Origin of the sequence: Runella sp. MFBS21 (assembly GCF_029433105.1) — a bacterium.
Classification (GTDB): Bacteria; Bacteroidota; Bacteroidia; order Cytophagales; family Spirosomataceae; genus Runella.
In genome coordinates this window covers 125330-183000 of record NZ_JARNTW010000005.1, presented here as the reverse complement: position 1 = coordinate 183000, position 57671 = coordinate 125330, and the positions used below count along the sequence as shown (strand labels likewise).

The 57671-nt window shown below is 41.2% G+C and carries 54 protein-coding genes (2 of these 54 running past the window's edge); 12 read left to right on the top strand and 42 right to left on the bottom strand.

Going from position 1 to position 57671, the window contains the following annotated elements; genetic code table 11:
* Both P1X15_RS13700 and P1X15_RS13695 read right to left on the bottom strand, forming a co-directional pair.
* A protein-coding gene (locus tag P1X15_RS13700) for a hypothetical protein (RefSeq protein ID WP_277338693.1) crosses the window boundary here: on the bottom strand, positions 1–1429 show its 5' end (the start). Its footprint begins 1727 nt before the window's first position; only the first 1429 of its 3156 coding nucleotides appear in the window; its start codon is at positions 1427–1429; its stop codon lies off the left edge, out of view.
* A gap of 25 nt (positions 1430–1454) precedes the next feature.
* Entirely contained in the window at positions 1455–3119 is a 1665-nt protein-coding gene (locus P1X15_RS13695; RefSeq protein ID WP_277338692.1) for a hypothetical protein, read from the bottom strand.
* 705 nt (positions 3120–3824) lie between these two features.
* On the opposite strand from P1X15_RS13695, the gene P1X15_RS13690 reads away from it, so the two are divergent.
* Positions 3825–4529, top strand: a complete 705-nt coding sequence (locus P1X15_RS13690) for a LytTR family DNA-binding domain-containing protein (RefSeq protein WP_277338691.1) — start codon at positions 3825–3827, stop codon at positions 4527–4529.
* Between the two features lie 11 nt (positions 4530–4540).
* On the opposite strand, the gene P1X15_RS13685 is transcribed toward P1X15_RS13690, so the two are convergent.
* A complete protein-coding gene (locus P1X15_RS13685; RefSeq protein ID WP_409049686.1) occupies positions 4541–5290 on the bottom strand; it encodes a DUF4197 domain-containing protein in 750 nt (249 codons plus the stop codon).
* A 147-nt stretch (positions 5291–5437) separates the two neighbouring features.
* On the opposite strand from P1X15_RS13685, the gene P1X15_RS13680 reads away from it, so the two are divergent.
* The 3 genes from P1X15_RS13680 (at position 5438) to P1X15_RS13670 (ending at position 9014) form a co-directional block, all read left to right on the top strand.
* Positions 5438–6682 (top strand): competence/damage-inducible protein A, encoded by a 1245-nt coding sequence (locus P1X15_RS13680; protein ID WP_277338689.1) that lies wholly within the window; start codon positions 5438–5440, stop codon positions 6680–6682.
* 30 nt (positions 6683–6712) lie between these two features.
* Entirely contained in the window at positions 6713–8023 is a 1311-nt protein-coding gene (locus tag P1X15_RS13675) for a dihydrolipoamide acetyltransferase family protein (protein WP_277338688.1), read from the top strand.
* 142 nt (positions 8024–8165) lie between these two features.
* Positions 8166–9014 carry an alpha/beta fold hydrolase gene (locus P1X15_RS13670; RefSeq protein ID WP_277338687.1) on the top strand — a complete coding sequence of 283 codons (849 nt, stop codon included), beginning with the start codon at positions 8166–8168 and terminating at the stop codon, positions 9012–9014.
* Between the two features lie 64 nt (positions 9015–9078).
* Here the strand turns inward: P1X15_RS13670 and P1X15_RS13665 are convergent, their stop codons facing one another.
* The 4 genes from P1X15_RS13665 to P1X15_RS13650 all read right to left on the bottom strand — a co-directional run bounded on the left by P1X15_RS13665 (position 9079) and on the right by P1X15_RS13650 (position 12096).
* Entirely contained in the window at positions 9079–9576 is a 498-nt protein-coding gene (locus P1X15_RS13665; protein WP_277338686.1) for a lipocalin family protein, read from the bottom strand.
* A gap of 79 nt (positions 9577–9655) precedes the next feature.
* Positions 9656–10186 carry a GNAT family N-acetyltransferase gene (locus P1X15_RS13660; RefSeq protein WP_277338685.1) on the bottom strand — a complete coding sequence of 177 codons (531 nt, stop codon included), beginning with the start codon at positions 10184–10186 and terminating at the stop codon, positions 9656–9658.
* A gap of 39 nt (positions 10187–10225) precedes the next feature.
* Positions 10226–10960: a subclass B1 metallo-beta-lactamase gene (gene bla, locus P1X15_RS13655; RefSeq protein ID WP_277338684.1), complete on the bottom strand. Its 735-nt coding sequence runs from the start codon at positions 10958–10960 to the stop codon at positions 10226–10228.
* A gap of 32 nt (positions 10961–10992) precedes the next feature.
* Positions 10993–12096 (bottom strand): VWA domain-containing protein, encoded by a 1104-nt coding sequence (locus P1X15_RS13650; protein WP_277338683.1) that lies wholly within the window; start codon positions 12094–12096, stop codon positions 10993–10995.
* A 190-nt stretch (positions 12097–12286) separates the two neighbouring features.
* Between P1X15_RS13650 and P1X15_RS13645 the strand changes: the two genes are divergently transcribed.
* The gene (locus P1X15_RS13645) at positions 12287–13021 is read left to right on the top strand and encodes a class I SAM-dependent methyltransferase (protein ID WP_277338682.1); all 735 of its coding nucleotides are present in this window, start codon (positions 12287–12289) and stop codon (positions 13019–13021) included.
* A 54-nt stretch (positions 13022–13075) separates the two neighbouring features.
* Here the strand turns inward: P1X15_RS13645 and P1X15_RS13640 are convergent, their stop codons facing one another.
* From P1X15_RS13640 to P1X15_RS13615, 6 genes are all read right to left on the bottom strand, one after another.
* Positions 13076–13504 carry a BrxA/BrxB family bacilliredoxin gene (locus tag P1X15_RS13640; protein WP_277338681.1) on the bottom strand — a complete coding sequence of 143 codons (429 nt, stop codon included), beginning with the start codon at positions 13502–13504 and terminating at the stop codon, positions 13076–13078.
* Positions 13505–13608: 104 nt separating this feature from the next.
* Positions 13609–13923, bottom strand: a complete 315-nt coding sequence (locus P1X15_RS13635; protein WP_277338680.1) for an SUF system Fe-S cluster assembly protein — start codon at positions 13921–13923, stop codon at positions 13609–13611.
* Between the two features lie 11 nt (positions 13924–13934).
* Positions 13935–14360: a SufE family protein gene (locus tag P1X15_RS13630; RefSeq protein WP_277338679.1), complete on the bottom strand. Its 426-nt coding sequence runs from the start codon at positions 14358–14360 to the stop codon at positions 13935–13937.
* Positions 14357–14650, bottom strand: coding sequence for a type II toxin-antitoxin system RelE/ParE family toxin (locus P1X15_RS13625; protein ID WP_277338678.1), 294 nt, complete (start codon positions 14648–14650; stop codon positions 14357–14359). Before P1X15_RS13625 ends, P1X15_RS13630 begins: the two co-directional genes overlap by 4 nt.
* Positions 14635–14832, bottom strand: coding sequence for a hypothetical protein (locus P1X15_RS13620; protein ID WP_277338677.1), 198 nt, complete (start codon positions 14830–14832; stop codon positions 14635–14637). Before P1X15_RS13620 ends, P1X15_RS13625 begins: the two co-directional genes overlap by 16 nt.
* 11 nt (positions 14833–14843) lie before the next feature.
* Entirely contained in the window at positions 14844–16061 is a 1218-nt protein-coding gene (locus P1X15_RS13615) for a cysteine desulfurase (protein WP_277338676.1), read from the bottom strand.
* 207 nt (positions 16062–16268) lie between these two features.
* Here P1X15_RS13615 and P1X15_RS13610 point away from each other — a divergent pair, with 207 nt between their 5' ends.
* Complete coding sequence (locus tag P1X15_RS13610; RefSeq protein ID WP_028666054.1) at positions 16269–16571, top strand: YtxH domain-containing protein; 303 nt, start codon at positions 16269–16271, stop codon at positions 16569–16571.
* 64 nt (positions 16572–16635) lie between these two features.
* On the opposite strand, the gene rplI is transcribed toward P1X15_RS13610, so the two are convergent.
* The 4 genes from rplI to P1X15_RS13590 all read right to left on the bottom strand — a co-directional run bounded on the left by rplI (position 16636) and on the right by P1X15_RS13590 (position 19274).
* Entirely contained in the window at positions 16636–17079 is a 444-nt protein-coding gene (gene rplI / locus P1X15_RS13605) for a 50S ribosomal protein L9 (protein ID WP_277338675.1), read from the bottom strand.
* A gap of 22 nt (positions 17080–17101) precedes the next feature.
* Positions 17102–17353, bottom strand: a complete 252-nt coding sequence (rpsR, locus tag P1X15_RS13600) for a 30S ribosomal protein S18 (protein ID WP_013930944.1) — start codon at positions 17351–17353, stop codon at positions 17102–17104.
* Positions 17354–17357: 4 nt separating this feature from the next.
* Positions 17358–17726 (bottom strand): 30S ribosomal protein S6, encoded by a 369-nt coding sequence (gene rpsF, locus P1X15_RS13595; protein WP_028666056.1) that lies wholly within the window; start codon positions 17724–17726, stop codon positions 17358–17360.
* 117 nt (positions 17727–17843) lie between these two features.
* Positions 17844–19274, bottom strand: a complete 1431-nt coding sequence (locus P1X15_RS13590; RefSeq protein ID WP_277338674.1) for an arylsulfatase — start codon at positions 19272–19274, stop codon at positions 17844–17846.
* Between the two features lie 456 nt (positions 19275–19730).
* Between P1X15_RS13590 and P1X15_RS13585 the strand changes: the two genes are divergently transcribed.
* Positions 19731–21017 (top strand): O-acetylhomoserine aminocarboxypropyltransferase/cysteine synthase family protein, encoded by a 1287-nt coding sequence (locus P1X15_RS13585; protein ID WP_277338673.1) that lies wholly within the window; start codon positions 19731–19733, stop codon positions 21015–21017.
* A gap of 69 nt (positions 21018–21086) precedes the next feature.
* On the opposite strand, the gene P1X15_RS13580 is transcribed toward P1X15_RS13585, so the two are convergent.
* The 12 genes from P1X15_RS13580 to P1X15_RS13525 all read right to left on the bottom strand — a co-directional run bounded on the left by P1X15_RS13580 (position 21087) and on the right by P1X15_RS13525 (position 38972).
* Complete coding sequence (locus tag P1X15_RS13580; protein ID WP_277338672.1) at positions 21087–22409, bottom strand: hypothetical protein; 1323 nt, start codon at positions 22407–22409, stop codon at positions 21087–21089.
* A 17-nt stretch (positions 22410–22426) separates the two neighbouring features.
* On the bottom strand, positions 22427–24835 hold the full coding sequence (locus P1X15_RS13575; protein ID WP_277338670.1) for a TonB-dependent receptor plug domain-containing protein: 2409 nt from the start codon (positions 24833–24835) through the stop codon (positions 22427–22429).
* A gap of 294 nt (positions 24836–25129) precedes the next feature.
* The gene (locus P1X15_RS13570; RefSeq protein ID WP_277338669.1) at positions 25130–26410 is read right to left on the bottom strand and encodes a hemolysin family protein; all 1281 of its coding nucleotides are present in this window, start codon (positions 26408–26410) and stop codon (positions 25130–25132) included.
* Between the two features lie 18 nt (positions 26411–26428).
* On the bottom strand, positions 26429–27262 hold the full coding sequence (locus tag P1X15_RS13565) for a universal stress protein (RefSeq protein ID WP_277338668.1): 834 nt from the start codon (positions 27260–27262) through the stop codon (positions 26429–26431).
* Between the two features lie 144 nt (positions 27263–27406).
* Complete coding sequence (locus tag P1X15_RS13560) at positions 27407–30583, bottom strand: efflux RND transporter permease subunit (RefSeq protein WP_277338667.1); 3177 nt, start codon at positions 30581–30583, stop codon at positions 27407–27409.
* A 64-nt stretch (positions 30584–30647) separates the two neighbouring features.
* Positions 30648–31772, bottom strand: a complete 1125-nt coding sequence (locus tag P1X15_RS13555; protein WP_277338666.1) for an efflux RND transporter periplasmic adaptor subunit — start codon at positions 31770–31772, stop codon at positions 30648–30650.
* Between the two features lie 80 nt (positions 31773–31852).
* The gene (locus P1X15_RS13550; protein WP_277338665.1) at positions 31853–32248 is read right to left on the bottom strand and encodes a hypothetical protein; all 396 of its coding nucleotides are present in this window, start codon (positions 32246–32248) and stop codon (positions 31853–31855) included.
* A 108-nt stretch (positions 32249–32356) separates the two neighbouring features.
* The gene (locus P1X15_RS13545; RefSeq protein ID WP_277338664.1) at positions 32357–33229 is read right to left on the bottom strand and encodes a DUF1684 domain-containing protein; all 873 of its coding nucleotides are present in this window, start codon (positions 33227–33229) and stop codon (positions 32357–32359) included.
* A gap of 30 nt (positions 33230–33259) precedes the next feature.
* A complete protein-coding gene (locus tag P1X15_RS13540) occupies positions 33260–35365 on the bottom strand; it encodes a ComEC/Rec2 family competence protein (RefSeq protein WP_277338663.1) in 2106 nt (701 codons plus the stop codon).
* Complete coding sequence (locus tag P1X15_RS13535) at positions 35362–36702, bottom strand: M43 family zinc metalloprotease (protein WP_277338662.1); 1341 nt, start codon at positions 36700–36702, stop codon at positions 35362–35364. Before P1X15_RS13535 ends, P1X15_RS13540 begins: the two co-directional genes overlap by 4 nt.
* Before the next feature lies 1 nt (position 36703).
* Positions 36704–37660 (bottom strand): PhoH family protein, encoded by a 957-nt coding sequence (locus P1X15_RS13530; RefSeq protein WP_277338661.1) that lies wholly within the window; start codon positions 37658–37660, stop codon positions 36704–36706.
* A gap of 253 nt (positions 37661–37913) precedes the next feature.
* Entirely contained in the window at positions 37914–38972 is a 1059-nt protein-coding gene (locus tag P1X15_RS13525; RefSeq protein ID WP_277338660.1) for a glycoside hydrolase family 5 protein, read from the bottom strand.
* A gap of 145 nt (positions 38973–39117) precedes the next feature.
* Here P1X15_RS13525 and P1X15_RS13520 point away from each other — a divergent pair, with 145 nt between their 5' ends.
* The 4 genes from P1X15_RS13520 to P1X15_RS13505 are packed head-to-tail and all read left to right on the top strand — an operon-like array spanning position 39118 to position 42491.
* A complete protein-coding gene (locus tag P1X15_RS13520) occupies positions 39118–40476 on the top strand; it encodes a vanadium-dependent haloperoxidase (protein WP_409049684.1) in 1359 nt (452 codons plus the stop codon).
* On the top strand, positions 40473–41111 hold the full coding sequence (locus P1X15_RS13515) for an ABC transporter ATP-binding protein (protein WP_277338659.1): 639 nt from the start codon (positions 40473–40475) through the stop codon (positions 41109–41111). Before P1X15_RS13520 ends, P1X15_RS13515 begins: the two co-directional genes overlap by 4 nt.
* On the top strand, positions 41108–42241 hold the full coding sequence (locus P1X15_RS13510) for a hypothetical protein (protein WP_277338658.1): 1134 nt from the start codon (positions 41108–41110) through the stop codon (positions 42239–42241). The genes P1X15_RS13515 and P1X15_RS13510 overlap by 4 nt, the downstream gene beginning before the upstream one ends.
* A gap of 58 nt (positions 42242–42299) precedes the next feature.
* Positions 42300–42491 carry a hypothetical protein gene (locus tag P1X15_RS13505; protein WP_277338657.1) on the top strand — a complete coding sequence of 64 codons (192 nt, stop codon included), beginning with the start codon at positions 42300–42302 and terminating at the stop codon, positions 42489–42491.
* Here the strand turns inward: P1X15_RS13505 and P1X15_RS13500 are convergent.
* The 7 genes from P1X15_RS13500 to P1X15_RS13470 form a co-directional block, all read right to left on the bottom strand.
* A complete protein-coding gene (locus P1X15_RS13500; RefSeq protein WP_277338656.1) occupies positions 42488–43573 on the bottom strand; it encodes a Gfo/Idh/MocA family protein in 1086 nt (361 codons plus the stop codon). The two genes, P1X15_RS13505 and P1X15_RS13500, sit on opposite strands and share 4 nt — an antisense overlap.
* A gap of 206 nt (positions 43574–43779) precedes the next feature.
* Positions 43780–45708 (bottom strand): DUF3857 and transglutaminase domain-containing protein, encoded by a 1929-nt coding sequence (locus P1X15_RS13495; protein ID WP_277338655.1) that lies wholly within the window; start codon positions 45706–45708, stop codon positions 43780–43782.
* A gap of 7 nt (positions 45709–45715) precedes the next feature.
* Positions 45716–47680: a DUF3857 domain-containing protein gene (locus tag P1X15_RS13490; protein WP_277338654.1), complete on the bottom strand. Its 1965-nt coding sequence runs from the start codon at positions 47678–47680 to the stop codon at positions 45716–45718.
* A 436-nt stretch (positions 47681–48116) separates the two neighbouring features.
* A complete protein-coding gene (locus tag P1X15_RS13485; protein ID WP_277338653.1) occupies positions 48117–49886 on the bottom strand; it encodes a DNA polymerase III subunit gamma/tau in 1770 nt (589 codons plus the stop codon).
* Positions 49887–49965: 79 nt separating this feature from the next.
* Positions 49966–50481: an MOSC domain-containing protein gene (locus tag P1X15_RS13480; RefSeq protein ID WP_277338652.1), complete on the bottom strand. Its 516-nt coding sequence runs from the start codon at positions 50479–50481 to the stop codon at positions 49966–49968.
* A gap of 149 nt (positions 50482–50630) precedes the next feature.
* On the bottom strand, positions 50631–51227 hold the full coding sequence (locus P1X15_RS13475; protein WP_277338651.1) for an ACP phosphodiesterase: 597 nt from the start codon (positions 51225–51227) through the stop codon (positions 50631–50633).
* 6 nt (positions 51228–51233) lie between these two features.
* A complete protein-coding gene (locus P1X15_RS13470; RefSeq protein ID WP_277338826.1) occupies positions 51234–51701 on the bottom strand; it encodes a dCMP deaminase family protein in 468 nt (155 codons plus the stop codon).
* Positions 51702–51903: 202 nt separating this feature from the next.
* Between P1X15_RS13470 and P1X15_RS13465 the strand changes: the two genes are divergently transcribed.
* Complete coding sequence (locus P1X15_RS13465) at positions 51904–53001, top strand: hypothetical protein (RefSeq protein ID WP_277338650.1); 1098 nt, start codon at positions 51904–51906, stop codon at positions 52999–53001.
* A 1-nt stretch (position 53002) separates the two neighbouring features.
* Here P1X15_RS13465 and P1X15_RS13460 read toward each other — a convergent pair whose 3' ends face one another.
* From P1X15_RS13460 to mgrA, 6 genes are all read right to left on the bottom strand, one after another.
* A complete protein-coding gene (locus P1X15_RS13460) occupies positions 53003–53800 on the bottom strand; it encodes a glycoside hydrolase family 25 protein (protein WP_277338649.1) in 798 nt (265 codons plus the stop codon).
* Between the two features lie 28 nt (positions 53801–53828).
* Positions 53829–54347, bottom strand: coding sequence for a hypothetical protein (locus P1X15_RS13455; protein WP_277338648.1), 519 nt, complete (start codon positions 54345–54347; stop codon positions 53829–53831).
* Positions 54348–54417: 70 nt separating this feature from the next.
* Positions 54418–55020 carry a DNA-3-methyladenine glycosylase gene (locus tag P1X15_RS13450; protein WP_277338647.1) on the bottom strand — a complete coding sequence of 201 codons (603 nt, stop codon included), beginning with the start codon at positions 55018–55020 and terminating at the stop codon, positions 54418–54420.
* Between the two features lie 12 nt (positions 55021–55032).
* Complete coding sequence (locus tag P1X15_RS13445) at positions 55033–55797, bottom strand: cupin domain-containing protein (RefSeq protein WP_277338646.1); 765 nt, start codon at positions 55795–55797, stop codon at positions 55033–55035.
* Between the two features lie 69 nt (positions 55798–55866).
* Complete coding sequence (locus P1X15_RS13440) at positions 55867–56976, bottom strand: glycoside hydrolase family 26 protein (protein ID WP_277338645.1); 1110 nt, start codon at positions 56974–56976, stop codon at positions 55867–55869.
* Positions 56977–56999: 23 nt separating this feature from the next.
* Positions 57000–57671: the 3' portion of an L-glyceraldehyde 3-phosphate reductase gene (mgrA, locus tag P1X15_RS13435; RefSeq protein WP_277338644.1), read on the bottom strand. Its footprint extends 321 nt past the window's final position; the window shows 672 of its 993 coding nt (coding positions 322–993); the start codon falls outside the window, past its right edge — the gene reads right to left on this strand; it ends in the stop codon at positions 57000–57002.

Below are 57671 nucleotides of genomic sequence, written 5' to 3'. Positions count from 1 at the left end.
TGATCCAAGGTGATTGGCGAGAAGTTCCGGAAACACCATACAAACGGTATGATTTATACGATGTAGTATTAGAAGAAAAATTGAATGTTTCTGCATTATCACAGGTCCCATATGCACAAGCGGCTACAGTTGCGGTGCGAGTAGAGGTCAACAAATCAGTCCACGTACTCCCATCGTTACTACCTTGGACTTTCATGACTGTTCCGTTAGCAAATACATAGGCACCTACTGCCAACTCAAACCCCTTCAGCAAGGTGGGTTTGAGAAAATCTATCTTTACATACGTTTTATTAGCCACTGCCTGCGTAGCGCCTGTATAGTAAAAAGAATTGTTTGCTACATTTCCGTCCAATAATACATCAATACTCCCCGTAACAGTGGCTGTCGTAGAAAGCTTGATTTTGGCTTTATTGGTGAGGTTTGTATTGTAATTAATAGCAGCACAATAGGCATCTTCTACGGTATCCAGAATGCCGTCGTTATCGTCGTCAAGATCTACTTTATTTCCTAGTCCATCCCCGTCTGTATCTACAAATGGAGTCACACCTGGGTCAACGATGGTGGCGCTAAGGTCACAATTGCTAGTTGTGTTTGTAAGAGTAAGGGTTACATTTCCAGCACCCGCTGAGCCAGGTTGAAGAGAAAATGATGTAGTGGTGCCATAAGTACCTGTGGTAGGAGTAACCGAGCCGCTCGATACGGCTACTGCATAAGTACCCGTCCCCCCTTGTGGATTCAGCTTAAATGTGATTTGGTCGTCGGTCGTGATACTCGTATTTGATCCATAGTTATTATCAATATCCGACAAACCCAAAGTCAAGGTAGGGCTCCCAAAATAGAGTTCATGCGTCCAGTTGTTGGCTGTAGTACCCGAAATCCCATAAATACGATACTGCAAATAAGGCGTTGTGTTTCCAGCAATTGGAAATTTACGGGAGTTGCCGCTTGCTCCGTATACTGGCGCCGTAGCTGTCGATGAAAAGGTGAGCGTTCCTGTCAAATCCGTCCAGTCTGTACCATTATTACTTCCTTCAATACGATAAGTCGCGTTATTGTTGAGAGGTGTATTAGTGACAATCTCTATACCATTGATAATGGCAGCAGAAGGAAACACAAACTTCAATACTTCTTTGTTGGCAATGGCCTGACTATTTGTAAACCAAAAACCATTGGTACTAGCATCACCATCTTTAAGAGCTGTCAATGCTCCTCCTCCTGTCGTTATTTCAGAAGAAATAGTAATGGTGGTTTTGTTGCTCGACGCATTCCAATCAACATAACAGCTTGGATTAGCTAGTGTAATAGCTGCTTTTTTGATAGGCTTGCGGGCATAAGAGGGAATATAAACTAGTATATTCAACATCACCAGAAAAAACAGCGAGCCAGCTCCTGTTTTTGCATGCCTCTGGAAGGGTATTTTAGTTCTCATAATGTATGTATAAGATAGGATTTTACTAGATAGATTGTATTATTCTACTTTTGGGTCTTTTTGATAATGCTACTTGTTTGGCTACATGATATGGCTCTTGCTCGCCCCGATAAAGGTGCAATCGGGCCCTACTTTCCTCAATAGGGTACATCAATCGCGGTGGTTCATCGTATTTAATAGCATTCTGAAGTCTACTTGCTTCGCTCCAAGCAGTTTCATTGAAAGACTGCGTTTTATCCATATTATCTATCCATCCTGCTAATTCATAGCGCGCTACACTCATAATATCATAGGTTTCATTGATACTTTTAAATTCTGAAGTATGTTGCTGGTTTTGTCCCTCTTGTTCAAATTGAGTCATGAGTTGGCTTAATTCACCTCCATACCCAATAGCTTCCTGCATTTGGTTGTTTGTAATAGCCTCCATACCAAGGCAATAGAGGCGCATTACTTGAAAGTATTTTTGAACAAATGGACTAACTATAGGCTGATCAAGCGAATGCAATAGTTTATCAATATGCGTCACGGCTTGGGGCCATTTTCTAAATCGAATATGAACTAACGCAGGCAATATGCGTCCCTCATAATGAATCATCTGGCCTGCACCTTCGTTTGGAAATGCACCACTAAGCGTAAGATTTGCAATGGTAGTAGCAGTTTGCAGCGCTCCTTTATAGTCTGCCATTTCGGCTTGTGCTACGGCCAAAAAGTGCAGGTTATGGATATAGTTTTGATTGGCGGAAAAGGGGATTTTTTCCGCCAAATGATATTCATTCTCTTGTTTTTTAGTGGATTGGTATGCTCCAATAGCCTTTTCATAGGCTCCCGATAGATAATACAAATGCCCCGGCATGTGCACGAGGTGGGGAGAGTTAGGAGCTAATTTTGCCATTTTTTCTGCAACTGGCTTTGCTTTTTCAAATTCAGTCCGTAGCTCCATTACATGTACATAGTAATGCATAAGCGAAACTTGGTCTGGAAAGCGCCGAAGAGATTTTTCTAACAAACTTTTCACTTCCAATTGAGTCGCTTCATTATCATATTGACGCAATATGATGGCCGCAAACGCAATCGCCTCAGGTTCGTCTGGATAGGTTTTATACAAATTCCTAAATGCTTCGACGGCTTTATTACCAATTCCCTCTTTAATCATTACCTCTGAGGCATGAATCAGGTCTTTTTCAAAACCTGAAATAGGCTGTTGAAGATATTTTGCTTTGTCAATCGCCTCTACCCAAGGTTGATTGTCACCGCCAAAACCGGGTTGGCACATAGCCATTCCCCAATACCCCATGGCACAGTTGGTATCTAGCTTTATTACTTGTTGAAAAGCCCTATAAGCTTCCAAATGCCAAAATCCGTGGAGATGATTCAATCCTTGATCAAACCATTTTTGTGCTTCTTGGCTAGCGGTAGTTATCTCCAAATGACTGTTTCCTATCTCTTTACGAAATTGGGGGGCTGGTAAATCAGCAATAGAAGCCAGCAGAACACCTCCACTTCTGCATAAAGGAATGGATTTTGGGCTTGTAGATATAGCACTATCCTTGTCTGTAGAATCTGTGCTACAACCCACCACAAATACTATAAATATGCTGTTTAAAAATACAACTTCTATCCCTTTCGTACAAAGCACCCTAAAGAACAAAAATCCAAGTCGCTTTAGTATATCAAAAAATAAAGATTTCATTGAATATAATTAGGGCATGTTTTTAAAATGAATTGATTCAACTAATTCGCTTATATAAAATTTTACTGATTCGATAAATTATAAAAATCAAATCACTAACTATCAATCAATTACACACACCCTTTCAACTCTTCTCAATTACATATCAACTTCCAAGCCATATTATCAATATGACAAACAAAACATATGAATAGCTGATATAACTCAACGAATATTCCATTTGAGCATACCAAACCACACTTTCCCCCTTTAAATTACAGGTATATTTATTACACAAAGCCTCATCAAAATATTCCAAAAAGCCAACTACGTCGCTTATTTTCTATATCAAACAACATATAAGCTCCTAACCCTATGCTATAGTAGCGGACAATCAATCATCCATAATTTCAAAGCTTATCTAAAATACGTTGTTAGAAGAATATTCATAGAATACAGTTTAGCAATCTGTATTTTGTGTTGAAGCCAAAGTACAAGTTGAGCCACATCCCCCCAAGTCAACATAAACAACGAATCACCACTCAATTATACTTTTAGATTGTTTACTCTCACAAGCTGATTACATTCGTACTTCATTATACGTTAGTCAAGTTTGTCCATAAAAATGCTTAACCAAAAAAGGGGGGGCATAAATTTCTATTGACTAATTGGCAAATAAATTGACTAATTGGAATAACTTTACAACCGCCCTAACACCCCACAAAGATGAGAAAACAGATTAAATATCTAGTGGTAGGCAGTTACGAGTTGAGTCAACAAATTATCAGCTTTGTAGATGAACTACCTTTTTTTTCGATTGCGATTAATTGTCTCACATTCAAGGAAATGACAAAGCTCCTTAAGGTACACGCTGTTGATGTAGTACTATTGGATGCTTCTCTTCCTCACTTCAACGAATTGGGTATTCTTTCTAATATGGCAACAATTATTGTCATTTCTGATAGCGACAAAGAGGCCTTAAAAGCATTTGAAATAGGTGCTACCGATTACCTAATCAAACCCTTAAACGTGCCCCAATTTTCGAAGGCTTTTTTCAGAGCAATCAAAGCTAATGTTACCCAGCACAGTATTGTATTTCCCTCTGAAATTTTGGTTAAGTCAGGACGACGAATGGAAATAGTGCACTTTGACACTATTCAATACATAGAAGCTTACGGAATGTACTCCAAAATATTTCAGGACAACGGAAAGGTTCTCATCGCCAATTCCATGTTAATATCCCTAGAAAAACAACTCCCTAATAAATTATTTTTACGTATTCATCGCTCTTTTGTAGTCAACATTCAAAAAATCATGGGTTTTGACAAGCGAAAGGTCTATTTAGAAAACAAGGAAATTGAATTGGGGGGAGTATATAAGGCCAAATTCAATTCCTTGTTTAGTTTTTTGGATAATACGCTACCCAACTGAAATACTATACGTTATTTTGATCCAAATACTTTTTGTAGTATGTCATTGACTCGCGCCACAGGATCTTTACGGATTTTGCGTTCTTCTTGAGCTACCAACACAAACAGCCCGTCAATCGCTTTTTGCGTAGCATACTGCTTAAGGTCAGGATTCACCTTTTGTACCAAAGGAATTTTGTTGTACGTGTTGACCAAATCGGCATAGTATTTGGTAGCGTTGTTGAGCTTAAGCGTACTATCTACTACGGGATAAAACTGCTTGTACAACTCCTCATTGGTGGTACGCTGCAAGTAGCCCGTTGCGGCCGTAGAGTCTCCCTTCAAAATCCCCAACGCGTCTTGAATCGTCATAGAGGTGATGGCTTTCACAAAAATAGGTTTTGATTTTTTGGCGGCATCTTCGGCAGCACGGTTGAGCGAAAGCACAAATCTATCCACCTCTTTGCCAAATCCCATTTGACGAAGTCTTGCTTCTACGCGCTGTACATCGGGCGGAAATGCGATTTTAATCAGCGAATTTTTAAAATAGCCATCCACCGCCGAAGCTTTGGCGGAGCCATTGGAAATACCTACCTGCAAGGCTTCTTTTAGTCCTTTTATGATATCATCATTGGTGAGACCATCGGCGGTGTTTTGCCCCGTAAGTACTTGTCCTGCTTTGTTTAGCAGCCCTCCAAGACCGCCAGGCTTATTGTCTTGGGCAAAAATTTGAAGAGAAATAAGAGTAATAAGACCCGTAAAAAACGCAGATTTTTTCATGATACGTAACATTTGATTTAAGTAGGTGTGTAAGTAAGACAACTAATTTGTAAAGAAGTCACAAACATATTACTAAGAAAATAGATTGTAAAAGAACAACGTTCATGCCAAAACAGAATTTTGTCTAACTTTGAAAAAAATTTATTAACCATGGTCAAAGCTGAAGTAATTACGATTGGAGACGAAATATTGTTTGGACAAATCACCGATACAAATACGCAATGGATAAGTACAGAACTCACCAATATTGGCATCCGAACCATTCGCAAATCTTCCGTGGGCGACAATGAAGATAGTATTTTGGAAATTCTCGCCGAAGCCGAAAAGAGAGCGGACGTCATCTTAATCACAGGCGGACTTGGCCCCACCAAAGACGATATCACCAAAACTACTCTTTGCAAATATTTTGATACTGAGCTATATATCAATGAAGAAGCGTTGGCATTGGTGACCTCATTTTTTGTAAAGAGAGGTCGCCCCATGACAGAACTCAATCGTCAACAAGCCGCTCTTCCTAAAAACAGTACATACATTCCCAATAATTGGGGTACTGCTCCTGGGATGTGGTTTGAACGCAACGGCAAAGTTTTTGTTTCGATGCCGGGTGTGCCTTTTGAAATGAAAAGCCTTATGAGTCATGCTATTTTGCCAAAATTACAGTCGTTTTTTAAAACAGCGGTCATTCATCACAAAATGCTACGCACCATTGGCATTGGGGAGTCTTTCTTAGCCGAGCGCATAGAAGCTTGGGAAGATGCCCTACCCTCTCATATCAAACTTGCCTATTTACCTAGTTTTGGACAAGTACGCTTACGCCTCACAGCTACTGGCACTGACCTCTCTCAGCTCCAAAAAGATACGCAAACAGAAGTAGACAAAGTAATGCCTCTCATCGCCCATTTTGTGTATGGATACGATGACGATGAAATCGAAACTGTGGTGGGTAAATTACTCAAAGAACGAGGCCAAACCGTAGCTACTGCCGAAAGCTGTACCGGTGGCTACGTATCTCATCTTATCACCAAAATACCCGGTTCTTCTCAGTATTTTATGGGAGGAATAGTAAGTTATAGCAACGACGTCAAGATACACCAACTAGGCGTGAGTCCCGATACACTAGCTACTGTGGGTGCTGTAAGCGAGCAGACAGTCATACAAATGGCTGAAGGAGTGCGTCAGCGTCTCCAAACTACCTATGGTATTTCGGCAAGTGGTATCGCAGGCCCTGACGGGGGCAGCGACGAAAAACCAGTAGGTACTATTTGGATTGCGGTGGCGGGTCCTGACAATACCGTAACCCAAAAACTTCAGTTAGGAAAATTTCGCGAACAAAACATTCAATTTACCAGCGTTTATTTATTGAATTTATTACGTAAACAAATGTTGGGTATATAGAGTAGTTTAATCATTCTTAATTAAATACCAATGGCAATAGCAGAAATGGTGATGCCTCGCATGGGTGAGAGCATCATGGAGTGTACCATCATCAATATCCTAAAACAAGTAGGTGATTCGGTATCAGCCGATGATTCGGTATTGGAAGTAGCCACCGACAAAGTAGACACCGAAGTGCCTTCCCCTTTTAGTGGCGTAATTACCGAAATCCTTGTCAAAGAGGGAGATGTAGTTCCTATTGGTCAGACCGTAATCAAAATTGAGACTTCATCCCTTCTCCCTATAGCCCCCCCTTCTGATGCCCCCGCGCCTAGTGACGGCGAAGAAGAAGTAATCGAACTAGAGCGCCAGTTTCATGAAGTTTCGAGCGCACTTACCTCAAGTTTTACTGAATCAGGTGCTAAAGCTACAGGGCGATTTTATTCTCCATTGGTATTAAACATCGCCAAAACCGAAGGACTCTCTGCCCAAGAACTCGACCAAATCGAAGGAACAGGTGCCGAAAATAGGGTTACAAAAAAAGATATTCTCAGGTATTTGGAACAGAAAAAACAAACACCTTCTGCTCCAACCCAAAAGCCTACCGCGCCCTCGCCAACGGTCACTCCTATCAAAACTTCTGACTCAGGTGCGGTAGAAATCATACCTATGGACCGAATGCGCCGTCTCATCGCCGAGCGCATGATCGAATCCAAACGTATTTCACCCCATGTGTCGTCGTTTGTAGAAACCGACATGACCAACATTGTTTTGTGGCGCAATCAAATCAAAGACGATTTCAAACGCCAAACTGGAGAAGGAATCACTTTTACACCGCTGCTTATTGAAGCAGTAGTGAAAGCAATCAAAGACTTCCCGCTTATTAATATTTCGGTAGAAGGCGACAACATCCTTAAGAAAAGAGACATCAATATTGGTATGGCGGTGGCATTGCCTAGTGGGAATCTGATTGTACCTGTAATCCACAATGCCGACCAGTATAGTTTGATTGGTTTAGCCAAAAAAGTAAACGACCTTGCCAATCGAGCTCGCCAAAACAAGCTCACTGCCGACGATCTAGCCGGTGGTACCTACACCGTTTCCAACATCGGAACTTTTGGTAACATCATGGGAACTCCTATCATCCTCCAACCGCAAGTAGCCATCATGGCTTTTGGGGCTATCCAAAAGCGTCCCGTGGTCATCGAAACCCCACAAGGTGACGTAATTGGTATCAGAAGTATGATGTATATCTCTCACTCATATGATCATAGAGTGGTAGACGGCGCTCTGGGAGGGATGTTTGTTAAGCGAGTCAGTGAGTACTTAGAAGGTTTTGACCCACAAAGAAAAATATTCTAAAAGCCCATTTTCATCCCCACCTTCGCAGATAAGTTGGGGATTTTTTTTCCTAAAATTGTAAGGTACGATTCTTTTAGCGATTCAAGAAAGAGCTTATTTTATCACTTGCTAAGGCTATTTCTTAGCTTAACTTTCTTTCGCTATGCCCATGATACAAACAGCCCCCAATGTAAATCTCCACGTAGAAGATTGGGGTCACGGCCCAACGGTCGTTTTTTTGCACGGATGGCCACTAAGCCACGAAATGTTTGAATATCAAATCAATCAACTTGGTAACGATTTTCGGTGTATTTTGATTGACCGCCGCGGCTTTGGACAATCCGATAAGCCTTGGTCAGGCTATGATTACGATACTTTGGCTGATGACCTAGAAGCAGTTTTTGAAGCCCTCAGCTTAGAAGAGATTACTTTGATAGGTTTTTCAATGGGAGGTGCCGAAGCCATTCGCTACATAAGTCGACACGGAAGCCGCCGTATCGCCAAGTTAGTTTTGCTGGGAGCCGCTGCCCCTAAAATGTTAAAAACACCTGATTTTGAAGAAGGTATTGATAAAGAAGTATTCGACGAAATGATTGAAAATGCCATCCAAGATCGTGCTACTTTTATGGAATCATTCAGCAAAGATTTTTTTGGAGTCAATCTTCTCAATACCCCTTTGAGCAGCCAATTGCTAGATTGGTTTCATGGTCTAGGAATGAAATCGTCGCCAAGAGCCTTTGTAAACTGTATTCTCACTTTCAGTCAGGCCGACTTGCGAGAAGACCTCGCCACAATTGATGTTCCTACGCTTATTATTCATGGTACAGGCGACAAAACTGTTCCATTTGAACTCACTGCCAAAGCCATGCACCAAGGTATAGCAGGCTCACAATTGATTTCCTATGAAGAGGCCCCTCATGGCTTTTTTTATACCGAATGGCCTCAACTCAACCGCCACCTAACTGAGTTTATCACCAGCTCAGTAGCCATAGAAGAAAAAGTATTATCCTAAAACAACCGAGCGGCCTTGTTATCCTGTGACGCCACACCATAACAAGGCCGCTCAATACTCATTACTATACTTTTTTAAATTTGTAGGTAGTAATCACTTTAATATTGACCGAAGGATTATCGGGGTCTGGCTCCATTATGGTCTGTGACATCGAAAAAGTATCACTATCTACCGTATAATCGAACTCCGTCACCTCATTATCTTTATCCGTAAACTTGAGTTTACTTCCTGAGACCTCCCATTTGGTAGTACCGTTAAGCCCTTCTATTTCTGTATCCTCAGTAATACAACTTGGAGGATTGTTTGTGGAAAATACACCATCTGATTTGAAAGTAAAAATCATGTCTGAAAAACAAGTACCAAAAAGTGCAAAAAGAGGCAGAATATCTTCTTCGGGCTCATTGTCTTCTTTTATTAATAGTGCGCTCAACTTCCAATTGCCCACCAAGGGCCCACCGGCCGTTGGGTCGTCTTTTTTACTACAAGAAAAAACAACTGTCATGAGAAGGCAAATCGCCGCTGACCGTAAAAAAACCGGAGAAGGAAAAAGTGTGTTTACCATAAGATAATAGATAAAAAGGTGTGAGAAAAACTTTTATTTAAAGTTAACAAAAATTTCTATTAAGCTCTATTCTAATTTATCAAACGGTAATTCTGGTGACACCCGAAAATGCTGGATTGAGCCATCCCATGGGCACATCGGCTACGATAGTTCCGTCGGGGTCAAGCACCCTCCCTTCTGCTCTACCTTCTTCTTTGAATCCTATTTTTTTGTAAAGTTCAATCGCCTTAGGATTGCTTGAACGTGCATGAAGCTCAATACGTAAAATATCTTTTCGCTCCTGCATAACATAATCGAGCAAAGCCGTAAAGACTTTTTTCCCTAGCCCTTTCCCCTGAAAATCAGGATGCACACAAATAGTAGTATCTCCCAACATATGCTTAAAACACTCAATACCTAAAGAATAAGTGTGTACTTCGGCCACAATTTGCCCTTTTTCTTCTGCTACGATAGAACAACCATTGGCCAAGCTTTTGGTTAAAAAGTTTTGGATATATACCTCCGTGATTTCGTGTTCTTTGCGGGCAATCCCACCCGATATCCGGGCAACAGTTTGGTACAAGTATTGGATTGAATGAAGATCCTCTAAGGTAGATTTTCTAATGAGCATTAGTAAAGTTAGGTTGTAAGCAATAGAAGACTGCTGTATTTATTCTTGAAACAACTTGATTGTATAATCCAACAAGCTCATATCTCCGTACTTTCCATGCCCTGGCACTACGGTTTTTAGGGAAGAATACTGCTGCTTGATACGGGCTACAGTAGCGCCCCAATCTCCTACTGTAGCATCGGCCAAATTTCCCTTTTTGGCTCCAATCTCTTTGATTAAACACCCTCCAAACAATACCTCTTCGTTTGGAATATAACTTGTGATATTGTCGGAAGTGTGGCCCTTGCCCCAGTAAGTATTAATGACTTTTTGGTTGCCCAATGTCAATATCAATTCTTTTTCAAAACCGTGTTGAGGAATTTCAGGCTTACCAACAGTATCTTTTTGGGCAAACTGCTGCGTTAGAGTAGAGGAATAGGAGGGCACTCCTCTATCATGAAATACTCGAAGCCCCCCCAAACAATCTTCATGAAAATGATTGATAACCACCGCCTTTACCTTCGCCTTGGCTTCGAGTTCAACCCATTTAAACAACGCCACCGAAGCTGAATCGTTGACAGGAGTGTCAAACACAATCGCTTCTCCATTTTGGATATAAATCATGCCATTGCACGGTACCTTTCCCCATACGCGCGTAAATAAAAAAGAACGATGAACGTAAATATTTGCACTGATTGGCTCTACTTCAATAAGAGGCGTTTTATAAACCTGTGCCTTTAGTTCTATGAAAAACAATAGCCCTAAGGCAATCTTAAATATACTTTTTTTAGTCATTATCAATGATTTACTCTGCTCTCAAATATTTTTTACTTTAAATTTTTACGACGATTACGTTGGAAATCTTCCAGCACAAACCCTCCTAAGCCCTGCAAATTGCTATAATATGCCCGACCATTGTTAACTCTCGTAAACTCCTGAACAAATTGTTTTAAGTAAGGGTCAGAAGCAATCATAAAGGTCGTGATTGGAATTTCTAGGCGACGACACTGCGCTGCAAGCGTAAGGGTTTTACTCACGATTTTTCGATCAAGCCCAAAACTATTTTTATAATATCTAAGCCCTTCTTTTAAGCACGTAGGTTTGCCATCAGTAATCATAAAAATCTGCTTGTTTTTGGTTTTACGACGCCGTAGCAAATCCATCGCCAGCTCCAGTCCCGCCACGGTATTGGTGTGGTAAGGCCCTACTTCCAGATAGGGCAAATCTTTGAGTTGAATCTGCCAAGCATCATTTCCAAACACAATAATATCTAGTGTATCTTTTGGGTATTTAGTTTTGATAAGCTCTGCCATTGCCAACGCCACCTTTTTAGCAGGGGTGATACGGTCTTCTCCATACAAAATCATCGAGTGGCTCACATCGATCATTAAGACGGTAGAGGTGTTGGTTTTTTGCTCTTTTTCTACAACTTCTAAATCTTTTTCTAGCAAAAAAAAGTCTCCAATGCCATGATTGATTTGGGCATTTTTGATGGATTCGGTCATCGAAATTTGCTCAAGTGTATCTCCAAACTGAAAGTCACGTACATCACTGCTAAGTTCATCGCCCGTGCCAGTATAAGGCGTATGATGATTGCCCCCCGCTTTGGAGCGCTTGAGTTTACCAAAAATCTCTTCTAAAGCACTTCGTCTAATACTTCGTTCGCTTTTAGGAGTCATCACTACTTTTCCTTCTTCATTTTCTTCGGTGATGTAGCCCTTGCGCTTCAAATCCTCAAAGAAATCGCCAATCCCATATTGGTCATTGGTAAGGTTATACTGCCGATCCAATTGACTCATCCAAGCCATCGCTTGCGACACATCGCCTGAGGTCATCAGCAACAACTGCTGAAAAACATTGAACAATTCGTCAAATTTACTTTTGCCGCTTTGTTGGGTAGGTTTAAATTCTGAAAAACGATGACCTAACATAATAAAATTGGGGATTAAGATGTAACTTAATAAGAATCTCCGCTTCTGCTCAACACCGAAAATTCCTCAGAAGTTTGGAGAACGTCCTACAAAATAAGCTATATATCTATTTTTATCATTGAGTTAACTATAGTTGAGGTATATTGCCTTTCTTAGCAGCTTCTTAGGTTATTAACCACTTCGTATCGTTATGAATCAATCCGAAATCTCTTCTAACTTAAAGAGTGTGTATGATCAGCAGTATGCTCAAGCCGACACACGCTGGCGCGATATAGGCGCTCGCCAAAAAGCCGAAAACATCATCAAGTTATGTAAAAAACATAACTTTAACAAGCTTCTCGACGTAGGAGCAGGCGATGGCGCAGTGCTTACCGAATTAGATAGGCATCATTTTGTCAAAGAGCTATCTGCCGTCGAAATCTCCAATAGCGGCATCGAAAAAATCAACTCACGACAGCTTAATTCTCTTAAAGAAGTAAAGCTATTTGATGGGTATTCGATTCCTTATGCTGACAAAACCTTTCCGCTGGCGACCTGCTCACATGTGATAGAGCATGTAGAGCATCCACGGATTTTGTTAAGGGAGATTGCTCGCGTTTCTACGTACCAATTTTTCGAAATCCCGATTGATTTTAGTTTGTTTGTAGATCAAAAAATCGAACATTTTTTGTCTTACGGGCATATCAATATTTATACACCCGCTTTGTTCAAGTTTTTGTTAAAATCGGAGGGCTTTGAGATTTTGGATGAAGCCTTCATGTTTTTGAGTGATGAAGTAGTGGATTTTATGATGAAAGATTGGAAACAACGATTGATTTACAAAACCAAAGTTTTTTTCCTAAAAAACTCTCCATTTTATCGTGTCAAGCCCAATGCTTATGCGGTTTTGTGTCGCCACCAGGGACAAGACATCAAGATATTTTAACAGTAAGAGGCAGCTTTCTGATAGAAAACTGCCTCTTAAAACTGATGTAAAGTCTTAGGCTTTTTCGCCACAAAACTCTTCAAAAGCCATTACTAAGTGCTCAGCAATCATTTTGGCATTGCGACCCTCAATGTGGTGACGTTCAATGAAATGAACCAGCTCGTCGTCCTTAAAAATCGCAATAGAAGGCGAAGAAGGAGGATATGGCAACAAATACTCGCGCATTTTGGCAGTAGCTTCTTGGTCTACGCCCGCAAATACAGTTACGAGATTGTCAGGCTTTAAGTCACTAAAAGCCAAAGCCGCTTTTACACCTGGGCGACAAGCACCCGCTGCACAGCCACAAACCGAATTTACAACCACCAAAGAAGTGCCTTTAGCGTTGGCCATAAAATCGTCTACTTCAGCGCCAGTTGTCAGTTGTTGAAATCCTACGCTCGTCAGATCTTCTTTCATCGGAGCTACTAAGTGAGGAGGATACATAAGTTTATTTAATTTGAAAATTTGAAAATTAAAAGGTCTAATTTGGTCATTTGAGAATGAATAGAATCATTTTCAAATGACTGAATTTACTCATTTTTACATTATTACAAAAAGCCTAGCTCAAGCTTGGCTTCATCACTCATCATATCTTGCGAGTAGGGAGGATCCCAAGTAAGTTCTACGCTCACATCGTTTACGCCTTCTACTTCCCTGATTTTTTGTTCAATCTCACCCGGAATCGTCCCCGCCGAAGGGCAAGAGGGAGAAGTGAGCGTCATTTCTACGTAGACGTTATTGACAGGAAAGATTTTCAAGTCATAGATTAGCCCCAATTCCCATACATCCACGGGAATCTCAGGGTCATAGACTTGCTTTATTGCTTTTATGACTTCTTCTTTTAATTCTGCTTCTTCGGTCATTGTATGGTTGATTAGTTGGGTACGATTTGACTCTGGGCAAATTCTTTCATCCGCGCAATCATAGAGGCCAATCCTCCCGCACGACGCGAAGTGATGATATTGCTCATGCCTATTTTTTCAATGAAATAAAGTTGGGCAGCCGCAATATCCTCGGGTTTTTCGTCCGAAAGAACCTTAATTAAGAGACTCACCAATCCCTTACTGATTTGGGCTGTTGGTTCGCTATCTGCCTCAAAATGAACGAGATTATCACGCATTTCGCAGTGTAGCCACACCTTCGACTGACACCCCCGAATCAGGTTGTCGTCGGTCTTGTAAGCTTCATCAATAGGAGGCAGTTTTTTACCTAAGTCAATGATATATTGTGTTTTGTCTAACTGTTCGTCAAACAAATCAAAATCTTCGATTAGCTCGTCTTGTTTTTCGTTGATTGTCATTCTATTTTACCTAGAGGTCTTGATTGATGTCGTATCATCAATATAGTAATTACATCATTTAAGTAACTATAAACTATTCTGTATTTGCCAACAAATATTTCTCTGATAAAACGGATTTCTTTTTCAGGATTCATCTTTCCCATTTCAGGAAACTTACTTAAGATAAGCAAATTATGCTCTAATTCTTTTACCCAGTTTTCTGCTAAAACGTCTGAATCACGCATTAAATAAGAAACTACATCACGTAAATCCTCTTTAGCAGGCTCCGTCCATATTATCGTTTTAACCATTGCTTGGCTTGAGTCATAACATTATCATGTGAATCCACTTTTCCTGATGCTGCCTGTTCCAACGCATCATCCAATTTAGCAATCACGATAATTCGTTCAATGATTTCATCGACACTTACTCTTTCAGGCAAATCCTGTAGAGAGTCAATGACACTTTTTGTGCTAATTGTCGTTGATAACATTATTTTTAAATTTAGTTTAACATTTTTTTGACTCGTTCTAAGCCTACCACCAATTTATCAATCTCTTCTTTGGTGTTATAAACCGCAAAAGAGGCCCGAGAAGTTCCGACGATTCCGAGGCGTTGCATCAAAGGCTGTGTACAGTGATGCCCCGTCCGAACCGCAATACCTTGCTGGTCCAGAATCACCCCAATATCTTCTGGATGTATGCCCTCCATTACAAACGAAATCACGCTTACTTTTTCTTTGGCAGTACCCACCAAACGCAGCCCTTCTATACTACTAAGAGCCTCAGTACCATACACTAGCAGTTCATGCTCATATGCTGCAATTTTGTCTTTACCAAGAGTTTCGACATATTCTAGTGCATTATGAGCCGCCACTACATCAGCAATGTTGGGTGTGCCTGCTTCAAATTTATAAGGCAAATCATTGTAGGTAGTTTTGGCAAAGGTCACTTCTTTAATCATTTCTCCTCCCCCCCGGTACGGCGGCATCGCCTCCAAAACTTCTTTTTTACCATACAAAACGCCCATGCCCGTAGGGCCATAGAGCTTGTGCAACGAAAACACGTAGAAGTCACAATCAAGTGCTTGTACATCTATTGTAATGTGAGAGCTTGCTTGTGCCCCATCGATAAGCACCTTGGCTCCTACAGCATGTGCTTTTTCGATAATTTCGGCAATAGGGTTGATGGTTCCGAGGGCGTTGGAAACATGAACCACCGACACGAGTTTGGTTTTTTCTGACAACATCTTTTCAAACTCATCCATCAAAAGTTCGCCCGCATCATTGATAGGGATGATCCGTAGCACACAACCTTTCTCCTCACAGAGCATTTGCCAGGGAACAATATTGGAGTGATGCTCCATGGTACTAATGATAATTTCGTCACCTTCTTTCAAAAACTTACGTCCGTAGGTTTGTGCAACGAGGTTGATACCATCGGTGGTACCATAGGTAAAGATAATCTCCTCTACCCGACGAGCATTCATAAAATGTTGAATCTTATATCGAGACGCCTCAAATGCAGAAGTTGCTTTTTCGGCCAATGAATGAATCCCCCGGTGGATGTTGGCATTGTAATGCTCATAATAACGCGCCAAAGCATTCAATACGGGCAGGGGTTTTTGAGTAGTGGCGGCATTGTCAAAGTAAACCAATGGTTTGCCATTGACAACCTCCTCTAAAATAGGAAAATCTTGACGAATTTTTTGAATATCAAGCACAGAGAAATACGTTATTCGTGATACTTAAATTGCGAACAGCCTTTGTCAAAGAGAAGTATTTGAGAAGGCTACCAAAACAACAAACAAATTTAGTGTTGAGTTTTATAATGTCTAAATAAAAACCCATCCGTTGGTATAAAAGTCATTTTTTATGTGACTTAAAAGAATTTGATTTGTCTCATCTTTAAACTAAAACCAACAATTGCCATGGTCAATGCCAAACACTTAGCTACTTTTATCCTCGGCGCAGCGGCAGGAGTAGCATTACACAAATATTTACAGACAGAAGAGGGTGAAAAGATGTTTGAAGATCTCAAAACCAAAGCCAACGACCTCAAATCGGAAGCTGAAGGTGCAATCGACAAAATGCCAGAATACTTTGAGCAGCTCAAAACCCAAGGCTCAGATGCTCTCAAAAAATATACTCCCGAAGCCGAAAAAATGCTACAGGATTTGCTGGATAGCCTCCAAGGAAAAGGAAACACCCCTTCGGCTACCGTCGAAAAGTAATCATGCAAATGCAAAAAGGTGCGCTTTTAGGCGCACCTTTTTATATTGTACAACTAGTGACTTATTATTCTTCGCCTACTACACTTACGCTCAAAGAATGTTTTACTTCTTTGTGTAAGTCGAGGATTGCTTTATAAGTACCTACTGTTTTTACGTCTTCAATCGTAATTTTCTTACGATCTACGTCAAAACCTTTTACTTTAAGTGCATCAGAAATCTGAGTGTTGGTCACACGTCCAAAGATCTTGCCACTGTCACCTACTTTAGCTACTAGTTGGATAGTAATATCTCCAATGCTAGCCGCCAAATCTTCAGCGTCTTTTTTGATTTTTTCGGCCTTGTGAGAAGCTTGCTTCAAATTTTCGGCCAATTGTTTCTTGTTTGATTCTGTCGCCATTACCGCGAAGCCCTGCGGAATAAGATAGTTGCGACCATAGCCAGCTTTTACATCTACAACGTCGTTTTTGTAACCAAGCCCGGCAATATCAGTTCTTAAAATAACTTGCATCGTCAGTTTTCTCCTTCCGTTTTTACTTTAATTGATCAGCTACGTACGGTAATAATCCTAAGTGGCGCGCACGTTTGATAGCCTGCGACACTTTGCGTTGATACTTCAATGAAGTACCAGTAAGACGGCGAGGTAAAATTTTACCTTGCTCGTTGATTAACTTCAATAAGAAGTTAGGGTCTTTGTAATCAATAAACTTAATACCAGCTTTTTTGAAGCGGCAGTATTTTTTGCGGTTTTGATTACGCTCGATGGGTTCGTTTACTAATGTCATTGTCTTAGCCCTCCTTAGATGTTTCGGTTTGTTTTTTTCCTACAAGTCCTCCGCGTCTGCGTTCTGCATACGCTACATGATGCTTATCCATAGCGACAGTCAAGTAGCGCATCACACGCTCATCACGGCGAAACTCTGTCTCAATCACTTGAATAAGTGAAGGTTCAGACTTAAACTCGAAGAGTTGATAAAAACCTGTGTTTTTGTTTTGGATAGGATAAGCCAATTTCTTTAGGCCCCAATTGTCCTCGTGTACTAGTTCCGCACCGTTGTCGGTAAGGATTTTGCGAAACTTCTCGACGGTGTCCTTCATCTGTTGATCAGACAAAACGGGAGTTAAAATGAACACCATCTCATACTGTTTTGTAAACATACTGAGAATTGTTAAACGTTTATAAAAATGAACTCATTGTAAATGAGGGCGCAAAGGTAGCTTTTTTTAAAATTCTAGCCAAAATTATTGGTGTTATTTTCTAAAAACCACTTATTATCAGTCAGCTCCCAACGGAAATAGGGCAGAAGCTCGGTGAGCTTCTTTCATCAATGCTTCCATTTTAGCTACTTTGTCAGGAAATTGCTTAGACAAATCTACTTGTTCTGAACTATCTTTGGTCAAATCGTAGAGTTCTATTCTAGAGGATTCTGGACGATTTACATTCAGTTTGACGGCTTTCCAGTTTCCTTGGCGAACGGCTTGCTTACCGCCTCCTTCATGAAACTCCCAATACAAATATTCGTGCTGTTTTTGTTTGCCTTTTCCAGTAAGAGTAGCTGCAAAAGAAAGTCCGTCAGTAGGTGAAGTCACTTTGGTATGAGCAAGCTCGGCCACTGTAGGAAACAAATCCCAAAAAGCTCCCACAAAATCACTTTGGGTATTGGGTTTTATCGTACCAGGCCAACTTACCACAAAAGGTACCCGAATCCCGCCCTCGTACAAATCACGCTTAACTCCCCTAAGCCCTCCTCCACTATTAAAAAAAACAGGGTCAGCACCTCCTTCAACGTGAGGGCCATTGTCGCTCGAAAACATAATGATGGTATTTTTATCCAAACCTTTGGCTTTGAGCTTATCCATGACCTCTCCAACGTATTGGTCCAAGCGCGCCACCATTGCTGCAAAGGTAGCATGTGGATAAGGTTGAGAGGTATATCCACCATCTTTGGCGTCTACGCCATAGTCGGCTCCCTTAAATGGCTTTTCAGGAAATTTCCCTTTATAATATTCCAAAAGAGGATCGTCAGGGACTAACAATTCGGCATGAGGCAAAATGTAGGGTAAAAACAGAAAAAAAGGCTGTTTATCGTTTTGTTTGTCAATAAATGTCAAAGTTTGCTCTTGAATTAAGTCTGGTGCAAAAGTCTTTGCAAATTGAAGATTCTGATTTTCCGTTAAAACTATCTTCTTTTCATTTTCCCAAAGGTGAGCAGGATAATAGCGATGTGCCAACTTTTGACAATTGTACCCATAAAAATAATCAAAGCCTTGCTTGAGAGGGTCTCCCTCCGACCCTACTGGCCCCAGCCCCCATTTACCAAATGCAGCTGTGGTATATCCTGCCTTTTTCAAGACTTCGGCAATGGTGGTTTCAGAAGCCGCCAAGGGTTGTTGACCTTCGGGAATCATTTCTTTGTTGCCTCGTATGTACGTATGCCCCGTGTGCTGCCCTGTCATAAGTGCTGAACGCGAAGGGGCGCATACCGTAGTGCCAGCATAAAACTGATTGAAGCGCATTCCTTGAGCCGCCAAACGATCCAGATTGGGAGTTTTTATTAGTTTTTGGCCATTGAAACCCACATCTCCGTAGCCTAAGTCGTCCGCCACAATCAACACGATATTGGGTTGAATGGCATTTTTTTGTTGGGCTTTTCCAGGTAGTGAGAGGCATATCAAAAAACAAATCCCTAACCAAGTCTTTTTCATGAATTTGTGGTTTTATAAATAATTAGTCCTACTTTCTAATTAAAGACCATCACTGCCCCAAATCTCCCTTGCAAATTCTTCAAAATCCTCATTTATTGCTTCTCTTACTCTTCTTTGAGCACACTTTCTCACTACCAAAATTTCATAAATAATATTTGGAGAAGGACTTTTTTGGTTTCATCTTTGCATAAACAATTAAATCACTAGAGAAAGAAGAGATTTTATTTTTGTCTAAACTCAGGCAGTAATCAGTTTAAGTAATGCAGGTGAGCGCTATTGGATTGGCATGGTTTGCTACCTCCTATCCCTTACTTAATTAGGGATGATTTAGATTTTTTATGATTAAAAATCCCCTCAAAGTAGTTTTTAATACAAAAGCGCAAAGCAATTCCAAAATTCAGACTTTAACCTTCTATATCAATCTTTATATTATTCATTATCAAAACCATCAATTTTATGAAATTCGAAACCCTCCAACTCCACGCAGGGCAAGCCCCCGACCCTACCACCAATTCACGCGCAGTACCTATTTACCAGACTACATCTTATGTTTTCAACAATTCGGAACATGGCGCTAACTTATTTGCGCTCAAGGAGTTTGGAAATATTTACACTCGCATCATGAATCCTACCAGCGATGTATTCGAAAAACGTATCGCAGCGTTGGAAGGTGGAGTAGCTGCCTTAGCAACAAGTTCAGGACACGCAGCCCAGTTTTTGGCAATCAACAATATCACTACCGTAGGAGACAATTTTGTCACTACTTCGTTTTTATATGGAGGTACTTACAATCAATTCAAAAACTCTTTCAAAAATATCGGCGTAGAGGCACGTTTTGTAAAAGGTGATAAAGTCGAAGATTTTGAGAAGTTGATTGATGAAAAAACCAAGTGTTTATATTTAGAAACAATTGGCAACCCTGGCTTTAATGTTCCTGATTTTGAGGCATTTGCCCAATTAGCCCAAAAATACGATTTGCCTCTTATTGTCGATAATACCTTTGGTGCAGGTGGAGCGATTGCGCAACCTATCAAGCATGGCGCACACATCGTGGTAGAATCTGCCACTAAATGGATTGGCGGACACGGCACGAGCATGGGCGGCGTGATTGTAGATGCAGGTACTTACAATTGGGGCAATGGCAAATTCCCCCAATTTACTGAGCCTTCGCCAAGCTACCACGGCTTGGTCTTAAACGATGTTTTTGGAATTGGCGGGCCTTTCGGTAATATTCAGTTTATTATCCGTGCTCGGGTAGAAGGACTTCGCGACTGGGGACCGTCTCAGTCGCCATTCAACTCTTTCTTATTACTTCAAGGCCTCGAAACCCTTACTTTAAGAGTAGAGCGAATTGGTGAAAATGCCCTTGCTTTGGCGCAGTGGTTGCAAGCTCATCCACAAGTCGAAAGTGTTAATTACTTAGGATTAGAAGGCAATCCCTATCACGAACTTGCCAAAAAATATCTTAATCGCGGCTTTGGTGGCGTGTTATCGTTTAAGCTCAAAGGCGACAAAGCTCAAGCAGAGAAATTTGTAAACAGCCTTGAGTTGATCAGTCACTTAGCCAACGTTGGTGATTCAAAAACACTTATTATTCACCCAGCCTCCACGACTCACTCGCAGCTTTCTGCCGAAGAACAAATAACGGCGGGCGTTGATCCTAATCAATTGCGGGTATCGGTAGGGATTGAGCACATTGATGATATCAAAGCTGATTTTGAGCAAGCATTTGGTAAATTATAACTTATCATTATCTATAAAAGAAGGGGTCTCCGATGCATCGGAGACCCCTTCTTTTATAGATAATTTGATTTAAAAAACACCTATATAGTGGTTTCCAGCTTTGTTCACGAGCTTTGCACCTTTAGTGACAGCGCCTGTTTTGCTGTTGAAAATATAAATGTTTCCGTCTTTACCCGTAGGAGTTACGGCTACGTAGACTTCATCACCACTTACCAAAATACCTTGATATTGACCAAAATTCAAGTCAGCATCATAATCAATATTAACCTTAGTAGCAGTTTTAGCATTTAGGTCAAGACGGGCGATATAGCCTTGCTCGGTACCATCATGAGTATAAAGCACATATGCAATTCCATTGCCCGCATACTTCCAGCTGTCTACATAGGAGCCCTTTACACCCAAAGCAGCGTCCAAACTAAAGACATAAGAATTGTCGTACTCATTGTTTTGGTTAATTCTCAAAATATGTGAGCCTTTACTATCACGTTGGGTAGCCTGATAGATATTTCCGTCATCACCTACAAAGGCATTAGGGCTGCGGTAGCCGCTGTTGTCGCCATTGCTTACGGTAGAAGTAATCACTTTAGGATTTTCCAAAGAAGGGAAATCTACCACTACCGATTTACTACCTAAACGGTCAAAAGTACTTTCGATGACACCTGTTGCAGGATTGTACTTGCGCATCCACGTTCCGATAATAAGCTTGTTTTGAGCTTTGTTAAGTACGGGTGCATCCAAACGGAAAATAGTATGACCGTTTAGTTCTTCCTCCGTAGACAAAGGAATCTCGTATTGTTTGTATCCATTGATAAGTACTTTCTGCAAATCAAGGGCTAATACCGTAGCAGTACCTCTATAATAAGCAAATGCCTTCGTTTTGTCAGTAGCATTGTTGGCGGCAATGTTAGCTACATTGACCGCAATACCCGTTTTGTCGCCATCCAATAATTTAGACCAACGTGGCGATGTACTTGCATATTGAGAAATATTTACCGTCACATCTTCTTGGGCAAAACTACCTGAACCATTCACTTTATAGCGGGCAAATTCACCTCCGTTGTCGCCTGTGTAAGCGATATTAAATAGCGTATTGCCATCTTCTGAAGATTGCAAACGTGCTGTTCGGTTTGATTTTACCGGAAAACCATTGTCATAAACACTGATAGAGACGTTTGGATTTTTGGCATCTTCTTTACTTACAGAATATACCATTGTACCACCGTTTCCATCCCCTGGGGTAGTTCCCATCAAGGCGCCTGCTACGGTTATCCAGCGTTCTTTGGTAGTCTCATCTGGCTCTACCGTACCACCACCCGAATTGTCGCAACTAGCAATCGTAAATGCACTGATTACCGAAGTATAAAGCAAAATGTTTCTCAATTGTTGTTTCATTGTGGATAAATTAAAATTTAAAAATTATTAATCAGATAGTTAAGTTTCAGATAAAAAGCACGTCCAGGTTTCTGAACTGCGAAGTTGTCATACACCTGCTGGTCAAAAATATTTTTTGCATCTGCGCTAATGACAAACTTATTCCGAGGAAATGCATAGCTTACCCCCATATCTTGGATATACTGACGAGGGGTACGGAAGTCTTCAATAAGAAGCCAAGTCGTATAAAATCTTTCTACAAAACGAAAACCGTAATACAGGTTTAAGGCCGATTTTTCTTTCCACAAATCTTTGATAGTATACTGTACATTGGCGTTGGTTGTCCAGAATGGTTCGTTGGGCAATTGTCGATTATAGTAATCATATTCTCGACCGTTGGGGTCATAACGCACGTTGAAAACCGAATTAAACTTCGACATATTCAGATCCACCCGAAGATTGTTGTCAAACGAATAATGGAAGTCTGCCTCAAAACCTATGGCTTTATTTTTTCCTAAGTTTTCAAAAGGATTGGTTTGAAGGGCATCATTGACACGAGGATTGATTCGCTGTACGATTTTGTCGCGAGTATCACGGATAAAGCCTGAAACGGTGAATGAATAACGATGTTTGTTAAAGTAAAAATTGCCGGCATTGAGTCCTAAGTTATAGTTGTAACTTACTTCTGGCCGAATACCAAAGTTTTCAATGATGTTTTCGCCCGGATTGCCAAACACTTCACTTTCAGAAGGTAAGCGTACTGCTTTTTCGGCCGAAGTCAGTACAATAAACTTCGGTGCTACAGTATAAGACATCGCTAAACCATAACCTGTGTGGCTTTTGCTACTATTTGCGCGGTTTTCTTGGCGCACATTTTGACCTTCCACCACACGTAGTACTGGATCAACACGATTGATGCCTTGTTGGTAAAATTTAGCGAAAAGGTTACTTTTCAGGCGGTCTTCAAATGCTTTTGCTTCGTAAGCTACAGAGGTGATATTTTTTCGAAGGTCACGGGTTCCTACAAACTCCCTCTCAAGCTCTGAACGCATAAAATCCTGCTCTCTCCGATCAATTGTATAAAAAATATGGTTTAATACCAATCGATGATTTCTGCTCAAATCATAGTTTAAACCTGCCCTGAAGGTACCAATATTCCGATCCAAATTCATGATAGTGGGGGCAGCTTGCTGGGCTCCACTTGGACGTAAAATAGGATTTCCATTGAGTCCCACACTGATTTGGCCATACCAGTTATAATTCCACTTCACGGTATCAACTACCACTTGCCCACGCTGACTATACATCCCATTTACATTGAACTCAAGTCCTCTGATTAGGAAGTTTTTCTTGACGTAGTTCAAACTATATACATTTGCTTGGGATTTGGTAAATCGCCCCATGTAAGGAATCGACATGTAGGTACCATGCTGAATCTCTTTGAAATCGTCGGAACCATTATAACCGATAAAAAATTGATCTGCCCATTTTACATTCATAAACCCAAGTTGGATTTGGCCACCAGTGGAGCGATAGGCATCATTGAAGCGCCTAGCTCGCACATATTCATAGCGACCATTGGGGAGAATATTCCTAACAAATTTGCCCCATACCTCGTAGTCATTGTCAGAATAATTGTGAAAGGCAGAAGCTTTTACGGTAAAGCCCGATTTTTCGTTACGGTATGTACCACTGAAATTTGTTTGAAATGTATTGAAAGAGCCATACGAAGCGGAAGCCGAAAGGTTATTCATAGACCCTTTTTTAAGAATCACATTGATAGCACCTCCCAAAGCATCGTCGGCTAAGTGAGCTGGAATCACGCCTTTATATACTTCTATTTTCTCAATTAAAGCAGGCGGAATACTATTTAGGCTAAACGATTCTCCATAAGTAGAAATAGGAATGCCGTCAATGAAAATACGCACTGAATTTCCCGACATTCCGTTTAGATTGTAATTAACTGAAGACCCTAACCCTCCGTTTTGACGAACTCTGATGCCGACTGTTCTGTCTAGCAACTCGTTGGTTTGAAAGTTTCGCTGTGCAACTTCTTTGGTTTCAATGACATTTACCGCAAAACCCCGTGTTTCAATTTCCTTCTTTTCAGATTTCTGAACCACACGGACTTCATTAATGTCAAAGTTTTTGGGTTTAACAACAACAGATAGAGGTGTTTGAAGTTTGTTTACATTAACTTTTACGTTTTGTGGCTCTATTTCGACCGACGTAACTAAGAGTTCTTGCTGGCCAAACGGCACATTTTTCATTACAAAATATCCGTTTTCATCAGCTACCGCTACGATATTGCTTTCTGCCAATTTTATATTGGCATGACCGACTCCCCCATTTTCTTTGCTGTAGATTTTTCCTTTGATAGTGGCGGTTTGGGCAAAAACGCTAACTGCAATGAATATTAAACAAATAGAAGTAAATAATTTTTTCATAAAAGGGTGGATAAAATATCGTTTTCACCAATGATGATTCAAGACCATCATTTTGTTGTTAATCAATAAGTCGAAAACAATATAAATTTTATTTAGACTTATTATTAATTACTGGCAAAATTAGACTTAATCTAAATAAATACAAAGAAAATTTAATTAGATTTTAATATCACCCAAAAAAAGACAACAAATTGTCACTAAAGTGCCAAATAGTGCATCCTCAGGTACAAATTAGAAGTATCTCTGTACGGCTTTGTCGGCCACAGAGTTGTTAAGATAGAAAGAATAAAAACGCTAAGAAGATAATTTCACTAGCACTTTGTCGATTCTAGCACCGTCCATATCCAAAATTTCGAAGCTAAAACCTTTCCAGTAGATTTTTTCGCCTACGGTAGGTATGTCACCCAACTTTTCAAGAAGAAGCCCCGCAAGCGTATTGAAGGCCGTATTGTCTTCGTAAAGATCTGTTCGTTCAAAATAACTCAAAAAGTCGTAATATGGGATTTGACCGTCTGTAATGTAGGTACCATCTTCGCGCTCAACAATACTTTTTTCATCGTCATAAATGGTATCGCTCACATCACCTACTAGAGCATCCATGAGGTCATTGAGGGTGACCATTCCTTGAATAGCACCATATTCGTCAATGACTACTCCATAATGCTGCCGCGATTCTTGAAAACGCTCTAAAATTCTATAAGCCGAACTGTTTTCTGAAATATAGTGAACAGGCTGCTTGATGGCCATCAAATCTAGTGGTTTGTTTTCCATCAATTGCCGAAAAATATCTTTCATCGTTACGATACCGATGATTTCATCGAAACTATCATTACAAAGTGGATAAACTGAATGTATTTCAGTAGTAATTTTTTGGCGGATTTTGTCAGGAGTATCTTCGGTATCTAACCATACCAATTGACTACGGTGCGTCATAAGAGATGATACTTTGCGGTCTCCCAGCAAAAAAACCCGCTCCATGATCTCTTGTTCAATCTCCTGTACCTCACCGCCATCGGTTCCTTCTTGAATAATGGCCTTGATTTCTTCTTCAGTCACTTTGTTGTCGGAAGAAGGTTTGATTTGCAAAATTTTTAACAACAACTCCGTAGTATTGGTCAAAAGCCACACAAAAGGAGCCGTCGCTTTGGATAAAATTTGCATAGGGAAAGCCACCGTTTGGGCAATTCCTTCGGGGTTGGTTAGTCCTATCCGCTTAGGTACTAGCTCCCCAATTACTAAAGAAAGAAAAGTAATCATCACCAACACTCCACCTACAGCCAATGGACGGCTATAAGGTTTGAGCCACGCCACTTCATTGAGTATTGCTTGCAGGTCACCCGTCAGGCTTTCTCCCCCAAAAATCCCCAGCAAAATACCAATCAGCGTAATACCAATCTGTACGGTGGAGAGGAATTGATTGGGGGAATTGAGCAAGGCTAAAGCTTGTTGGGCAGAACTGCTTCCTCGGCGAGCAGCATTTTCAAGTTTGACTTTACGCGAAGAAACAACGGCAATTTCGGACATTGAAAATATACCATTGAGTACTGTAAGAAGCAGGATGATGATGATTTCCATAAATAAAATTTGATGAAACTACGATTCTTTTCTAAATGAAACAAGCGGAATATTGATATCAAAGCTCATCCCTGCCGTAAAGCCCGCAAAAAACAAGCGCTCTATCCAGTTGGGTTTATGTTTGGAAAACATAATCAACATTGACGGCTTCTTATTTTTAATTACTCGTTGCAGGTTTTTAATAAAGGTATCTTGTACTTTTTGTTGTAAACAGTAAAAGCTACAAAGTTGGTTTCGGTACTGTAAATTGAGTCCTTTCTCTTTCGTTTCATTTTGCTTGGGAGTAAGCATGTTGAAATGATATACCTCTAACGGAACTGCGAATAAGCCCGAAAACGACAAAGCCGTGGGAATCTCCCCCTCAAGATTCTCTAAATCAGACGCATAAGCCACTTTGTCAATATCTTTTAATCGGTAATTTTTGGGAACTACAATCACCGGCACCGGCGAAGAATTGACCAGAGTCGATGCGTGTGTTCCCATTATTTTTTGAAAAGCGCCTGCTCCTCTGGTTCCCATACAAATAAAATCCGCCTTAATCTCTTTAGCGTAAGCAATAATCATATTACTCACGGCACTACCAATTTGTACCTCGTATTGATAATCAATGTTAGAAACTTTTAGTTGTTTGAAAGCCTTCTCCAAAAAACTTTTTAATTGTGCTCTGCCTTTTTCCAACTCTGATTTCAAAAATTTGTCGACTTCTGCCTTAGGCCAAGATGTGGGTGCTATGGTTTCGACAACACTGTAAAACACAAACTTACATAAAGCTTGAGAGTGCATTTGCAGAGCAAAGCGAATGGCTGACTTAGAGTTGCTAGAGAAATCTGTGGTGATGAGGATAGTTTTCATAATAATCAAGAAATTAGAAAGTTTAAAATAATTTTAAATCTACTCCTTAGCTCCACCGCTAAAAATGAGAAAATGCACCTTCCCAACCAACCAAAGTCATTTTAATTCGGATACTTTATTCTGCTAAATTCAGTTAGATTAGGTTTAGCTCCATTTTTCTAGCTTGTCTTCTGTAAGGGGTTTGACTTCCTTTTTTCCGTCTTTTCTATGGCCCAACCTATCAGCCCAAGTAGCAAATATCACATATAAGCCAGGAATGACCACTACGCCAAAGACCGTCCCGAACAACATCCCTCCCGCAGCTGCCGTGCCAATGGTGCGATTGCCTAAGGCCCCCGCTCCCGATGCAAACATCAACGGAAGTAAACCTGCGATAAACGCAAAAGAGGTCATTAAGATAGGCCTCAAACGTGCATTGGCACCTTCGATTGCAGCTTCTATCACACTATATCCTTCCCGATGGCGCAGCGTGGCATATTCTACAATAAGAATAGCATTTTTACCCAACAGCCCGATGAGCATTACCATGGCAATTTGGGCATAGATATTGTTTTCTAAGTCCAATATAGACAAGAACAAAAATGTCCCAAAGATGCCGGTGGGAAGAGACAGGACAACAGGCAATGGCAACAAAAAACTCTCATACTGCGCCGAAAGCAATAAATACACAAACACCAAACAAATCAGAAAAATATAGACGGCTTGGTTACCCGTTTCGACTTCGTCGCGGCTGATACCCGCCCAATCGATGTCATAGCCTTTGGGAAGCTTGGTTTTGGCTACCTCCTGAATCGCCTCAATAGCACTACCACTACTATACCCTTCGGCAGGCTCACCGTTTAGCTCAGCAGAGGGGTACATATTGTAGCGCGTCACTTGGTCTACGCCATATACCCGTTCGAGGGTTACAAATGCCGACAAAGGCACCATATCCCCTTCATTATTTTTAACGTAAAGGTTTAAAATGTCTTCTGGTTTGGCACGATATTGCGGTAGGGCTTGTACCATTACTTTGTACATTTGGCCATATTTAATAAAATTAGTGGCATATTCGCTTCCCAACAAAGTCTGTAATGCCCCCATTGCATTGTTGATAGTTACCTTTTTTTGAGCGGCCTTGTCTTCGTCGATATGTAAGAGGTATTGCGGAAAACTAGCATCAAAAATCGTAAATGCAGAAGCGATTTCGGGACGAGCTTTCAGGTCTTTAATGAATTGATTGACCACATCTTCCATGGCTTTGAAGTCACCTCTGCCCGTTTTATCTAGTAATCTAAGTTCAAAACCACTCGCATTTCCATACCCAGGTACGGCAGGAGGAGGAAAATACTCAAGACGTGCGTCTTTGATGTGTTTGGTCCGTTGCTCCACCATTTCCATGACTTCTTCTACCGTTTCTTTACGGGATTTCCAATCATGAAGGTTGATTAAGCATGTACCATAAGTAGCCCCAGTACCATCCGAAAGGATGTTGGTACCAGCCAAAGTAGAGATAGATTCCACAGCCGTTATATTTTGGCAGGCTTTTTGGATTTCGTTCACAACCGCCTTGGTACGTTCGAGGGTAGCGCCAGAAGGCGTAGTTACACTTACATAAAAAGTACCTTGGTCTTCGTTTGGAATAAAACCCGAAGGTAACATCTTTCCAAAAATACCTATACCCGCACAAAACGCCAGTAGTATCCCAAACGTAATCACTCGACGGTTAACAATGGCCGACAGCAAACGTTGATATTTACTAGCAAGGCCCTCATACCAGCGATTGAATCCCCCAAAAAGTCGCCCCAAAAAATGGTTTTCAGGATGCGCACTATGATTGCTTTTTAAAAACATACCGCACAAAGCAGGCGTAAGCGTCAAGGCACTTACGCCAGAAAGCACGATAGAAATGGCCATGGTGATTGAAAACTGTTTATAAAAAATCCCAACGGGCCCTGTCATAAAAGAAGTAGGAACAAACACCGCCGACATCACAAGCGTAATGGCTACAATCGCCCCGCTGATTTCTTTCATGGCTTTTTCGGTTGCTTTTCGTGGCGAATATTTGCCAGTTTCTAGTTTGGCATGAACCGCTTCTACCACCACAATAGCATCGTCAATCACAATCCCAATCGCCAATACCAAAGCAAAAAGCGTGATGAGATTGAGCGAAAAACCTAGCAATTGCATAAAGAAGAATGTCCCGATAAGTGACACCGGCACCGTAATAGCTGGAATAAGCGTAGAACGAAAATCTTGTAAAAACAAAAACACGACCAAAGCAACCAAGAAGAATGCTTCGATGAGGGTTTTGACCACTTCGTGTACGGATGCATCCAAAAAGCGCGAGACATCGTAGCTAAATTCGTAATCCATACCCTTCAAAAAAGCACTTCCTTTGATACGTTCCATGCTTTTTTTGACATTGGCAATCACCTCACTAGCATTAGAGCCTGGCAGCTGTTTGAGCATGATAGCAGCGGTAGGTTTCCCATTAATTTTAGCTTCTACGTCAAAATAGGTAGTGCCAAATTCGACATCGGCAATGTCTTTGATCCGCAAAATTTGCCCTTCTTCGTTGGATTTGATAGGGATGTTTTCATACTTTTCGGGCGTATTGTATTTACCGCCGTACTTAATCACGTATTGTAATTGCTGAGGTGTTTTATCAGTACTTTCACCTACCTTTCCGGGCGCAGCCTCTACGTTTTGTTCCTCCAAGGCATCCAAAACATCTTCAGTAGAAACGTTGTAATTCAGCATTTTATCGGGCTTCAGCCAAATCCGCATGGCATATTCGCGTGCCCCCAAAATCTCCGCATACCCTACACCTTTTACCCTTTTGATTTCTGCTAGTACATTAATATCGGCAAAGTTGTAAAGGAATTTTTCTTTGAGCGTGCTGTCTTTACTGAATATATTGATATACATCAGCATGGCATTTTCTTCTTTGGCGATTTTGACCCCATTTCTAATCACCTCGGCGGGGAGTTCGCCCATGACAGCCGCTACGCGATTCTGAACATTGACCGCTGCCACATCAGGATCGGTACCTACTTCAAAAATAACTTGTACCACTCCTACGCCGTCGTTGCCCGCATCCGAAGACATATATTTCATACCCGGTACGCCATTGATAGCACGCTCAATTGGAACAAGCGCAGCTTTGGTAACTGTTTCGGCGTTGGCGCCGGTGTATTCGATAGTCACGTTTACCTCTGGTGGTGCCACACTTGGAAACTGCGTCATAGGCAAGCGTGTAAGCATTAGTAAGCCCAGTAAGGTGATAATCAGAGCAATGACTATCGACAAAACAGGCCGATTTATGAATTGACTAAACATACGTTTTTTTGTTAATAGTGAATCGTTGAACCGTATATCTATATACGGCCAACTAACTTACCCTCTAATTTTTAGCAATACTCGCCATCGCTTGACGCATAGGTATAAACTGAGGGGTGATTACGTCACCTTCTACTACTCGTTGTATACCTTCATACAGAATTTTTTCGGACTTATCTAGTCCAGACTCAATCACGTACAGCTGTGGCAATCGCTGGAGAATTTGCACGTTGCGGATACTTACTTTATTTTGGGCATCTACTACGTACAAGCAGTTGCGGTCTTGCACCTCAAACACCGCTTTGTGAGGAACTACCAACGCATTTTTAATCGTATTAGTCAATTGGATTTTACCACTTGCTCCATTTTTGAGGATTTGTTGAAAATTAGGGAATTTGGCACGAAAAGCTATATTTCCCGTATTTTTATCAAACTGACTATCAATAGTTTCGATAACTCCCGTTTGCGAATACGGTTGTCCATTGGCTAATATTAGCCTAACAGGACGCCGACGATTGATTTCATTTTGTGTCGTAAAATCCAAATACTCTTTTTCGGTTACGTTAAAATAAGCATACACCTCTTGATTGTTGGAGACTGTTGTTAGTAGGGTGCCATCGTCTACCAAACTTCCCACTTTGTTAGGAATTCGTCCTACCACCCCACTAAAAGGGGCCTTAATTTCGGTCAACGAGAGTTGTAATTGGGCATTGGCAGCATCCGATTCGGCCTCTTCGATTCGGGCTTTCAGGGTTTCTAGTTTTGATTCTGCTATCTCCAACTCCGTCTTGGCTACTATTTTTTGTTCCACCAAGTGGCGTATATTCTTAATTTCTAGCTCAAGGGTCTTTGCCTCTGAGCGAGCACTTTTGAGCATTGCTTGGGCTTTGTGAAGTTCTTGTCGGTATCGTTGCCCTCCGATTCTAAACAATGTTTGTCCGCTATGAACTGCCTTCCCTTCGTCTATCAAAACAGCTTCGATATATCCTTCTATTTTGCTACGAACCTCTACGTTTTGGAGAGAAGCAATTGTTGTCACATATTCTTTTGTGTATACAGTATCTACTACCACTGGACTAGTGACAGGAAAAGATATTTGTTCGACTTTGGATTGGTTTGTCTCTTCGATACACGACCAACACAACAACAGGCAGGCACACACACCTACCTTAAAAGCATTTGCTTTCATAATAATGGGGTTAAAAATAAAAATATAAACCAACGTAATCACCTTAGATTACGCTTTGGAATAATTAAGAAAAAAGGAATTTAGGAGTGTTGGGGAGGGGGAGATACTAGTTCAGGGTGATACTGACTCGCATACATATCTTGGTAATAAATAGGAAGCAAAGGAGAGGCTAAAGAGTGGGTATTGTTTGAAAGTTTAAATGAATGGAGAGATTGGCAGTAAAAAAGAATTTTTCCTAGCGAAATATGGCTACCATCTTCTGTATCATGTTCATCATGCTCAGCAAAAAAATCACCTAATCCCAACCATTGTTCTATCACCAATTCGGCGATACTTTCGATATCATTATAAGCAAGATTTTCGGGAATATCGTCTGGTTCGGGGTCAGGAGAGTCAATGCTACAATTGAGTATGTGAATTGTCATCAATACCCAAAAGAAGCGAAAAACCGTATTTTTTCCCAACCAACTAATCATACGACAAAAATAGCCCTATATTTCTACAAATGTACTCTCTGCCAAAGAATTTTGTAAGAATAGCGCATGATACATTAGCTCACAAACACATTCTCCATCCTTTTTCTTTTAATGCAATCCATAATTTTTTTCGCCAGCTCTAATGGCAATAGGCAAGCGATTTTGTTTAGGTGGTAATGGACAAGTAGCAAAAGCTGTAAAAGCACAAGGAGGATTGATAGCTTTATTGAAATCAAGAATGGTAGTACCTTGTTCGTTGGGCAATTCGGCATATAGAAAACGCCCTGCTCCGTAGGTTTCTTTTTGATTGGTAGGGTCAGCAAAAAGGATAAACAGCTCTCCTTCACTCTCGACTGCATCCAAACGATACTCTTTTCCAGCGATTGAAAACACCAAAGTACCCGGCGAAGGTTGCATCGTGGTTTGACCCAGCACATCCATAATAGCTATTTTTTTGTCGGTAGTGTTTTTTTCAAGTTTGGCCGTCACTTTCCATTTGGCATCAATAGGATAAGTATCAACTCCTTTAAAATGTTGCAAGTCAACACTTTCCAAATCTCTCAAACGAATTCCTACTTTGGGGCCACGTTTTATAATAAACCATCTTAAGGAACCATATTGCATAGTAGCACTTTGTCCGTCCACAAATACATAAGGAGCGGGCACCTTCGACCCTAATAAACTTACCTCCACACCTTGTTCGGCCAAAAAACTTACTTTGCTATCTTTGAGTAGGAGTGTCCCTAGTTTTTTAGGCGCTTTTTCTGGAAACACAATTTGATTACTGGCATCGCTTCCAAATGAATTTGCGCCTTCTTCCAACCAAAATAAGCCCGCAAGATTAAGCCATCCATTTTCAGATTTTAGGCTTTCTAAACGGTCTTGATGCCATGCTTTTATATCTTTTATGTATTGGCTTTTGTCTTGTGCCAAAGAGGTGAGCGAAGCCAATAAAAACAGCCAAGTAAATTGTGTTTTCATAAAATAACATTTGTTGATGAAAGTATTTATTTAATACCAAGCATTCAAGTCTGGAATCTTGTGTTCATGCCCATTGTGCCACAAAATAGCTCCTTTTTTATTCATAAAATGATAGTCCAACTTAGCCACTTCTGCTTGTTTTTGAAGGGTATCCAACACATAAAATTTGTTGGAATGGTCAAAAAATAGCTTCTGTGTTCCAAATGACCTTTGAAGTTGAGCCATATTTTTGTGACTTGATTTTCTGACAAGTACATAATCTACGTTCGGAAGCGGCTCCGTAAGTGGCTGCTCTACCAACAATATCGTTTTCTGGTTCCAAACAATCAATTTACCAAACGGCAATGTCTTTATGATTCCTAAGCGAGACGAAGGTGACTCTAGCTTTTCTTTGATAATATGCTTGATACCACGCTGTACGTAAAAGTTTTTAAGATAATAATCATAAGGCTGTTTGCCTTGTTGGAAAAAAGCCGAATCGGCCACAATAACCGCATTTTGGCCGTCAATCAAACTAACCACCGTCTGATACGGAACTGCATGTAAGACCACTGCCTTCTGATGATGATACTCAAAAATCTCGACTAGCTGTACTACCATTAGGCATGTACTTACACCTGCCACCGTCCAAAGCCATTTTAGCTCGCGCTCGTATAGCATCACAATCAACAGCCCGATGATTGCATACACCAATAAAAGCTCTAACCAAGAAAACGAAAGATTGGGAACTAGCGAAAAAGGCAATTTATCGATCAAAACGACCGATTGATTCAGTAACCAAATAATACTGGTCAATATCCATCCCAAAGCAGAGCCTATCAATGGAACCCACGACAATAGAATAGCAGCCAAAGCCACAGGCAGCATGGCCGTAGAAAGAACTACCACGATGGGATTTGCCAGCAAAAAATAAGTGGGGAATTGGTGAAAATAATAAACTGCAATAGGGTAAGTTGCCAATTGGGCCGTCAATGCTACGGCGGTAATGGCCCATATTTTATCCAAAAACCAATCTTTAAAAACAAGGCTTTGGTAAAGAATAGGCTGCAAAAATATAATACCACCTAAGGCAGCATACGAAAGCTGAAAGCTCACCGAATATATCAGAAGTGGGTCGAGCACCAATAAAATAAGTGCTGAGCCAAAAAGAGCATGAGCGATGTTTTGTTTTCGCTGAAGAGGCTCTGCCAACAAAAAAATGGTAAACATCAAAGCCGAGCGAATCACCGGAGCCGATAGCCCCGTGAGCACAGCATAAAACCATAAGATAGTGAGCGTAAGTCCCAAATAAAGCCACTTTCCGAAACGATTTTTTTTGAAACGACTCAACAATAAGGTGAGCAGCCACACAAAAATCCCAATATGAAAACCCGATACCGACAACACATGTACCGCTCCCGCTGCGGAGTAAGCTTGCAGCAAGTCAATATCCATTTCATCACGTAAACCCAAGACCATTGCTTTGGCTACTCCATATTCGCGCTCATAGGGTATGAGCTTACGCAAGGCAGCATCGCTCCACGCACTTAACCGATAAGGTCCTACTTTGTACCAAACCGTGCGACTTTTTCCCGTTTTTTCAAAGTCGGTAATTCGCAGGTAATCTTGAAAGAAAATATACTGATACGAAAGGAATCGTTGATAGTCAAATTGGGCAGGATTGGCGGGTGGCAAAATTTCGGTCGGTGTTCCTAAAATTACCAATTCATCGCCATAGCTAGGTTTAGGGGCTTTTTTGTCGATATATAATAATACTTTACCACTAGCCTTTTTCCACTCACGCGGTGTTTTGATAGCCGATACTTCCAATTCAACTTTATGAACTTTGGTACGGGTTTCGGGCAGCGATAAAACATATCCTTGATATGCCTTTATTTCGGAAAGAGAAAAGTGACTTAAGTGAAGATTATTGTTTTGTTCTTGGTGCAAGACCCGATTGAGCATTCCTAAGTTGACAAAAAGTAACAACGTAAAAACGCCCATCCAAAAGCGGCTTCGAAAAAAACGCCACATGCCTAAAGTACCTAAAGCCACAGCTCCCAGCCCTCCGCCAATCCATTCTATGGGCCATTGGACTTGCCCCATTAGCCAAATCCCCAAGGCAAAAACCAACGTATAGCGAAGGAGAATGTTCATCGCCTGATAATCAAACGGGAAGTAATGGTTTCATCTTTGGTTTTTACCCTTACGATGTAGCTACCAGAGGCCATATCGTCGGTCGGGAAATCCACAATCCAACTGGGATAATCTTCGTACACAAATCGCTTCACCAATTGACCAGTGACGCTATATACCTCTACCTCAAAGTCGCCAAACTCTTTGAGTGTCACCTCTACTTTCACCCTTTCAGTAGAAGGAGCGGGATTAGGATAGACCCTTACCGCTAATTTTTCGCCAAAAGGCACGCTTGCGCACCAATACTTCACCAATCGTGCCCTTCTTGGTGCTTTTTCAATGACGGCAAGCATCCGTTCGGCTTGGTTTTTAGTAAAAATATTCATGCACGAATCAGGCGAATAATCAAGGTAATTTTCGGTCATGTTGCGCGTCCTTTGTCCATTACAATTTGAAAATACGGGACCACAATTAGCCGATTGATTACCACTCTCGGCGGTGGGCGTATCAGCGCAATAATCGTCGCCACAATTGGTGTCTCCCCAAGTATGAATCAATCCTAACCAATGCCCTACCTCGTGTGTGGTCGTACGGCCTAGGTTGTAAAGACGGCTTGTGACGGCGCTACCTACCCCAAACACCCGAAAATCAATAAAAACCCCATCGGTACGCTCTTGAAGCTCCGAACTATTGTCCAGACCCTGAATACCTGTTACTGACGGGAACTGCGCTACTCCTAAAAAATTACCAGAAAAGCGGGTTACCCAGATATTCATATAGAGATCCGTAGGCCAACTGACGATATTGGCCAGAAGCTGATCATCCGAAAAAATATCAAAAGAAGTTTTATTGGGATAATAATGCCTTGTGATACCATTAGTAGGTTGGTTGTTTGGGTCGACATTGGCTAGATAAAATTCGATCCCTGTATCTGCGCCAACGGGATTGTTGTTGAACCCTTTCGTCCCTGCCTTGCGCCGATAATCTTCATTCAAAATCTTAATCTGCGACAAAATCTGTTCATCTGAAATATTGACATTGTCGCGTCCTCCTGTAGTGCCAGCGGCGTTATTATGAATCACGTGCACCACAACAGGGATACGAATCGTTTCGCAAAGTACTGCTGTACGAAGGTTTCTACGGTTAGGATTGCGTAAAGTATTTTGCACAGAATCTTCGAGCAACCTACGTTTCAGCGCCCAATAAGGATAGCGTTTTTGAAGAAGGCTATCATAGGGCACCGCCGAACAGCGCTGTGCAAAACTAGGAGGCATGAAAAAGGAGACAAACAACAAAAAACTGCCGATGACTCCTACTTGGATATATTTAGCGATTTTGGTGTATTGTCTCCCTTTCACTCTATTCTTTTTCTTTTCTTTCGTATGCCTCCAAAATTTCTTTAACGAGGCGGTGGCGCACTACGTCGCGTCCGTCAAGCTCTACAAAACCGATTCCTTTGACATTTTTGAGGGTTTCTAGCGCATCTCTCAGGCCCGACTTCTGATTTTTAGGCAAATCGACTTGGGTTTTATCGCCCGTAATAATCACTTTAGAACTTGGCCCCATCCGCGTCAAAAACATCTTCATTTGGGAAGGTGTTGTATTTTGAGCTTCATCCAGAAGAATAAAGGCATTGTTGAGCGTGCGCCCTCTCATGTAGGCAAGTGGGGCAATTTCTACAATACGATTTTCGAGATAAAACTTCAGCTTTTCACCTTGAATCATATCATCTAAGGCATCATAAATAGGCCGTAAATAGGGGTCAATTTTTTCTTCTAAATTGCCCGGCAAAAAGCCTAAGTTTTCGCCTGCTTCTACGGCTGGGCGCGTGATGATAAGTTTCTTTACTTTTTTTTCTTTGAGTGCCTGTACCGCAATAGCCACCGCCGTGTAGGTTTTGCCAGTACCTGCCGGGCCAATGGCAAAAAGCAAGTCATTTTCAGCCGCTTTTTCGACCATCAATCGTTGGTTAGCCGTTTTTGCTTTTACCACTACTCCTTTTGTACCATACAAAATCACATCCTTTTCATCTTCCAGTACATGAGGTGGTGCTACCGAGCCTCCGTTGGCAGTAAGATAATGTCGTACGTTTTCGTTGGTGATTTTACCGTACTTCTGGTAATGTTGAAGAAGGGATTGCAGAATATCGGTGATGCGGACTATTTCAGGCTGGGTTCCCATTACTCGGATTTCGTTGCCACGAGATATGATTTTGCTCATCGGAAACGCAGCTGCGACTTCTTTGATGTGGTTGTTTTCTACGCCGAGGAAATCAACTAAAGACACATCCTCCAAGGAAATTACTTTTTCGACCAAACGATGTAAATGTTTTATTATTGATTAATACGTTAAACTTTTTATTGACGTTGCATTCGTCAAATTCGTCAATGGAAATATAGCGTCTTGTTTTCAAAAAAACAACTTTTCTTTCTACTTTTTAAGGCTCAAAGGGCAGTGTTGTTTGATTATGAAACACTTGAACCTATGATGTCTTTTTATTACTTCAATTATCCGCTATCTTCTTTTCTATATTCAAGTCTTTTATTGTTTTTTCACAATTTGCCTTTCATTAGTATCGCCTTAGCAACTCCAGCATTTTTCTATCTAGCTTACTCCCCTGCCAGTCTTCGTAAACTACATCTTTGCGCCCGCTATCCAGAACCCCAAACGAGCCTCTCAGATTCCATAAACTCCACCCCCAGCCTGCTTCTTTCCAAAGTTGAAGATTATCTTCCATCCACTTAAGAGCTGTAGTGTGAGGTGTGTGCTGAAAAGCCCCCCACTCTCCTACATGAATCCCGACACCTTTACGTTCCAGTTCTTTCCAAGGAGCGATGTATTTCTTTTTCAACAAATCTTTGTTCCAATCAGTTTCACCAATTTTGAGAGGCCAATCGGGAGTAGGCCATTGCTCTGAAGCCTTCACCCAACTAGCCCGATAATGGCTCACCTGCATGGGGTTATATCCACGTGTACTTTGTCCCACATTCAAATCTGCAATACTATGGACGGGAGTGGTACCCCATCGTAAACCATCAGCGATGATAAGCCGCTGGGCATCTACGTCCCTAATGGCTTTGACTAATGCCCGCACTACACGCTCATAATCAGCTTCTGGAATATCGGGAGGTTCGTTGAGAAGGTCAAAACTGAGCCTTTTATTAGAAATCCCTTTATAACGAGTGGCAAACGCGCGCCAATGATGACAAGCAGCCTCCAGAGCCCTTTCATCTTTCCATAAATTAAGCGGCTCGGCAGGAGGATTGACACAATAGCCCGGAATACGGTGCATATTGAGATTTACGTGGATTTTGTAGGTTTTGCCCCATTCAACGACTTGGTCTATTTCTTTAAGCTGCATCTCATCCATCACAAGCCACTGCTGCGGGTCGGGTTTAGACCAACACCAATATGACATAGGCAATCTTACAAAATCAAAGCCCCACTGATGCATCCATTCAAAATCTCGCTCTGAATAAGGTTGGGCTTGGTTAGGATTAAATTTTTCGAGCAAATTGAACCCTCGCCACCGTGGCAATTTAGAAGGACGAGGGGCTGCCTCTGCCGTTTCAAATGCCACCCAAGAAACTACCCCTATGGATGTTGAAAAAAAGGTACGACGTTGCATAAAAGAGGTTTTTACATTAAAAGTTTTTAATCCTTTTTAAATACCGAAATAACTGACCAAAATCACTTTAATAAGGGCATGATTTTATAAATTTGCGCTTATGAGTATTCCTTTCTAAACTTTTTTTTTCATTTTTTTAGTACTTATGATGAAACAGCCTTTCTTTTTTGTGATTATAGGCAGCATCTTTTTATCATTAAACGCCTGTAAACCAAAAGCCAAACCTGAGGAGTATAACAAAAAGGCTGCTGATGCGGAATTGTATCACCAATCGGTCGAACTGCTCACAGAGGTGATTATTCACGATATTTTCAAACCTCCCGTAGCCAGTCGAATCTATGCCTATGCCAACTTAGCAGGATATGAAGCTATGGTTCCGGGCTATCCAGCGTATCAATCTCTCGGAGGAAAGTTAAACGATTTTACTTCTCCTGCTCCACCTGAACCTAATGCCGAATATTGTTTTCCTTTAGCAAGTACTCATGCGTTTTTGAAAGTAGCTCGTGCGCTTACATTTTCAGCAAGCTTCTTTGATGATTACGAAAAGACTTTCTACTCCAAGTACGAAGATATGGGTATACCCTCTGATGTAATCGAGCGCTCTAAAGCATTTGGGGATAGTGTAGCGGCTCACGTGATTCGGTACTCGGGAAAAGATAAGTATAAACAAACCCGAGGCATTCGTTTTACAGTTACCAACAAGCCTGGTACTTGGGTACCCACTCCCCCTGCCTATGCCGATGCCTGCGAACCTGAATGGAACAAAATTCGTTCGTTTACATTGGATTCGATTACGCAGTTTATGCCTCCACGGCCCCCTATGTGGACGCCTAATAAAGACAGCGAGTTTTGGAAAGAAACGCGTCAAGTCTATGAAATTGGTAAAAACCTTACGGAAGAACAAAAACGCACGGCTTGGTTTTGGGACGACAATCCATTTGTGATGAATGTAGTGGGGCATGTTATGTTTGCGAATAAAAAAATGACCCCCGGTGGGCATTGGCTCGCTATCAATGCCACCGTATCTCGTAACAGCAAAGCTTCGTTTGAAAAAAGTGTGGAAGGTTATTTACTTGGTTCTCTAGCACTTATGGATGCATTCATTAGTTGTTGGGACGAAAAATACCGCAGCACCAAAGTGAGACCCGAAACGGTTATCAACTCAGACATTGACCCCAAATGGCAACCTTATTTGCAGACGCCCCCTTTTCCTGAATACACAAGTGGCCACAGTACTATCTCTGGCGCAGCGGCAGAGGTGTATAGTTTTGTGCATGGAGATAATATAATATTTACTGACTCGACCGAATTTAAACACGGCCACGGCGTAATGACTTTTAAATCTTTTAGAGAAGCGGCTTTGAATGCAAGCGTAAGTCGTTTGTATGGCGGGATTCACTACTGGTCGGGCTGTGATGAAGGAAACAAAGCAGGCATAAAAATTGGGCAACATGTGCTGCAAGTAGCCCAAACCCGCAAGCAAAATACTATAAGCAAGCGATGATAATCATCAAAAATTTACGTAAATCGTACGGCGGGCACTTGGTCATCCAAGTGCCCGATTTAGTATTAAAGCCTGGCATTCATTGGTTTAAAGGTGCCAACGGCTCTGGCAAAACTACGTTCTTCAGAACCCTTGCCGGAATGCTGCCCTTTGAAGGCGACATCCAACTCCACGCTTGGGATATTCGAAAACAGCCCATCGACTATCGACTTCACATCAATTATGGCGAAGCCGAACCTGATTATCCTGAATTTTTGACCGCCAATGATTTGATTCAGTTTGTAGGACATGCCAAAAAAGCGTCTCAAAAGCAAGTGAATCAGCTCATCGAAACCTTCGGAGTGCATGATTTTTTGTATCAACCTACGGGTACTTACTCAAGTGGAATGCTCAAAAAGACCTCTTTGATTCTCGCTTTTTTAGGAACTCCCAAAGTCATTATTTTAGACGAACCCCTGATCACTATCGACGATGCTACCGTACAGAAAGTGTACGACCTTGTGAGCCAATATCATACACAAGGTGTCACTTTTTTGTTATCCTCACATCAGGATTTTATCTTTGAAAAACTCCCCATTCAAGGTTTATATCAAGTCCACAACAAGACGATTCATTTAATCCGTAACCAACAGTGAAGTCCATTATTAATATCCTTCGCAAGACTTTTGTAATCGAATATTATCGTCTCAATACGGGTTTCTTATTTTTGGTTGCCATGTTTGGTTTCGGGATTTTACGCCCCGAAGACCACATCGCATTGGCAACGTATGCTTTTACCTCTCCTTTTTTGCTGTCGCTTGGGCTATCTCTGTGGGGATTGTATCACCTCAAAGTGGTCTATTTTGTGAGGCAAAGGTTACTTTTTAGTTCACACGAGTTTTTGTATCATCTCGTGACCGTCTCAAAACCAAGGCGTTGGGCAGGGTTGTTGTATGTACATTTTATGTTGTGGCTGCCTGTGGTATTGTATGCGGGTTTTGTGGGCTATTATGGGTGGCTATTTGGGCAGCATCAAGCCGTAATTATTACCATGAGTTTCGCATTGTTCTTACCCTTTACGGGTGTAATGGCTTATGAGTATCGTCTTTTTCATCCCAATCCCGATACCCGTCTGAGTATATTGAGTGGTTTTCTGAATCGCCAATTCACAAAACCCTACTGGTCGTATTTCTTGCTTTACTTGTTTCAAAAAGCCCCCATTTTATTATTTCTTACCAAGGTTTTTACGTGTTTTATTGTCTATGGCATTTGTAAAATTTACCCTACCGATGCTTACGACGAGCGTTTGTTTTCGTTGGCTGCGGCTACTATTGCCCTTAGTCACTCGGTGATGTTGCTACATCTCTACGAATTTGAACATTTGCAATTGCCTCTCCTCCGTAATCTTCCTCTTACCTTGTTCCAAAGAGGACTTCAATACACGATTCTCTTTATTTTATTGGTTTTTCCCGAATCTATCTTTATGATTCGATACCATCCGTCAGGTATAAGTTGGGTATATACACTTGAATGGTGGGTGCTTATTCTAGGTCTTTTTTGGTTAATTTTTGGGCGTTTTCTTCAGCAGCATTATTTAATGGATTTATTGTTACGCCAAGGATTTTATGCTTTTATAAGCCTTTTTTTCCTGATTATGTTTCAAATCCCGACATTCCTCTTAGCTGTATGCAGCCTCGGCGCAGGCATCTATCTTTTTCACCGTCATTATTATAACTCCGAATACATTGTTTCGAAAGACAACCTCAAACTAAGGCCAGAAGAATAGTGCAAGCTTTCAACAAAAATGATAATTTTGTGCTCATTTCTTCTAAAATTATCATTTAATGAAACGTACGTTCGGTAGTATTCTCACGGGAATGGGAGTTGTTTTTATTCTTTTTGCTCTTTTTGCTTTCATGTCTGACAAACCAGTACTGGGCTTTACCCTTACAAAATGGGAAACCCTCGTCCCATTTCTGGTCGGAGGGCTTTTTATGTTTGTGGGCGTAGGTATGCTCAACAAAATCGCCGATTAGAGCTTGATGAGCTTGCCTCCGTTGGCTACCGATTTATAAACTGCTTCTACCACTCTAATATCCCGTAGTCCTTCTTCTCCAGGAGCGATAAGGGGCATATTTTTCATGATAGCTTCCACATCATCATCGAGCTGTTTGGCTTGTTGATTGGCCAGCGGAAAATCAATGGGACCGAGTGGGCTACTTCCTTTGTTGTTACTATAACTCGAAAAAGGCTCCATTTTAAACCAGCCTTTTTCGCAGTTGGCTTGCAGATAGTTCATATTGATACCAAAGCTCGTGTGGCAAGCCGCCAAAGCACCACTTGGAAATTCCAACTGAAAAGTGGCGGTTTCTTCTACTTCTTTATAGATATCAGGGCGGGTAGTGTGAAATTGCGCTGTCACCGAAATAGGCTCTTCGCCCGTAGCCAAGCGTGCCCCTTGTAAGGCATACACGCCCATGTCGCCCATTACGCCACCACCGAGGGCCTTGTTTTGCTTCCAATGGGTAGTACGACCATCAAAATACCCTGCTCCGCAAGTCACCATGCGTACTTTACCAAAGGTTTTTTCTTTGGCAAATTTCTGATACGCTTGGGTATTTGGGTCATGCTGACAACGATAACCTATTGCTAGTTTTACTTTATTGTCAGCGCAAGCCTTGATCATCGCTTCACAATCAGCCACCGAAGGTGCCATGGGTTTTTCACAAAAAACTTGTTTTCCTGCTTTTGCCGCGCGTACTACATACTCGCGGTGCATACTTGGAGGCAATACCACATACACGATATCAATATCAGGATTGTTGGCGATTTGGTCAAAATTCTGATAGTTGTAGATATTTTTATCCTTGATATTGTATTTTTTCTTCCAAGTTTCTGCTTTTGAGGGGGTTCCGGTCACGATTCCTACCAGCTCGCAGTTTTTGGTCAGTTGCAAAGCGGGTGCCAGCAAGTCGGTGCTATAATAGCCCAAGCCTACCAAAGCTACCCCTAATTTGTCTTTTTTGGGGCGAGTAGCTGCCCAGAGCGCGTTGGGAGTAATGATGCTAGCAGCCCCACCAATGAGGGTACTTTTCAGAAAATCTCGACGATTGAACATGGTAAGTAAAGGGTTTTTATATTAGGATTGATTGCGTTTGATATATATATGGCTTTTTGAATAAAATATACTCTAAAAATAAGTGACAAAGTGTAAATTACTCAGCAATTTGCCTAATATTCAGTTTAACCGCATTAAAACTAGCCTCTGGGAAGCTAGTTTGGCAGTAAATTATATTAATCTTATTAATCCAACATAACCAAATCCTATTTTTCCTGGACCAACACAATTTGATTTTTATCTAGTTTCACAATCTTCTTCCTAAATTCCACCCATTCGTTAAAAGCACTTGCAGGATAAAGTCCTTTTTTCATTTTCATTTTGCGGGTGTAGATAATACGGTCATTTACTTTTTGAGCTTCGGCTTCGTACTCGCCAAATTTTGAAACAAGATTTGATTTCTCTGGCAAATACTCGGCAATGTACCCTTTCGGAACTATGTAGGTGATACTGTCGATATCTAAATAATTGGACGAAATCTCAAAATCATACTTTCGTGAAGCATTGGGAAATGGTACCGTACTGACAACATTAAACTGATTGGGACTCAAAAAAAGTCGAGAGCTACTTTTATTATAGACGTTTTTGGCAAAAAAATGCACTTTTTCTTCCACCGCAGGAAGCGCCGAAGGGTGTTCTTCAAAACTAAATTTCAGGATTTCGACACTCGACAGCGACAACGATTTTACCAACCATTTTTTTTGTTCTTCTTTACCATAAACATGCATCACCCCCGATACTGTTTCTTGCTGAATTCCTTTGTAGTAGGTTATCATATCAATTATGGCTTCACCATTTTCTTGTAGATTGACCAAAGCACGACGTAGCTGCTGATTATCTTCGGGTCGATACGAGGGAGTTTTGACCAGTACACCCCCATTTTCGGTAATCAAAACCGCATGTCTATCTCCCGTAAAACTTCCCAAATACCCAAAAGGAGCCGTTTGGCTGGTACATTCTAGCCAGATAGTATCCTTTTGGTTGGGTACACACAAAAACAAATGATTGAACTGAAATGAAGGAAACGTAGACTGAATATCGCTTTCATCCGCTCCCGCTTTTACCAACACAGGGTATGATTTGATCCCTACTTCTTTCAACATCGCACCTAAATAAGTAGTAAGTGCTTTACAGTCACCATAGCCTTTGGTAGCTACTTCTTCGGCTTTCATGGATTGCCACCCTCCCAATCCCAACTGAATACTTACATAGCGGGTATTACCTTGCAGGTAAGCATATAATTTCTGTACTTTTTCTTGAGGATTGTCTATCCCTTTGATCAATTCTTTTACTTTATTGATAGTTTGCGGAGGTAAGGTATAGCGGTCTTTGTTCAATTCCCGATAAAACATGCCGAAATCCGTCCAAGTAGAGAGATTACCACGATAGCCCTCTACCATAAATTCGGTGGGACCGGTATATACACAGGGCAATATTTTGGAAAGTGACGGGGCGTAAGGCTCCTCCTCAATTGCTTTTATATTTTTTACAACCCAAGTGTATTTGGTTTGACCCCCGTCTTCCGTAATAGCGGCTTTGGAGGGCATATTCTGCTCCAAATACCTCAATTTCAAGCCTTGGGGCATTGTTACAGTTAAGCTGCTGTGCTCGACCGCCGTTCTGGGAAGATTATTCGGGACAGCCTCCCACGTAGGATATATCATCATATTGCGGGTGGTGAATTCATAAGCAAAAGCCACCGTGTAAGGATAAGTGGTATGTTTAAGCATTGCCACTTTCACAAAACTATCATCGATAGAGTTATCACCCGAATTGGTACTAAAGCTTTCGATTTCGCTTCTTTTCAGACGCTTTACTCTTTGACCTTGTGCGTCGTAAAGCTGCGCTTCGATATCCTTAATAGTCGTAAATTTATTGTAAGGAATCACAATCGCGGCTTGCCGTTCGCCCTTTTCGTCCAATACCGTGACAGCTCCACTTATCTTCACCAAAGCCTGCCCCATATCTTTTACCACAAATTCCGTATGATGAAATCGTACTACACTACTTGCCTTGTCGGTCAGTTCATTTGTTAAAGTTGCGACAGCAAAATTCTGCCCATATCCCACTAAAGGACTAACAATAATCGATAAAGTTAAAACCCTCTTTATCCATGTCTTCTTATACTCCATCATTAAAATTTTAATTTTCTTTTTTGATTACAATTTGTTCCTGATGTTTTGCAATGATTTTATCAAAAAATTCTTTCAGGAATAAATATTCATCCGCATAATAAATCGGCTTTTTAAGCTGTATTTTGCTGACTACATTTATTTTTCGCCCGTCTGCCCTTACCATATACGAAAACCGCCCACCGTCAGAAGGCAAAGTAATAGAGGCACTTTTTGGAGCTTCTATTACTTTATAGCCTTCAGGAATCTCAAAATTTGCCATATAAGTCTCGTCAAGTGAACACCCAAAATCGACTGGAAAAGACCTTTCAGAAGCTTTAAATGGATTTTCGGAATAGTCGTCACTTAAAATCGGCTTTAAATACAATAGATTTCCCGCTTTGATAACGTGCTCATTGATATTCAAATCAAAAGCCGCTTCCATGGCTCTATTGTTTGGTTCGGTATTTGAATATTGTACTTTAGAAATAGACCATGAAGGGTTGTCTTTTTTTACTTCTTCTAAATACTTTTCTTGCCCCGTTTCTTTCAAATCGCTTTTGGCTCTAATAGCACCATACCCTGCATACGAAAACGATATTTTTCCCGAAAGCTCTCCTTCTTCATTAAGCACAAATTCTGCCTTCTTATATTCTCTATCCTGCTCTTTAGGAATCAATGATACAAACCTAGCTTCTGTAGGATGTACCAGCCATCCTTTTTTATTTAAACACCTTATAGGTACAATTCCTACATCGGCAAATTCGTCGGTAGCATCCAAGAAAATATCTTTTCCGGAGTAATTCATGTATGCAAGTAGGTAATTAAATTTTTTAAGCAATGCATAGGTTTCATTTATGTATCCATTAGCACGTGTACTCAAAATCAAGGGATTGGCATCATAACCCATTTCTCTAAGAAGAGCCGTAAGTAGCAAATTAATGTCGCCTGCATCACCTTCTTTTTTATCAAATACTTTTTTAAGGCCATTGGAATAAATGCTACTTTTTCCATTCCATTTGATATTAGAAAAAACGTAATTTTTGGCAGCCCTCCATTGACTAAGTGTATCTGCATTTTTGGCTTTTATCTCCTTTGCAATATTTTTAAGGAAATTGGTTTTACGAAGTTGTTCTTCTAGGTTATAATCTACGAGCAAGGTTTTGTTCATACTAGCATAATCTAAGGAGAAATTTTTTGTCAAAACTCCAGTCCAATCAATGCTTGAAAGTTCAAAATCAATCTTGGAGACGTAATCAAGAGGAGTCGTAATGTAGGGTTCATCTCTAAAAGCTGCGCCGTTTTCTACCACAAACCGATAACTCACACCAGGCATATCTGTGCCTGCAAATCGAATGTTTAAAGGTTTTTTTTCATTGATAGCCAAAGGCAAATATCCTGACATCAGCATTGTATAATAAAATATATTAGGGATATCTATTCTGTATTCGCTCCATAAAACGGGAATGTCATTTTGAAAAATCCATATTTTAGGATTATGAGAAAGAGTCATGGGAGTTTCTATTTCATAACTATACTCAATCACTGAGCCTTCTTTCACATTAGGCAATGTAAATTTGTGATTTGTATAGTTGTCAGAAGATTTTTCTTTAAAAATCATATCTTTTGACAACTTATCTTTCGCTACTTTACCATCTATCAAGTTGTAAGTGAATGCTTTAATATCAAAAATTCTTTCTTCGTTGTTGCCAACTTTGTATAATAACACACTAGAAGAAGCCCTATCAAGAGCGGATTTTTTCAAAATCTTTACTTTCGTGTGTTGCTTTAAAACAATAAAAATGTTGTTGTTGGTATATCTAAAATTAGTCTCGCCATAATCATACAATACAACAGCATCTGCTGATGAGTCTTTAGGATAAGCTTTCATGCTGACTTCTTCAAGAGAGGCTTCGCCAAACTTATGTTTGTTTTCTTGGGCTGTAGTAGATAGTGCCACTATAAAGGTGAAAAGAGTAATAATGTACTTAATCATAAAAGAGGGAGGTTTAATAATATAAGTAGTATAAAATGGAGTTGGATAGATTTCAGAAATGGTTTGAAATAAAAATGATGCTAATTGCTAATATCGCTAAAAAGCATACTTATAGTTTGTAAGTGTATATGACGCTTTAATATTAGAAGAAAAATATTAAAAAAGAAATGATTTTTATCCAACGGCAATCTAAAAGAACTAGTATATAATTGACGTTCGATATAAAAAATTATTATTTTTTCATATCGAAAATATGGCATCTTTTTTGCTAACACAACGATTTAAGAGGAAATCTCGCTGAGATAGAACACGATTAATTATAAATTTAACAAAAATCACCCTAGCGTTTTTGCAGAATAAGTGCATGAAATAGTTAGTTCTGATTGTACAGAAAATAGAAGACTCCAAGCAAGGTGAAAAACAGAAGATAATTTCCCTAAAAATCCACATCCAATCCCAACAACCGCTGCAAATCTAGTAAGGCGGGATTGCGCTCAGCCAAGGCGTTGAATTTTTCGAGGGGCGTATAAGGGTTGCGTTTTACCTCATTGGGCGCGATACGGTGCGTAACCTGAATCTGACGGTTTTTGAGGGTATGACGAAGATAACTCAACAACTCAGGTTTTAAGTCATTGAGTAAGGTCTCTTGGTGAAGATTATCCAAAATCAACTCAATCGTCATGTTTTCAAACTTAATCTCACGATTGAGCATGATTTGCTCACTTACGCCCCCACCTTTGGTCTCCCTTAAACGTGCAAATGCCTCCCAGGTTTCTTTGAGTTGTTCGAACGCAAAAGGCTGGTCAGTCCAGCTCATTAAAGGTTCTGCTTCCTTAGAAACTGAGGTAGTTACTTTGGCTGTTTCGGGGGTTACTATGGCCGTAGCATTGAGATTTACTGTCGAGCGAAGTTTGCCGAGTGTCCCGGTAGCCGCATTTTGATAACTGACCGTAGGCTCGCTCGTGGTCATGATGGGCTTAGTAGCCGCTGGATTTCCGGCCAAATTCACGTGGGTGGTCACCGTGGCATTGGGCACAGTCACTGAGGTAGTTGCACTTATATTATGCTTTTTTTTTTCGTCTTGGGATATAGCCTCCAAGTCCAAGACATCTGCGAGCTTTGCGAGCTTCATCAAGCACAGCTCCACGTGTAGGCGCTGCTGCTTGGCGGCTTTATAATTGATGTCGCACTGACCACCAATACTCAACGCAGACAATAAAAACGACAAAGAGGCTTTGGCCGATTGGTCCAAATATTTGTTTTTGGCAGTTTCGGAGACTTCCAACAACTGCACCGTTGAGGGGTCTTTGGAAACCAGCAAATTTCTAAAATGCTCAAGCAATCCAATAACAAACAAATGCCCGTCAAAACCTTTTTTGAGTATCTCATTGAAAGTCAACAAGGTTTGGGACAAATCTCCTGTCAAAAGGGCGTCTGTTACCTTAAAGTAATAATCATAATCAAGGATGTGGAGATTTTCTAAAACATCCCGATACCGCACCGTCCCGTCGGTCGAAAAAGTCACGTTGAGGTCAAACATCGACAGCGCGTCGCGCAAACCGCCATCGGCTTTTTGGGCGATTAGTTCGAGGGCTTCACGTTCGGTTTGGATACCTTCCTTTTGGGCAATTCGTTCGATGTGGTCGGCAATATCACTAGGCTGAATCCGATTAAAATCAAAGATTTGACACCGCGACAAAATCGTGGGTAAAATCTTGTGTTTTTCGGTCGTAGCCAAGATAAAAATGGCATAGCTAGGTGGCTCCTCTAAGGTTTTCAGAAAAGCATTGAAAGCCGCCGACGATAGCATGTGCACCTCGTCAATGATGTAGATTTTGTATTTACCCGTTTGGGGAGGATAGCGCACTTGGTCAATCAAGTTCCGAATATCATCTACAGAGTTGTTAGACGCGGCGTCTAGTTCATGCACATTAAAAGACGCATTGTTTTGAAAAGCCACGCACGACTCACACTCTCCGCAAGGCTCTACCTCATCGGTAAGACGCTGACAATTAATGGTTTTTGCGAGAATACGAGCATTCGTTGTTTTCCCCACACCGCGAGGTCCACAAAACAAAAACGCCTGTGCCAAGTGATTGGTACGAATAGCATTTTTGAGAGTAGTCGTAATGTGCGACTGCCCAACTACCGTATCAAACGTAACGGGACGATACTTCCGAGCCGATACCACAAAATTGTCTGCCATGCCCGCAAGTTAGTAAGTCCGCCGTTGAATTCAAACAGAAAAAAACTTTTGCAAAATTAAGTCAAAAGCACTCAGGCAGTTACTGATTTAGGTTGTCTAGCTGACTCAGCACCTTTACGCTATCTCCCACCTTAATAGTACCTTCATGCAGTACTTTGGCAGTGACTCCCCCATGCCCTCGCATGGCATTATAGCCACCCTCTGCTAGCACCTCCTCCATACGGCTACATGGATGACACAAACCTGTAATCTGAATCACCGCCTCTCCGATTTGGATGGTGTGGTCTTTAAGAGCTAGTAGATTGATACCTGTCACGACGATATTGCGCCGCAACAAGGCAGGATTGATAATGCCTCTTCCCAAATAAGAGCCTATCGCCGCCAAATGCTCCGCCTGAATCAATGTTACTTGGCGTTTGCTGTCTGGATTGCCACGGTAGCGGTCACCGTCGAGCCCCGTTCCTATTCGGGCAAAAGTCTCAGTAATAGGCGATACAGGCTGTCGAGATGCGGGTCTCACCCCTATCCAAATCACTTCTCCTGCCTGCGCAAAGTGGTTCATCAATTCTTTTAAAGGGCTGGGTTCTGTAAACATAGTTTGTCAATTTGAAAATGTAATAATCTTATTAGGCACAACCCGCTAGATAAGTATGCCATCAGATAGCTATCGGCAAATAGGAAAATTTGAGCATAAAATTTCCCACAATCTCTTTACTAAGACAAGTACTATCTTCAAAGGCGATTTTAATTACTGCCTAAAAAATCTTCACAGCTATGAATTAAATCCGGGAAAAAGGTTCTGAAATAATCGGCATACACTTCTTCATTGGCAAACAACTCTTCTCCGGCGGTTTCGATGCCTTTCAAAAACGGAAATCTTTGTGACATTCCTACGAAAGAACGAATCATCCGCTCTTCAAATTGGTAGTTGTACAACCAATCGTATTTTTTCATTGTTTCTGCCAATGATGCTGCCTCAGGCGGCAATACCCTTCGATTTTTATCTAAAACTCCATACACATACACCGTAAATTCATGAAGGGGAAAGGTAGAATAATCGCGGAAATATTTGGCTAAAAAATAATCAAAATACATGTCCGTAACCACTCCTCTAAACTTCGAAAACCTAGCAGGAAGCACTTTGCGGCACTCCTGTCCCGTTGGGTGTGTATCTGTAAAAAAATCAATGTGGCGATGCAACAATATCCCCTGCTTTATGGCGGCATTGTAGTGCTGATTGCGGGGATGATCTAATCTTCCTCTTACAAAATCACCTAACAAATTCCCCACAATTAGCGGCTCTTGCTCAAATGACAAGTAGAAGTGGGCTAGGTAATTCATGATTTGTTAAGATTGTTCAGCTACTTTTTTAAAACGCTCGACTTGTACTCCAAATTTTCGCAAAAACTCGACGCCTTCATCTACCCCAATGCCCTTATAATCAGCATAGGAATCCAAATAAATGACTCGTTTGATTTTCATCGTATAAATCACGCGCGCGCAAGCAATGCAAGGCGACAAAGTCACGTACAAAGTCGTTCCTTCTAAATTAGCTCCATTTTTGACGGCATACAAGATGGCGTTTTGTTCTGCATGAAGTGCCAACGAACAGCTTCCTTTGGAATCGCGCGGACAGCCTACCCCCGGAAACTCCTCGTCACAATTGTGGGTACCCGAAGGAGGACCATTATAACCAATCGAAATAATTCGGGTGTCTTTGGTAAGAACTGCCCCCACTTGCGCTTTGATACAGTGAGACCTACGCGCTAGGTTTTGGGCTAGTTCCATAAAAATATCGTCAAAAGCAGGACGCATGAGTTGTTTTAGATTATTGTGTTTAATGAGGTTCAAATCACTTTTAGAAAAAAATGACCCCTCTTCATCTTTCTTTTGTTAATTATCCGTTAATAGCATTATCAATCAAGATACTTACCGTCGATTATTCCTAAAATCAGAGTCATAAGTATCTTTGTTGGAGCATCTCTTTGAACAGCACAAAGTAACGAATAAGAAATTTATGCAGCGTAGTATCTTTAGTGTTTTGTTGGGTTTTATTGTGCTACAAGCCTCCTATTCTGCTTGGACTCAAACCCAAACAATTGCCCTTAAACCCATTCGCCTAAACGTCCAACCCAAAGGCTTTTTTATTTTAGAGGTAATTGACAATAGGGCTATTACTACCAATATCGGCAAGATTTGGAGTAGACCTCAGCCCCTCACAGCTCAGCTTCAAGGTGGCACGGCCAATGCCCTGGAATCTTTCTTAAAGAAAAATTTCAACCCTGTTAACACCGATTCTCTTACGCCTATTTTACTCACTATCAACGAACTACGAATTAGCGAGACACTTACTCCCGAAAACCGTGTCAAGGGCGAAGTCAAAATGATACTAGGCTACGAAACATACCGAGAAGGGCGGCGCGTACTTCTCACCAATGGCAATGCCGCCACTACCTACACTCGCGCAGGCGTGGTACCCGAAGAGATGATTGAGAGCGTGATTAGAAAATTATTGGAAAATGAACTCAAAGGTTTTAACAATTGGTTTGCCAAAGGCATCAAGACCTCTGATTTGCTTGCCCGCGAAGTGAAGCTCATCCTAGAAGAAGAAACGCTTATCGACCACGGTGACACTCTTTATTATCATGCCAAGCGCCCGCTCAACTGGTCTGACTTCCAAGGAGCACCGAGCGTGTTGAGTCGCTGGGCGGCTCAAGTATTTACTAGTTTTGGGTTTGAAGCTCGCACCGTCGTTGCCAATAGAGTCATCGAACTCTATGTTCGCCCTAAAATATGGATTGACAAAACCATCTCATGGGTAAGGCCCGGCTCCAAAAACGACTATGTACTTGACCATGAGCAGCTTCACTTCGACATCACTCGTCTTGCAGCGGAGCGATTTAAGCGCTATCTTCAAAAGATGACCTTTTCGGTAGAAGATTTCAGCAGTGAATTACAGTACCAATACATTGATTTTTATCGGGTGCATAGTCAGTTACAAATCCAGTACGACAACGAGACTGGCCACGGAACCAACCAAGCCGCCCAAGCAGCATGGGTCAAAAAAGTCAGGGATGAATTACGGAGTTATGGTGTTACGCCGGCTCGTCCTTAGTCTACTTTACACAAATTCTCTTGAGAGCATCCACATCCCCCAAAAATACATTGTAGTCCACCAATCCACGCACTCCTTCCGAATACCCACTTTTTGAATGTTGCCAAAAATAAATCGTCGCATCATCGTAGCGATTTAGCGTCCAGCCTGAGTAATCGGCAATCCAAAGGGGATAGTTGTCGAGATTGTCTTTGATGTATCGCCGATAAAAGTCAGCATTGGTATAAATGATGGGCTGCACTCCATAGTGGTTTTCGGCCAATTTTAGCCAAGTTCGCAAATTTTCGATGACCTGCTCGCGACTATAAGCATTGGTACCAATTTCAAAATCAAGGACTGGCGGCAAATCTCCTTTTTTGAGCTTGGCTACTTTTTTGAAATTCTCAAACTGTGGCAAAGCGGGTTTCCAAGGAATATAAAAATGATAAGCTCCTCGATATAGCCCCACATCATCGGCTTGTTGCCAATTGTTTTTGAAATCCTTGTCAATGAGAGAGGTTCCTTCGGTAGCTTTAACAAAGGCAAATTGGAGACGCAAGTCCTCAAACCTCATTTCTCGCAGAAGCTTCCAATCAATACGCCCATTGTGTTTCGAAATATCGATTCCGTGAATTTCATATTTCATCGGTAAGCGTATACCGAGTTTGTGTACATGTCTCCAGTCGTTGATATTGAGTCGATTATAATACCAAAGCCCTACACCTATCAAGATTACCACAAGCCCAACGATAGCCCATCCTAAGGGTGGAAGAGGACGTTTTTTGGGAGGAAGAGAAGAAGTATTAACACGACGAGCCATAGAACAAAATCAAATAAAATTCGCTCCCTTAATCTTTGATGGGGAGTTCAGTCACTTCGGCTTCGGGATTATTGAGTTTGGCTTCTTCTATGGGCGAAAAGGGAAGTGTCTTTAGAAGACGCTTTTTAGAGGGAGCTTGTGTCAGAAAAAACAACACCAGCCCAATCCCAGCTCCCAAAAACCATATATTTCCCGTAAGAAAATACCCAAATGCCGATACCAAAGTAGGAGCTTCAAAAAAAGCATATTTCAGGAGTAAATTGCTCTGATATTTTCGCAATTTCTCCGACAAAGATTCTTTTGATGAAATGGTTTTCAAGGTTTGTTTTGAAATAGCCCACCCCATAAAAGGTAGCATAAACGCTAAAAAAGGACCAATATACATCAACGCTTGTGACAGCATCTCGTGATTTGGAGTTACTTCTAATTGGGTATTTCTTAACAAAAACAAGACTGTACCAGTACCTACCTGAGCTAGCAACATCACACCATAAATCAATGAAAGTAATTTAAAATACTGCCTACTAGTCAGAGTCTTACGGTCCATATCACTTCATTTAGAGCGCAAAATAACGATTTTTTAAGTATACCTAGCCAAAATTATACCAAAAATCCCTTTAAACACCAGGCTGCCAACGCCAAAGATAACGACACGCCAAGGTACGATGAGGCCGCCATGGCTCCGCAATTTTGTGAAGGGTTTTGTATAACTCACGTCCTGTTTGGGTGAGTTCGTAAGCCTTTATCATTTTTTGACGAATGACTAAATCATCAATCGGGAATACATCGGGGCGCTCCATCACAAACATCAAAAGCATCTCTACCGTCCAGCGTCCTACTCCTTTGATAGGGGTGAGATACGCAATGATTTCTTCATCCTCAAGAGCCTCTAAATGAGCATAATCAATTCCTTTCTCCAATGAAAAGGTGGCTACATTTCGCAGGTAATTGATTTTTTGAAAAGACAAGCCTGCACTTCGCAACTGCTCATCAGTAGCTACCACAAGCAGCTCTGCGTGAGGGTATTGCTCAGGAAACAACGCTCTAAATCTAGCAAAAATAGAATCGGCGGCTTTTACCGAAATTTGCTGTGAAACAATACTCTCCAACAATGCCAAATAAACGTCTTGGTTCCAATCTGTTTTTTTGAAAGTGGGCGTATTTTCAATAATTTTTGACAAAATAGGGTCTCTTTCCGCTAGGTAATTTTGGGGCAGCATGCGCAATTTTTTTTATTCAAATTGAAAAGCAAAGTAAGTACAGGCTCCTTTGCTGATATTTTGGATAGCATGAGGAACGTTAGATTGTAAAAAAATAATGTCTCCTACATCCGCTTTTATCCATTCACCATTGATACTCTCTTGGGCTTGCTTATCGGTAAGCAATAAGATTTCGGCAGCTTGATGAGTATGAGGCGGGTGACTCATCAAGCCTTCGTTTAAGGTCGTCACGTGCATTTCAAAGCGTTTGGAATGGGCTGTAGCACGGTCAAAAAAGTTTCTACGTCCCCCTTTGTCGTGGGTTTTGAAAGCAACTTGATTCCAATGTACAATCAACGACCCGCCCGCTTTCGCTCCTCTTTCCAAGTCTACCGGCTCTACCGATTCATAATTCATGACATAGTAAGTAGCTGGCTGCCCGCTTTTATTTTCAAACCCATGCAAATCGCCCGGCATGATAAGCGCAATACTTCCCGCTTCGAGGGTTTCGGTTTTGCCATTGAGGGTGATAGTAAGCTCTCCTTCTTTTACTATCATCAACTCTTCTTGGGTGTGTTGGTGGCTTTTAGAGGCTTGCTTAGGCTGTAAAGTCTCCGCATGGATTTTCATGTACTTGAAAGCAGGGGTCGTACCTTCTAAAATAGAACGCTGCTCTATTTTATTTTTTTTTGATACTGCCACACTTTGCCATTTATATACATCTGCTTTGATAGGCATCAGCTGCCCTAAAGCATTTAGAGTCAATAAAATAAATCCCAAACAGCTAAAGTAGTTCATGCGAAGAAGGTGATTGTTTATGATAGTAAGTATTCACCTTGGAGAGCCATCAGTACGCTACCAAGATTATTAAAAGAGCCCCAAGAACTTTTTCTTATATATTTTTCTTAAATCATTTTCAAAAAGTGTATAAGGGTCTTGATAAAATTTGAGAAAATCGGGTTCACTCACCTGCCCCGGATAAGGTGCATAATAGTGTGTAGGGCTTCGCGTATCATTACGCCAGACCAATACGTAAGCTAAACGCATTTTCTCTGTTTTTAAAGCTTTGAGCAACGTCTCTGTCCACCATGTAGTATTGGGAATTGATTCTAAACCGGTCTCCGTAAAAGCGGCGAGTTTGTGAGCCTTTTGAGCGTAGTCAGACACAATTTTGAGCTTCTGAATACCCGCGGTCAAATTATATTTTCCGTCTCGCCCAAAATCTCCGTAATTATCCATCCCTACCATGTCTACCCAATCATCGCCCGGATAACGCTCCAAAAACATCTCTTCGGTCGTAAATTTATTATCTGGCGAAAAAGCATAAATAAAATTATGCACCCCCAAAGTATCGCGTAAATAAGATACCGTAAAATGCCAAACATCCATGAAATCTTCGCGGCTACAGTGAGGTTTACCCCACCAAAACCATCCTCCGTCAAATTCGTGAAAAGGCCGAAAAATCATGGGTACCAACTTACCATCTTGCCCTTTGGTCGATTTGGCAAAATCTCCAATCGTACGCAAAATCTCTTTGTAGGCTTCGTGGTGAGAGCCGTAAGGTTTGATGAGAGGCATGGCAGCCACCGAAATCGAATCTTTCCAATAAAATCCTCCTCCAGAAGCGGGGTTCGAAAAATGCCACGCTACCGTCGTTACCCCGCCTCGCTGGTAAGTATCTATTACATTTTGGCGCAAAGTAGCCACTGACTTGGCAATATCTTCTGGCGACCTGCCCGAAAACCCCATAAAATCAATCCCTATGACTGCTGGATACGAGCCCGTCACCGATTTCACATCCGAACGATCTGCTTCTCCCGACCACCCATGTCCGTATTCGGTAGCATGTTGATGTCCAAAAAGTACGTGTTTTTTGGAGAGCTTTTTTAGATTATGATACAATGCTTTGGTCTCTCTCGTCGCATTTTTGTCAATTTGAGCATTGCTGTAGAGTGATAGACCAAGTCCCAAACTCATAAAAACATACTTATACCACATTCCTAATTGGCCAAAACAGTTTCGATATGAGCTAATTCGTCCGCACCAAAGTGCTGGTTTTCTAAACACTTCAAAGAATCATGTAATTGAGAAACACGACTCGCCCCAATCAGCACCGACGTAATGCGGCTGTCTTTGAGCAGCCATGCCAGTGCCATCTGAGCCAAAGTTTGACCACGTTGGATTGCCAACTCATTGAGCTTTCCTATTTTTTCCAAAGTTTGAGGCGTAAGTTGACTTTTTTTCAAGAAACCATGCTCTTTAGCAGCCCGCGAATCGTGAGGGATTTCTTTTAAATACTTATCTGTCAACAACCCCTGCGCCAACGGAGAGAATGGAATACAACCTACCCCCGACTCTTGCAGTACCTCCAAAAGTCCACCTTCAACCCAGCGCTCCAACATCGAATATTTGGGTTGATGAATCAGGCAAGGCGTACCTAATTGTTTTAAAATAGCAATAGCTCGAGCCGCATCTTCCGCCGAATAATTAGAAATCCCAACATACAAGGCTTTTCCTTGCCGTACGATGCTATCAAGGGCGCCCATTGTTTCTTCCAAAGGGGTGTTTGGGTCAGGACGATGTGAGTAGAAAATATCCACATACTCTAGTCCCATTCGTTTGAGGCTTTGGTCACAGCTCGCAATAAGGTACTTGCGCGACCCCCACTCCCC

What these genes read in the sequence shown, in the direction of transcription:
- P1X15_RS13695 (WP_277338692.1), bottom strand. Translation starts at nt 3,119, where the DNA reads ATGAAATCTTTATTTTTTGATATACTAAAGCGACTTGGATTTTTGTTC.
- P1X15_RS13690 (WP_277338691.1), top strand. Translation starts at nt 3,825, where the DNA reads ATGAGAAAACAGATTAAATATCTAGTGGTAGGCAGTTACGAGTTGAGT.
- P1X15_RS13680 (WP_277338689.1), top strand. Translation starts at nt 5,438, where the DNA reads ATGGTCAAAGCTGAAGTAATTACGATTGGAGACGAAATATTGTTTGGA.
- P1X15_RS13675 (WP_277338688.1), top strand. Translation starts at nt 6,713, where the DNA reads ATGGCAATAGCAGAAATGGTGATGCCTCGCATGGGTGAGAGCATCATG.
- P1X15_RS13670 (WP_277338687.1), top strand. Translation starts at nt 8,166, where the DNA reads ATGCCCATGATACAAACAGCCCCCAATGTAAATCTCCACGTAGAAGAT.
- P1X15_RS13665 (WP_277338686.1), bottom strand. Translation starts at nt 9,576, where the DNA reads ATGGTAAACACACTTTTTCCTTCTCCGGTTTTTTTACGGTCAGCGGCG.
- P1X15_RS13660 (WP_277338685.1), bottom strand. Translation starts at nt 10,186, where the DNA reads ATGCTCATTAGAAAATCTACCTTAGAGGATCTTCATTCAATCCAATAC.
- bla (WP_277338684.1), bottom strand. Translation starts at nt 10,960, where the DNA reads ATGACTAAAAAAAGTATATTTAAGATTGCCTTAGGGCTATTGTTTTTC.
- P1X15_RS13650 (WP_277338683.1), bottom strand. Translation starts at nt 12,096, where the DNA reads ATGTTAGGTCATCGTTTTTCAGAATTTAAACCTACCCAACAAAGCGGC.
- P1X15_RS13645 (WP_277338682.1), top strand. Translation starts at nt 12,287, where the DNA reads ATGAATCAATCCGAAATCTCTTCTAACTTAAAGAGTGTGTATGATCAG.
- P1X15_RS13640 (WP_277338681.1), bottom strand. Translation starts at nt 13,504, where the DNA reads ATGTATCCTCCTCACTTAGTAGCTCCGATGAAAGAAGATCTGACGAGC.
- P1X15_RS13635 (WP_277338680.1), bottom strand. Translation starts at nt 13,923, where the DNA reads ATGACCGAAGAAGCAGAATTAAAAGAAGAAGTCATAAAAGCAATAAAG.
- P1X15_RS13630 (WP_277338679.1), bottom strand. Translation starts at nt 14,360, where the DNA reads ATGACAATCAACGAAAAACAAGACGAGCTAATCGAAGATTTTGATTTG.
- P1X15_RS13625 (WP_277338678.1), bottom strand. Translation starts at nt 14,650, where the DNA reads ATGGTTAAAACGATAATATGGACGGAGCCTGCTAAAGAGGATTTACGT.
- P1X15_RS13620 (WP_277338677.1), bottom strand. Translation starts at nt 14,832, where the DNA reads ATGTTATCAACGACAATTAGCACAAAAAGTGTCATTGACTCTCTACAG.
- P1X15_RS13610 (WP_028666054.1), top strand. Translation starts at nt 16,269, where the DNA reads ATGGTCAATGCCAAACACTTAGCTACTTTTATCCTCGGCGCAGCGGCA.
- rplI (WP_277338675.1), bottom strand. Translation starts at nt 17,079, where the DNA reads ATGCAAGTTATTTTAAGAACTGATATTGCCGGGCTTGGTTACAAAAAC.
- rpsR (WP_013930944.1), bottom strand. Translation starts at nt 17,353, where the DNA reads ATGACATTAGTAAACGAACCCATCGAGCGTAATCAAAACCGCAAAAAA.
- rpsF (WP_028666056.1), bottom strand. Translation starts at nt 17,726, where the DNA reads ATGTTTACAAAACAGTATGAGATGGTGTTCATTTTAACTCCCGTTTTG.
- P1X15_RS13590 (WP_277338674.1), bottom strand. Translation starts at nt 19,274, where the DNA reads ATGAAAAAGACTTGGTTAGGGATTTGTTTTTTGATATGCCTCTCACTA.
- P1X15_RS13585 (WP_277338673.1), top strand. Translation starts at nt 19,731, where the DNA reads ATGAAATTCGAAACCCTCCAACTCCACGCAGGGCAAGCCCCCGACCCT.
- P1X15_RS13580 (WP_277338672.1), bottom strand. Translation starts at nt 22,409, where the DNA reads ATGAAACAACAATTGAGAAACATTTTGCTTTATACTTCGGTAATCAGT.
- P1X15_RS13575 (WP_277338670.1), bottom strand. Translation starts at nt 24,835, where the DNA reads ATGAAAAAATTATTTACTTCTATTTGTTTAATATTCATTGCAGTTAGC.
- P1X15_RS13570 (WP_277338669.1), bottom strand. Translation starts at nt 26,410, where the DNA reads ATGGAAATCATCATCATCCTGCTTCTTACAGTACTCAATGGTATATTT.
- P1X15_RS13565 (WP_277338668.1), bottom strand. Translation starts at nt 27,262, where the DNA reads ATGAAAACTATCCTCATCACCACAGATTTCTCTAGCAACTCTAAGTCA.
- P1X15_RS13560 (WP_277338667.1), bottom strand. Translation starts at nt 30,583, where the DNA reads ATGTTTAGTCAATTCATAAATCGGCCTGTTTTGTCGATAGTCATTGCT.
- P1X15_RS13555 (WP_277338666.1), bottom strand. Translation starts at nt 31,772, where the DNA reads ATGAAAGCAAATGCTTTTAAGGTAGGTGTGTGTGCCTGCCTGTTGTTG.
- P1X15_RS13550 (WP_277338665.1), bottom strand. Translation starts at nt 32,248, where the DNA reads ATGATTAGTTGGTTGGGAAAAAATACGGTTTTTCGCTTCTTTTGGGTA.
- P1X15_RS13545 (WP_277338664.1), bottom strand. Translation starts at nt 33,229, where the DNA reads ATGAAAACACAATTTACTTGGCTGTTTTTATTGGCTTCGCTCACCTCT.
- P1X15_RS13540 (WP_277338663.1), bottom strand. Translation starts at nt 35,365, where the DNA reads ATGAACATTCTCCTTCGCTATACGTTGGTTTTTGCCTTGGGGATTTGG.
- P1X15_RS13525 (WP_277338660.1), bottom strand. Translation starts at nt 38,972, where the DNA reads ATGCAACGTCGTACCTTTTTTTCAACATCCATAGGGGTAGTTTCTTGG.
- P1X15_RS13520 (WP_409049684.1), top strand. Translation starts at nt 39,118, where the DNA reads ATGATGAAACAGCCTTTCTTTTTTGTGATTATAGGCAGCATCTTTTTA.
- P1X15_RS13515 (WP_277338659.1), top strand. Translation starts at nt 40,473, where the DNA reads ATGATAATCATCAAAAATTTACGTAAATCGTACGGCGGGCACTTGGTC.
- P1X15_RS13505 (WP_277338657.1), top strand. Translation starts at nt 42,300, where the DNA reads ATGAAACGTACGTTCGGTAGTATTCTCACGGGAATGGGAGTTGTTTTT.
- P1X15_RS13500 (WP_277338656.1), bottom strand. Translation starts at nt 43,573, where the DNA reads ATGTTCAATCGTCGAGATTTTCTGAAAAGTACCCTCATTGGTGGGGCT.
- P1X15_RS13495 (WP_277338655.1), bottom strand. Translation starts at nt 45,708, where the DNA reads ATGATGGAGTATAAGAAGACATGGATAAAGAGGGTTTTAACTTTATCG.
- P1X15_RS13490 (WP_277338654.1), bottom strand. Translation starts at nt 47,680, where the DNA reads ATGATTAAGTACATTATTACTCTTTTCACCTTTATAGTGGCACTATCT.
- P1X15_RS13485 (WP_277338653.1), bottom strand. Translation starts at nt 49,886, where the DNA reads ATGGCAGACAATTTTGTGGTATCGGCTCGGAAGTATCGTCCCGTTACG.
- P1X15_RS13480 (WP_277338652.1), bottom strand. Translation starts at nt 50,481, where the DNA reads ATGTTTACAGAACCCAGCCCTTTAAAAGAATTGATGAACCACTTTGCG.
- P1X15_RS13475 (WP_277338651.1), bottom strand. Translation starts at nt 51,227, where the DNA reads ATGAATTACCTAGCCCACTTCTACTTGTCATTTGAGCAAGAGCCGCTA.
- P1X15_RS13470 (WP_277338826.1), bottom strand. Translation starts at nt 51,701, where the DNA reads ATGCGTCCTGCTTTTGACGATATTTTTATGGAACTAGCCCAAAACCTA.
- P1X15_RS13465 (WP_277338650.1), top strand. Translation starts at nt 51,904, where the DNA reads ATGCAGCGTAGTATCTTTAGTGTTTTGTTGGGTTTTATTGTGCTACAA.
- P1X15_RS13460 (WP_277338649.1), bottom strand. Translation starts at nt 53,800, where the DNA reads ATGGCTCGTCGTGTTAATACTTCTTCTCTTCCTCCCAAAAAACGTCCT.
- P1X15_RS13455 (WP_277338648.1), bottom strand. Translation starts at nt 54,347, where the DNA reads ATGGACCGTAAGACTCTGACTAGTAGGCAGTATTTTAAATTACTTTCA.
- P1X15_RS13450 (WP_277338647.1), bottom strand. Translation starts at nt 55,020, where the DNA reads ATGCTGCCCCAAAATTACCTAGCGGAAAGAGACCCTATTTTGTCAAAA.
- P1X15_RS13445 (WP_277338646.1), bottom strand. Translation starts at nt 55,797, where the DNA reads ATGAACTACTTTAGCTGTTTGGGATTTATTTTATTGACTCTAAATGCT.
- P1X15_RS13440 (WP_277338645.1), bottom strand. Translation starts at nt 56,976, where the DNA reads ATGAGTTTGGGACTTGGTCTATCACTCTACAGCAATGCTCAAATTGAC.